Below are 57,091 nucleotides of genomic sequence, written 5' to 3'. Positions count from 1 at the left end.
CGGTCGGTGAAAGACGTTGTTGCACAAGGCTCCACGAAGACTCCACCTCGGACTCGTCGTACTGGCGCAGCACGTTGAACGCGCGGACCACGTCGACCTTCCCGTCCACCGGCAGCTCGAATCCGCCGATGCGAAAGCTGAGCGTGTCGTCCTGCAGGTGCTGCGCCGCGCGCACCCTGGCGGGGTCGATCTCGACTCCGACGACCCGGACATCCGGGCGTACGGCGCGGAGCCGGTCGCGTAGTTCCACGGCGGTGACCGGTGATGCGCCGTACCCGAGATCCACCACCAGGGGCGCGCCGAGCGGGGCCGTCAGGCGATGTCGCTGGGTGGCCACCAGCCACCGGTCGCACCGGCGCAGGCGATTGGGGTTCGTGGTGCCGCGCGTGATCGCGCCCACCGGACGTGCAGAGGCCACCCGCTCAGCCTAGATACGAGCCACTCAGGCGGTGGTCGACCGGGTGCGAGCCCCGTGGGGCGAGCGCCGCGATCGAGACCACGACCGGACGACTTGCCCGGGTGAGAGACTGAGCCGCATGACCGAGTCCAGCGGATGCCCGGTGCAGCGGGTGGCGATGATCAGCGTCCACACCTCGCCGCTCGACCAGCCCGGTACGGGCGACGCGGGCGGGCTCAACGTGTACGTGGTGGAGACCGCGAAGCGGCTGGGTGCGCGGGGCGTCGAGGTCGAGATCTTCACCCGTCGGACGTCCGCGAGCCTGGCGGAGGTCGTCACCCTCGCACCCAACGTGATCGTGCGACACATCGACGCCGGGCCGTACGAGGGTCTCGACAAGGAGGACCTGCCCGGACAACTGTGCGCGTTCGCGGCGGGAGTGATGCGATTCGTCGCCATCAGCCCGGAGGGGCATTACGACCTGGTCCACTCCCACTACTGGCTGTCCGGTCAGGTCGGCTGGCTGGCCGCCGACCGGTGGAACGTGCCGTTGGTCCACACCATGCACACGATGAGCCGCGTCAAGAATCGTGCTCTCGCAGCAGGCGATCGGCCCGAACCCAAGGGTCGCGAGATCGGCGAGGAGCAGGTCGTCAAGGTGGCCGGTTGGTTGATCGCCAACACCGATACCGAAGCCCGCGAACTCGTGGAGTTGTACGACGCCGATCCCGAACGGGTCCGCGTCGTGCCCCCGGGCGTCGACCTCGACGTCCTGCGGCCGGCCGACAAGTCGGTGTGCCGCCGCGAACTGGGGCTGCCCGAGGACGCCGATGTGCTGCTGTTCGTCGGACGCATCCAGCCGCTCAAGGCCCCGGACGTGCTGGTCAAGGCCGTCGCGAGGATGATCGAACGCGAACCTGAGCGCCGCGGCCGGACAGTGGTCGCGATCCTCGGCGGTCCGAGTGGCAGCGGGCGGGAGCGTCCCCGTGCGCTGCAGGCGATGGCGCGCGAACTCGGCGTCGCCGACGTCGTGCAGTTCGTGCCTCCGCAGAGCCGCACCGAACTTGCCCGCTGGTTCGCGGCCGCCGACCTGACCGTCGTGCCCTCCCACTCCGAATCCTTTGGCCTGGTCGCGATCGAGTCCATGGCGTGCGGCACACCGGTGGTCGCTGCGAACGTCGGTGGGCTCCCGACGGCAGTGGGCGACGGGGGAGTGCTGGTCGACTCGCACGATCCCGACGAGTGGGCGTCGGTCCTCGCCGACCTGCTGGACGACGACGAGAGGCGGAAAACAATGAGCGACAACGCGATTGCGCGGGCCCGCGAGTTCTCCTGGGATGCGACGACCGACAAGCTGTTCGACGTCTACCGGCACGCCTGTGAGGCGCCGCCGCGTCCGTATGACACGCACCTCGACTTCGCGACGGTGCCGACTGCGGTAGTGCCGTGAGCCTGCGCGACGACGTCGTGGCGGTCCTGGAAGGGGTGCTGGCCGACAACGAACTGGACTGGGAGGCCGGGGTCAACGACGGCGAGTACGTCGTCACCCTCCCGGGGGAGAAGAAGCTGAAGACGGTCACGTCCCTCACGGTCGGTGAGAACGATCTGATCACAGCCGCATTCGTCATCCGGCAGCCTGATGAGAACCACCTCGACTTCTACAAGTTCCTGTTGCGCCGCAACCTCAAGCTGCCAGGTCTCGCGTACTCGATCGATGCCTCCGGCGACGTGTACGTCGGCGGACGCGTCCCGCTCGCCGCCGTCGACGAGACCTACCTCGACAAGCTGCTCGGTGCCGTCCTGCGTGCAGCGGACGAGCCCTTCAACGACCTGTTGGTGCTCGGCTTCCTGACCTCGATGAAGAAGGAATGGGAGTGGCGAATTTCGCGCGGTGAATCCACCCGCAACCTCGAGGCGTTCAAGCACCTGCTGGCCTGACCACCGCACCTATGTCGGTGGTTAGGCTGGAGTCATGACCTACACACTCGTGCTGCTGCGGCACGGCGAATCCGACTGGAACGCCAAGAACCTCTTCACCGGCTGGGTCGACGTCGACCTCACCGAGAAGGGCCGCTCCGAGGCCGCGAACGGCGGCAAGCTGTTGAAGGAAGCAGACGTCCTGCCCGACGTCGTGCATACCTCGCTGCTGCGCCGCGCGATCACGACCGCCCACCTCGCCCTCGACGTCGCCGACCGTCACTGGATCCCGGTGCACCGGTCGTGGCGCCTGAACGAGCGTCACTACGGCGCCCTCCAGGGCAAGGACAAGAAGGCCACGCTGGAGGAGTTCGGCGAGGAGCAGTTCATGACCTGGCGCCGGTCGTTCGACACCCCGCCGCCGCCCATCGAGCCCGGCGTCGAGTTCTCCCAGGACGGTGACCCGCGGTACGCCGATCTCGGCGATGACGCGCCGCGCACCGAGTGCCTGAAGGACGTCATCGAGCGCTTCCTGCCGTACTGGGAGGGCTCGATCATTCCCGACCTGAAGGACGGCAAGACCGTTCTGGTCGCCGCTCATGGCAACAGCCTGCGCGCGATGGTGAAGCACCTCGACGGGATCTCCGACGACGACATCGTCGGCCTCAACATCCCGACCGGAATGCCGCTGGTCTACGAACTCGACGAGCATTTCAAGCCCACCGTCAAGGGCGGAAAGTACCTCGACCCCGGGGCCGCGAAGGCAGCTGCCGAGGCGGTCGCCAACCAAGGCCGCTGAACCGTAAGTCCGCAGAACGCCTGCGTCAATTCGCCGGTTCTGCGGACTTTCGGCGTGTGTCAGCTGCCCTCGTACTTGTAGCCCAGGCCGCGGACGGTGACGATCACCTTCGGGTTGCCCGGGTCTTCCTCGATCTTCGCGCGCAGCCGCTTGACGTGCACGTCGAGCGTCTTGGTGTCACCGACGTAGTCGCTGCCCCAGACGCGGTCGATCAGCTGACCGCGGGTGAGCACGCGTCCGGCGTTGCGCAGCAGCAGCTCGAGCAGCTCGAACTCCTTGAGCGGTAACGAAACCGGCTCGCCCTGAACACTGACCGTGTGGCGTTCGACGTCCATGCGCACCGGTCCGCTGTGCAGGGTGGCGGGCATGAGCTCCCCGGTGTCCTGGCCACGGCGCAGCACCGCCTTGATGCGGGCGAGAAGTTCGCGGGAGGAATACGGCTTGGTGACGTAGTCGTCCGCGCCGATCTCGAGCCCGACGATCTTGTCGACCTCGCTGTCCTTGGCAGTCAGCATGATGATCGGCACGTTCGCCTTCTGCCGGATCACCCGGCACACCTCGGTGCCGGACATGCCGGGCAGCATCAGGTCGAGCAGGACGAGGTCGGCGCCGTTGCGATCGAAGTCGAGCAGCGCGTCGGGTCCGGTCTCCGCTACCGACACCTCGTAGCCCTCCTTGGACAACAGGTAGGACAACGGGTCGGACAGCGACTCCTCGTCCTCGACCAGCAGGATGCGCGTCATGAGGTGACCTTTCGGGCTTCGTCGACCGGTCGGCCGATCGTTGTTTCGGAGGGTTCGGGATGTGCGGCCGGCAACCGGATGGTGAAGGTCGAGCCGTGGCCCTCCTCGGACCACGCGGTGACCTCACCGCCGTGGTTGGCGCAGATGTGTTTGACGATGGCAAGGCCGAGCCCCGTGCCGCCGGTGCGTCGCGACCGGGCGGCGTCGACGCGGTAGAAGCGTTCGAAGACGCGCTCGATCTCGCCGGCCGGGATGCCGCTGCCTTGATCCTTCACTGCAACGGTGACCAGATCGGGCGAGCCCTTCACAGCGACGTCCACCCGCGTGCCGCTGCCGGAGTAGTTGACTGCGTTCTCGATCAGGTTGCGCACGGCGGTGGTGATCAGGTCGGGGTCGCCGAACACCTCGGCGCGGTTGCCCTCGTCGTGCGCCTGGATGCCGATATTGCGTTCGTCGGCCATCAGCCGCATATGCTCGATGGCCTCCGCGACGCACTCGCGCACGTCGACGCGCTGCGGATCGTCGAGGGTCTCTGCGACCTGCAACCTGGAGAACTCGACGATCTCCATGACCAACCGGTTGATGCGGTCGGCCTCGGTGCGCATCCGCTTGGTGAACCGGTGTACCGCCTCCGGATCGTCGCGAGCATCGTCGATCGCCTCTGACAACAGACTGAGTCCGGCGACGGGAGTCTTCAGTTCGTGACTGACGTTGACCACGAAGTCACGCCGGGTCTCCTCGACGCGTCGCAGCTGCGAGCGGTCGTCGAGCAGGATGAGGACGTGGTCGTCGGACAGTGGCGTCACCCGCACCCCGAGCACCAGGCGTCCGGCGCCGTTGAGTCCGCGGGTCAGGTCGAGTTCGAGTTCGTGCAGGTCCTTGTCTCGCCGAGACGTGCGCACGAGGGTGCGCAGTTGTTCATGCACGATCTCGTGCCCGCGGACGAGGCCCAGCGCCGCTGCGGACGGGCTCGCCCGCACCACGCGGTCGCTGGCGTCGACGACCAGCGAGACCGAGCGCAACGCATCGAGGATCTCGGCGGCCTCCGGGGCGATCGGCTCCGGGTTGGTGTGCGTGGTGGCGATGCTCTTCGCCGCGGTCTCGGCAGTCCGACGTCTGGCGGCCGACCAGCCGATGACGAGGCCCACGCACAGGGCGCTCAGGGCGAGTAGGACCTCCAACACGCGGCCCAATGTACGGGGTCGGTGAAGCGTCGTCGGTGCTGGTCAGACGCGTACGACTGCGAGCCATCGGCCGTTAACCTGCGCGTTCGTCGCCGTTCACCGCAGCCTGCGACCCTCGGCGAGTCGCCGGTCTGGGGCACAATGGGCCACGACCGGTGAAGTCGGTCGAGGCCGGCAAAACCGCCCGACCATCTCGGCTCCTTTCGAGTTCACCCCGAAGCAAGGATTCAGCAAGCATGCGCAACGCCTTCCACGACGACCTCGATCGTGTTTCCGATCAGCTCGTTCACATGACCGAGATGGTCGGTACTGCGATGACGCGCGCCACCGACGCACTCGTGAACACCGACCTCGGCGTGGCCGAGAGCGTCATCGCTGCGGACGACGACATCGACACCGTGCGACGCCAGGTCGACGACCTGGCGGTCGACCTGCTGGCCCGTCAGCAGCCGGTGGCCACCGACCTGCGGATGGTCGTCACCGCCATGCACATGGCATCTGACATCGAGCGGATGGGCGACCTGGCCCGCCACATCGCGAAGATCGCCCGGATGCGTTACCCGAAGCAGGCCGTTCCGCAGGAAGTGCTGCCGCACATCACCTCGATGTCGGAGTGGGCGATCGACCTGGCGAAGAAGACCGGCGAGGCGATCGACAGCAAGGACGTCCACGCAGCGCAGGAGATCGAGCGCCTGGACGACCACATGGACGACCTGCACCGGCAGATCTTCGCCGCCCTGCACAGCGAGGGCTGGAACCACCCGACCGAGACCGCGGTCGACGTCACGCTGCTGTCGCGCTACTACGAGCGATTCGGCGACCACGCCGTCGCCGTCGCGGACCGCATCGTCTACCTGGTCACCGGCCGGTACGGCGACCCGAACGAGGGCCTGCAGCGCTGACATTCTCCGGCGCCTCCTGCGCCATGGACGAGCCCCTGCAGAACCTGCAGGGGCTCGTTCACGTTCGGGCGTCAGCCACGGATGACCAGCGCGTTGGCGATCGCGCCGATGCCCTCGCCGCGGCCCAGGAAGCCGAGGTGATCGGTGGTCGTCGCTGAAACCGAGACGTGCGCCCCGCCGAGCGCGGCCGAGATCGCCTGTTGCGCTTCCTCGCGGCGCGGACCCACCTTCGGCCGGTTACCGATGATCTGCACACTGACATTGCCGATGCGGAAACCTGCTCGCTCGAGGGTGCCGTGCACGTCGGCCAGCATCGCCGCGCCGGTTGCCCCCTTCATCTGCGGTCGGTCGACGCCGAACTGAGTGCCGAGGTCACCCAGACCGGCGGCCGACAGCAGGGCATCGCACACCGCGTGAGCGGCGACGTCACCGTCGGAATGTCCTTCGATTCCACGTTCGCCGGGCCAGGTGAGGCAGGCGAGGGACAGCGGTCGCTCGTCATCGGCGTAGGCGTGTACATCGACACCGATCCCGGTGCGGGGCAAGGATGCAGGATGCTGCGGCGAATCGATGAGTTGCTCCTGTGGGTCGGTTGTGATCAGACGCCGGACTGCGTCGAGGTCGGCCGGAACGGTGACCTTGAGCGCGCGGGGATCGCCGTCGACGACCACCACGTGTCCGCCGTCCGACTCCACCAGGGCCGCGTCGTCGGTCGCCTGGGCACCCCGGGAGTGCGCCCGGACGAGCGCGGACCGGCAGAAGCCCTGCGGCGTCTGAACGGCACGCAGTGACGAGCGATCCGGCGTACCGACCACCACACCGCCGGCGTCCACCTGCTTGACGGTGTCGACCACGGGTAGGCCGGGGACCACCGCGTCGGCACCGCCCAGCACGGCGTCGATCACGGCGTCGAACAACGCCGGGGGAGCAAAGGCGCGAGCGGCGTCGTGCACGAGGACGACTTCGGTCCTGTCGGAGAGCGCGGCCAGTCCGGCGGCTACCGAGTCGGTGCGTTCAGCGCCGCCGTCGACGAGCACGGCGCCCTCACACAACGGTTCGAACTCGCCCCGGTGCCCGCCCGGGACGACGACGACCACGTCGGACACCCGACCGACCTCACGTACCGAACGCAGCGCGTGGACGATCAGGGCATCACCGCCGATATCGACGAGGGCCTTGGGCATACCCGCGCCGAGGCGGGTGCCCATGCCGGCGGCGACGATGACGACGCCCACGGCAGGAGTGCCGTGGGCGTGGTCGCTGTTCGTGATGGAACTCAGGACGCGAGGACCTCGTCCAGCGTGGCCTCTGCGGTGTCCTCGTTGGTGTGCTCGGCGAGCGCGAGTTCGGAGACGAGGATCTGGCGCGCCTTGGCGAGCATCCGCTTCTCACCCGCGGACAGGCCGCGGTCCTGGTCGCGGCGCCACAGGTCACGCACGACCTCGGCCACCTTGATGACGTCGCCGGATGCCAGCTTCTCGAGGTTCGCCTTGTAGCGACGCGACCAGTTGGTCGGCTCCTCGGTGTGATCGGCACGCAACACCTCGAACACGCGGTCGAGGCCTTCCTTGCCGACGACATCGCGGACACCCACGAGATCGCAGTTCTCCGCCGGAACCTCGATCGTCAGGTCGCCTTGGGCAACCTTCAGGACGAGGTACTGCTTCTCCACGCCCTTGATCGTTCGGACCTTGATTTCTTCGATGAGAGCCGCCCCGTGGTGCGGGTAAACGACTGTCTCGCCGACCTTGAAAACCATATCTTGTGTGCCCCTTTCGCGAAGGCAAGGATAACACGGGTGGCCGGGGTCACAGAAACCGTTTGTGCAGGTCAGAGGCCACAAACGGACGTGCACAGATCGCGGCCGAGGGGTTGACAGGAGTCGCCGCACGTGCTTCGCGTGGGTCGTCATGGGCCGGTGCAGGGTGGGGCCCCCGGGGCGGCGGGCAGACCGGTACCATGCAGATGTGATGCGACGTGTGACTTCCCGGCCGGCCGTCCGCCGCGGTGCTCGAGCGATGCTGGTCGCCGGCGTTGCCAGCACTGCCCTGAGCGGCTGCTACTACTTCAGCGAACCCACCACCGACATGGACTACGTCGCCTCCGACGGCAACAACGCCGAGGTCGGCACGGTCAACCTGTCGAACGTGCTCATAGTCACCAAGAACAAGGGCGACAAGGGCTCGATGCAGGGTTTGGCCACCAACAACGGCAACACTGCCGCGCAGTTGACAGTCACTCCGGCCGGCGGACAGCCGACCAAGGTCTCCATTCCGCCGATGCAGTCCGTCCGCCTCGACGGCAAGCCCAGCGGCGACGGCAAGGCCACTGTGTCCCCGATCGACATCCCCGCCACCCCGGTTCCCCCGGGTGAGTCCACCACGGTCGTGTTCGCCACCGCCGACGGCGGCAGCAAGCAGGTCTCCGTGCCGGTCGTGCTCGATCAGCCACCGTACGGCAGCGAAGAGGTCACGCACCCGGGCAGCCGTCCGGACGACTCGGCCGAGAAGGGTGACGGCGGCGGACACTGAGTCCGCAACGACCGCACCACCCGACGACGAAAGGGCTCGACCGCGAGACGGTCGGGCCCTTCGACGTACCTGAGCTCATCTAGGCTGGCGGGGAAGAAGTTCGAGCAGGTGTCGAAACCGTGAGGAAGTGCGCAAATGCCCCAGACCGTCAAAGGTGTCATCGCCCGCAGCAAGGGCGCTCCGGTGGAAGTGGTCGACGTCATCGTGCCTGATCCCGGTCCCGGTGAAGCGGTCGTTGCGATCGAGGCCTGCGGGGTCTGCCACACCGATCTGCACTACCGCGAGGGTGGCATCAACGACGAGTTCCCGTTCCTGCTCGGCCACGAGGCCGCCGGACGGGTGGAGGCCGTCGGCGAAGGGGTCACCGAGGTGAAGCCTGGCGACTTCGTGGTGCTGAACTGGCGCGCGGTCTGCGGTCAGTGCCGCGCCTGCGCGAAGGGCAAGCCGTGGTACTGCTTCGACACCGCCAACGCCAAGCAGAAGATGACCTTGACCGACGGCACAGAGCTCTCGCCTGCGCTGGGCATCGGCGCGTTCATCGAGAAGACCCTGGTCGCGGCCGGTCAGTGCACGAAGGTCGACGAGAACGCGTCCGCCGCTGCCGCCGGTCTGCTCGGCTGCGGCGTGATGGCCGGCTTCGGCGCGGCGGTCAACACCGGCCAGGTCGGCCGTGGAGACTCCGTCGCGGTCATCGGTTGTGGCGGCGTCGGCAACGCTGCGATCGCCGGAGCGAAGGTCGCCGGAGCGACGACGATCATCGCGGTCGATGTCGACGACCGAAAGCTCGAGCAGGCCGAGGTCTTCGGGGCAACGCACACCGTCAACTCCAAGAACGAGGACGCCGTCGAGCGCATCCGCGAACTCACCGGTGGCTTCGGCGCCGATGTCGTGGTCGAAGCGGTCGGCCGACCCGAAACCTACGAGCAGGCGTTCTTCGCCCGCGATCTCGCCGGCACGGTCGTTCTGGTCGGTGTCCCGACGCCGGACGCGAAGATCGAACTGCCACTGATCGAGGTGTTCGGCCGCGGTGGCGCGCTGAAGTCGAGCTGGTACGGCGACTGCCTGCCCTCGCGCGACTTCCCGATGCTCATCGACCTGTACCGACAGGGACGCTTCGACCTCGACGCGTTCATCACCGAGCGGATCGGGTTGAACGACGTCGAGTCCGCGTTCGACAAGATGCACGGGGGCGACGTGCTGCGCTCCGTCGTCGAGATCTGAGGAGCGTCATGGCAGCCGAAATCGTTGCGGGACACGGCGACACCACGATCGAGCGGGTGATCACGTCCGGCACCTTCAGTCTCGACGGGGGCACCTGGGACGTCGACAACAATGTCTGGATCATCGGTGACGACAAGGAGTGCGTGATCGTCGACGCGGCACACGATGCCGCCCCGATCCTGGACGCCGTCGGTGGGCGGACGGTGAAGGCCGTCCTGTGTACCCACGCGCACGACGACCACATCACCGCGGTGGGCGAGGTATTCGATGCGACCAAAGCGCCGAGTTACCTGCACCCGTCCGACCGGATGCTCTGGGACCGCGTTTACTCCGTCGGGCCCGACCACGAACTGGCGGACGGCGACCGCATCGAGGTCGGCGAGGTCACCATCGAGGTGATCCACACGCCCGGCCACAGCCCCGGCGCCGTGTGTCTCCGGATCCCGACGCTGGGCGTGGTGCTCACCGGAGACACGCTGTTCGACGGGGGACCGGGAGCGACGGGGCGCTCGTTCAGCAGCTACGACACCATCACCGACTCCATCCGCACGAAGCTCTTCGCCCTTCCGGCGGAGACGATCGTGCTGACCGGCCACGGCGACTCGACCACCATCGGCGAAGAAGCCGCCCGACAGGACGAGTGGGAGCGTCCCGAGGGGGCGTGACCTGATGTGAGTGTCATGACCTTCGTGGTCGGGATGCCCCGAACCTCACGACACTCGCGAGGTCAACCGGTGACGATCGCCCATCCGTCCGTCAGGCCCGTGGCATCCGCGCGGCCCGGTCAACGCCTTCTCGGTCACCGGTCTCGCCTCGATGGCCGGCGGCCAACTCGGATGGGGCACGCAGTACCCGAGTGGTCTGCTGTACTTCACGGCGCCGATAAACTTGCCGGGTGACTCTGCAACTCTTCGACAGCGCAGCCGGTGAGCTGCGTTCCTTCGAGCCCCTTCGTGCGGGCACGGTGGGCATGTACATCTGCGGTCTCACCACTCAGGGGTCGCCGCACATCGGCCACGTGCGCTTCACGGTCGCGTTCGACATCCTGCGCCGTTGGCTGGAGATCGGTCACGGGTACGAAGTCACCCTTGTCCGCAATGTGACCGACATCGATGACAAGATCCTGAACAAGTCGGCCGAGCACGACGTGCCGTGGCAGGAGTGGTCCTACGCGCATGAGCGCGAGACCAATGATGCACTCGACCTGCTCGGCGTGCGCCGTCCGTCGTACGAGCCCCGCGCCACGGGCCACGTCACCGACATGGTCGAACTGATGCAGATCCTGATCGAGAAGGGGCACGCGTACGCCGCCGAAGACGGCAGCGGAGACGTCTACTTCGACGTACGCAGCTGGCCCGAATACGGCTCGCTGACCCGCCAGAAGGTCGATGACATGGAGGCGGCAGCCGACGCCGACCCGCGCGGCAAGCGTGACCCGCGCGACTTCGCGCTCTGGAAGGGCCACAAGGCCGGCGAACCGGAGAGCGCCACTTGGCCGACCCCCTACGGGCAGGGCCGGCCGGGCTGGCACCTGGAGTGCTCGGCGATGGCTCGCCGCTGGCTCGGCGACGAGTTCGACATCCACGGCGGCGGCATCGACCTACGCTTCCCGCACCACGAGAACGAGCAGGCACAGTCGCGCGCTGCAGGTCTGGGGTTCGCGCAGTACTGGCTGCACAACGGCTGGGTCACCCTCGGCGGGGAGAAGATGAGCAAGTCGCTCGGCAACACCCTGGCCGTGGGTGAGATCACCAAGAAGGTTCGCCCGTTGGTCCTGCGGTACTACCTCGGCGCGGTCAACTATCGGGCGACGATCGAGTACCACGACGGTTCTCTGGACGAGGCCGCTGCCGCGGTCGCACGGATCGAAGGTTTCCTCGAACGCGCGCTCGACCAGGCGCCGTCCGGCGACTTCGTGGCCGTTCCGGACGCGTTCGCGACTGCGATGGACGACGACCTCAATGTCTCCGGAGCGCTCGCGGTCGTCTTCGACGCGATCCGCGAGGGCAACACCGCGTTGGACGCGGGCGACCGGACCCGGGCCGAGGAGCTCGCGCTCGAGGTCGTCGCCATGACCGAAGTGATCGGCGTCAATCCGTATGACGCTCAATGGAATTCGTGCGGCGACGATCGCTCGAACGAAGCGCTTGACCACGTGATCGAGGTGCTGTTGGCCTCGCGCAAGCAGGCCCGTGCCGACCGTGACTTCGCCACCGCGGACCTCATCCGCGACCAGTTGTCCGCCGCCGGTGTGGCGGTCGAGGACACCGCGGACGGCGCTCGCTGGTCACTCATGTCGGCGGCCGATCGCGCCGCCCAACGAACGAAGGACTGATCGATGGCAGGCAACTCCCAGCGCCGCGGAGCGATCCGCAAGGGCAGCTCGAAGAAGGGCATGCAGGTCGGCAGTGGCGGCCAGCGCCGTCGCGGCCTCGAGGGCAAGGGCCCGACCCCGAAGGCGGCCGAGCGTCCGAACCACAAGGCGTACAAGGCGGCCCAGAAGACCGGAGGTACCTCCCGTCCCGGATCGCGTGGTGGCAACCGTCGCGGTAAGGCGTCGTCCGAGGTCATCGCCGGACGCAACTCGGTGCTGGAGGCGCTACGCGCGCACATCCCGGTCACCACGATGTACGTCGCCGGCCGGATCGACTCCGACGACCGCGTCCGCGAGGCGCTGAAACTCGCCGCCGACCGGGCGATCCCGATCCTGGAGACCCCGCGCGGCGAGCTCGATCGACTGACCGACGATGCGGTGCATCAGGGCCTGGCGCTGCAGATCCCGCCGTACGAGTACGCGCACCCGAGCGACCTGATCGACCCGGAGGCGCCGGGTATCCCGCTGGTCGTCGCACTCGACGGCATCACCGACCCGCGCAACCTCGGCGCGATCATCCGCTCGGTGGCCGCGTTCGGCGGCCATGGTGTCATCGTTCCCGAACGCCGGTCGGTGGGTATGACGGCGGCGGCGTGGAAGACGTCCGCGGGTGCGGCGGCACGCGTTCCGGTCGCTATGGCGGGCAACCTGAACCGCGCTTTGGAGGAGTCCCGCAAGGCCGGGTTCTTCGTCATCGGTCTCGACATGGACGGCGACGTCGAACTGCCGCAGCTCGAACTGTCGACCGAGCCGCTGGTGGTCGTCGTCGGGTCCGAGGGCAAGGGGTTGTCGCGACTGGTGAGCGAGAACTGCGACCAGATCGTGTCGGTGCCGATGAGTTCGTCCGTCGAGTCGCTCAACGCCGGTATTGCCGCGTCGGTGACGCTCTACCAGATCGCCACTTCTCGAGCGGCACGCTGACCGATTCGCTGTCCGGACGGTGGACCGGATGGAACCGGACGCGATTTCGTGACGTCGCCTTCCACGGACGAAAACGAGCCGCTTCGGCTTCACCGGTCGTCGTGCTCCGCCCCATAGGGTGGTGCGAAACGCCGGAACACCGGCCAAAAAAGCAACGTGCTGCGTTGCAGGGAGGGAAGACATGACCAACTACGGTCCGAACGATCCGAACCAGCCGTACGACCCGAACAACAAGGGCAGCGACGACGCTTACGGCCAGCACAGCGGCCAGTACGGTCAGCAGAACGACGGCCAGTACGGCCAGCAGGGTGGCCAGTACGGTGCCGGTGCACCGGGCTACAACCCGATGCCCGGTGATGGCGGAGCCGTCGGCACCCCGCCGCCGAACAACCTCGCGATGGCGATCATCACGACGGTCCTGTGCTGTCTTCCGCTCGGCATCGTGGCGATCATCCAGGCCACGAAGGTGAACTCGTTGTGGGCCCAGGGCGACCACGCGGGCGCCCGCGAGGCCTCGGAGAAGGCCAAGAAGTTCTCCATCTGGAGCGCGATCGCCGGAATCGTCTTCGGCATCATCTACGCAATCTTGATGTTCACCATCCTGAAAGACACCAACGCCTGATGGCGGACGTGAAGGCGCCCGGACCCGCAGCGGTGCGGGCGCCTTCCGCTGTCTGTTCGCCCGCTCCTCGGCAAGGTTGGTTCCTGCAGCACACCGATCCCATCCCCGGGTGGCGGCCGATGCACGGCCGGCTACGCAGGATGATCGCGCCTGTGACATTCGGGTTCGCGGCCGTCGGCGTCGGCGTGCTGCTGCACGCGGTCGATCCGCGTGAGCCCGGCAACTACCCGACCTGTCCCTTCCTGTGGCTGACCGGCCTGTACTGCCCAGGGTGCGGAGCGATGCGGGCGTCCGCCTCGGTGGTCGACGGCGATGTGTCGGGCGCATTCGGTTTCAACCCGCTCGTGGTGATCGCCTTGGTCGGTCTCGTGGTGATGTTCGCCCTGTGGACACGCCGCCAGTGGCAGGGCAGACCCAAACTCTCGATCACACGGCCCTGGGTGACCACCGCGCTGACGGTGATCACCGTGGTCTTCTGGGTGGCCCGGAACGTCCCGGGCTGGACCTGGTTGTCGCCGGCCTGAGCGCGGCGGCCCCATCTAGAATCAGTTGTCAACACCAGCACTTCCGGGGGGACCTCCAGCAATGAGCAGTTACGACCCGTACGACCCGAACAACACCGCCGGCCGGGACGGCGCACAGTCGTCCGATCCGTACGGGCAACAGGGCTATGACCAGCAGCAGTATGGCCAGCAGCAGGGCCAGCAGCCGCAATACGGCCAGTACGGCCAGCCGCAGCACGGGTACGACCAGCAGTACGGGCAGCAGTACGGCCAGCAGTACGGCCAGCAGTACGGCCAGCAGTACGGTCAGCCGCAGTATCCGAACCAGTACGGCAGTCCGTACGGTTATCAGTCCCCGGTCGGACCGCCGCCGGACAACTATCTGGTCTGGGCGATCCTGTCGACCGTGCTGTGCTGCCTTCCGCTCGGCATCGCATCGATCGTGTTCTCCACCCAGGTGAACTCGAAGTGGTCCATGGGTGACGCAGCCGGCGCACACGAGTCGGCCCGCAAGGCGAAGAACTTCGCGATCGCGTCCGCCGCCGTTTCATTGGTTCTCGTCGCGCTGTACGTCGTGCTCGTCGTCGCCGTCGGCGTCGGGTCGTCCTCCTCCAGCAGCTGATCGTCCTTCACCGAAAGTAGGCACTCATGTCCCATCAGGATCCTTACGCGAACAACGACCCCAACGCGGGCAAGCAGTACGACCAGCAGGGTTACGGGCAGCAGTCCGGCCAGTTCGGTGAGCAGCAGTACGGCCAGCAGTACGGCCAGCAGGACCGCCAGCAGTTCGACCAGCAATACGGCTCGGCTCCGGCCGCGCATTCCGGTGGTCCGCAGGGTGACAGCTTCTTCGTCAACCTCATGGGCGCCGAGCAGGGTCCGATGAGCTACGGGCAGTTGCAGGCGATGGCCGCGAGTGGCCAGCTCAAGCCGGAAACGCTGGTGCGTGCAGCGAGCGGCGGTCACGCCTTCCAGGCCAAGCAGGTGCCGGGGGTCTTCTCCGACAAGGAGTGGATCATGGCGCTGATCCTGTCGATCGTCATCGGCAGCCTGGGCGTCGACCGCTTCTACCTGGGCTATACCGGGCTCGGCGTGCTGAAGCTGATCACCCTCGGTGGTTGTGGCATTTGGGCACTGATCGACATCATCCTGATCGCGATGCGCAAGCTTCCCGACGCCGACGGTCGCCAGCTCAGCTGACGCCCCACCTCAGAGCTACCCAAACGAGCTACCCAAACGAGCTACCCAAACGAGCTACCCGAACCGCGGATTGAAATGTCCCGGTAGTGCAAACCGCGGCTCATCGCTCGCGGTTTGCGCTACCGAGGGGTTTCGATCCGCGGTTTGCACTACCCGGGCATCACGCTCAGACCCGGATCAGGCGCACGTCACTCCGCCCGGACGGGGAGTTCCTGGGTGTCCACGCCGACGACGGACGCCTCGTCCGGCTTGTTCGGCAGGACGTGGTCGACGTAGTCGCGCGCGGCGTTCTCGATCGAGATGTCCTGCTGGGCGCGTTCTGCCATGTACCAGCGGTGCTCGAGGATCTCGTGGAAGATCTCGGCCGGTTCGAGCTTCTTGCGCATCGCCGGCGGAACGGTGCGGGTGATGGGTTCGTAGATGCGGCTGAGCCAGTCGTGGGCGACCAGTTGCTCGTCGTCGTTCTGACGGTCCTGGCTGGCGGTGAACGCGTCCAGGTCGTTGAGCAGTCGGCGGGCCTGGTTGTCCTCGACGGCCAGGCCGGTCAGCCGCAGCAGACGGCGCGCGTGGTGGCCGGCGTCGACGATCTTCGGCTGGATCGACACATGCGTGCCGTCGAAGTCGGTGGTGATGTCGAGTTCGCCGATGTCGAAACCGAGGTCGTTGAGGTGGCGGATGTGCTCCTCGACCTTCCATCGCTGGCCCATCTCGAAGCTCTCGACCTCGGTGAGCGCGGCCCAGAGTTCGTCGTACCGCGACAGAATCAGATCCGACACCGAAAGCGGGTCGACCTGCATCGGCACGAAGCCACCGGCCTGCAGATCCATCAGCTCGCCGGCGATGTTGACCCGGGCGATGTCGAGGTCGTGGTCGCGTTGTCCCTTCGACAGTTTCTCGCGCAGCTCGCCGGTCTCGGCGTCCACCAGGTAGGCCGCGAACTCCCCGGCGTTGCGCTTGAAGAGCGTGTTCGACAATGACACGTCGCCCCACCAGAAACCGACCAGGTGCAACCGCACCAGCAGCACCGCGAGGGCGTCGATCAGGCGGTCGGCGGTGTCGGGCCGCAGTGACTGGCTCAGCATCGCTCGGTAGGGCAGCGAGAACTGCAGGTGCCGGGTCAGCAGACAGGCGTCCAGCGGGTTGCCCTCGTCGTCGGTGCGACCGGCCACCACGCCGACGGCCTCGACGCACGGCTGGTCGAGACGGCGCAGCGCGCGTAGCATCTCGTACTCGCGCCGGGCGATGTCTTCCTTGATCTCCTTGATCGCGATGATCCGGCCCTCGATCCGCACGAAGCGGACGACGTGTCGGGAGATGCCGCGGGGGAGGGCGGCCAGAATGTTCTCCGGCCACTCCTCGAGCGGGGTCGACCACGGCAGGTCGAGCAACGCCGGCCACGGCCGTCCAGCCCTGATGTCGAGTGCCACCGGCTCATCGTGGCACTGACACAGTGATCCATCAACGACCGAGCCCCGGCGGGCGTGTGCTCACCGGGGCTGCGTCGTTGTTCGATCGGATCAGTCGCCGAGGCGCTGACCGTTCTCGATGTCGAACAGGTGCACGTGTTCGGGCTTGGGCACGAAGTGCACGGTCTCACCCTTCATGGGCACGTTGCGGCCGTCGACACGGGCGACGAGCGGCTTGTCCGCAGCGGTTGGCTTGCTGCCGGCCAAGTGGCCGTAGATGTAGGCGTCCGCGCCGAGTTCCTCGACGACATCCACCTCGACCGCCAGTCCCTCTCCGCTGCCGGACAGGACGAGGTCCTCGGGGCGCACGCCGACGGTGATCTTGTTGCCGTTGGCGCCACCGACGGTGTCGCGGGCCACCGGGTGGACCGCGTTGCCGAACTTCACACCTGCGTCGGTGATGTCCATGTCGATGAGGTTCATCGAGGGGGAGCCGATGAAGCCGGCGACGAACACGTTGTTCGGGTGGTCGTACATGCGGCGCGGGGTGTCGACCTGCTGCAACAGACCGTCCTTGAGCACTGCGACACGGTCGCCCATCGTCATGGCCTCGACCTGGTCGTGGGTGACGTAGACGGTGGTGACGCCGAGGCGGCGCTGCAGGGAGGCGATCTGGGTGCGGGTCTGCACGCGCAGCTTGGCGTCGAGGTTCGACAGCGGCTCGTCCATCAGGAAGACCTGGGGGGAGCGGACGATGGCACGGCCCATGGCGACGCGCTGACGCTGACCACCGGAGAGCGCCTTCGGCTTGCGGTCCAGGTAAGGACGCAGGTCGAGGATGTCGGCGGCTTCCTCCACGCGCTTGCGGATCTCGCCCTTGTCGACCCCGGAGATCTTGAGCGCGAAGCCCATGTTGTCGGCGACCGTCATGTGCGGGTACAGCGCGTAGTTCTGGAAGACCATCGCCACGTCGCGCTCCTTGGGCGAGAGTGAGGTGACGTCGCGGTCGCCGATGAGGATGCGTCCGCTGTTGACCTCCTCCAGACCCGCCAGCATGCGCAGGGAGGTGGACTTTCCGCAGCCCGACGGGCCGACGAGAACCAGGAACTCGCCGTCCTGGATCTCCAGGCTCAGCTTGTCGACGGAGGGCTCGGTGGCACCCGGGTAGATCCGGGTGGCCTGGTCGTAGGTGACCGTTGCCATGGTGTGCTCCTTCACCGGCAGGAACGTGCCGGACGATCCGTTGTAAAGGTGTCTGTGAAAGAAACCGACAACGCCGGGGTTGGTGTTGTCCGTGTCACATCGTGACGTATGAACGGCAAGAAAGCCACTGATGTCGGCGGTTTCCGAATGGTCGATGGAGGCCATCGGCCCGTGATTTCAGGAGCGTTGCCGAACTGTGACCCGGTGGATGGAAAACATTGCTGCAAGATCTTGCAGAAAGTGACGTGGCGCTGGCATAGTGATCGGCATCACAGGGGGAGTCAACGGTGACCCCCTGAGCACAAGGAGAGTTCATGAAGCGCACCTTCGCTGTCGCCCTGACCGGCGCGGCCCTCGTTCTGACCGGTTGCGGCGGAGGCTCGGACTCGAGCAACACCTCCAGCACCAACACCTCGGCCGGCAGCCAGACGTCGTCGGGCTCCGCGACCGACTCGTCCGCAGCGCCGACCGCCGCCGAGACCCTCGGCACCAAGGACGCCAAGCGCGACGCCAACGCCGACCTGGTGATCTGGGCCGACGCGACGACCGCCCCGGTCGTCACCAAGCTAGCGAACCAGTTCGCGTCCAAGAACGGCGTCAAGGTCGCCGTCCAGATCTCCAACGACGTCCGCGGCCAGTACGGCACCGCGTTCAAGGCCGGTCAGGCCCCCGATGTCATCCTCGGTGCACATGACTGGATGGGTGAGCTCGTCGCCAACGGTTCGATCGCGACCCTGCAGGTGCCGGCGAACGTGATGTCCGGCTTCGACAAGAACGCCGCCGCCGCAGCCAAGTACAACAGCCAGACCTACGCCGTTCCCTACGGTGTCGAGAGCCTGGCCCTCGTCCGCAACACCGCGCTCGCGCCGACCGCGCCGAAGACGATGGCCGACCTGGTGAAGGCCGGCAAGGACTGCGTCAGCTCCAAGAAGTGCACCAACATCCTGTCCAACCAGATGGGCAAGGAGGGCAACGCCTACAACAGCTACCCCTTCCTGTCCGCGTTCGACGGCGGTGGCATCTTCGGCACCAAGGCCAACGGTGACTACGACGCCGCGAAGGTGATCGTCAACAGCGCCGGTTCGGTCAAGGGCGCGCAGGCCATGGCGGCACTGGGCAAGGAGGGCGCGCTGTCGACCAACATCGACTCGACCAACGCCGACACCCTGTTCGCCACCGGCAAGACCCCCTTCGAGATCACCGGTCCGTGGTCGATCCCCGCCTTCCAGAAGGCCGGCATCAAGTACGCCATCGACCCGCTGCCGACCCTCGAGGGCGGCGGTGCGATGAAGCCGTTCCTCGGTGTGCAGATGTTCTACGTGTCCTCCAAGGCCAAGAACACCGCGGTCGCCCAGGCCTTCGTCACCCAGTTCATGACCACCAAGGACGCCCAGGTCGCGATGTTCGAGACCGGCAAGCGTCCGCCGGCTCTGACCGCTGCGTACGAAGCGGTCAAGGGCAGCGACAAGGACGTCGAGGCGTGGGCCGCTGCCGGCAAGGAAGGCAAGCCGATGCCGAACATCCCGGCGATGAACGCCGTCTGGAAGCCGCTGGGTCTGGCGTTCGCGGACGTCGTCTCGGGCAAGGGTGGCACCCCGGCCGCTCGGATGGCCAAGGCTCAGACCGAGATCGAATCCGGCATCAAGTCCGGTCAGTGATCTGAACCGATGACGACGATGGCGGCGGCTGGTGCAGCTGCTGCCATCGTCGCTGTCAGCACCTGATCAGTCCTGATGTGCCCGAGAGAAAGACGACAATGACGACGTCGATGAGCGAGGAGACCGCAGCAGCGCTGCGCGCGGATCGCCCCAACCCGATCAGTTACCTCAAGTGGCCGATTCTCGCGGCCGTCCTGGGTGGCCTGTTCTACCTGGCGACCAAGCTCGCCGACAAGGGCTACGGCCTCGCGGTCGTCGCGACGGCGCTTGTGGCGCTGTTGGTGCTGGCCGTCTACGGCACACGCAAGGCGGTGCCGATGAAGTACCTCCTGCCCGGCCTGCTGCTGCTGCTCGGTCTGCAGGTGTGGCCGATCGTTTACACCGGCGCGACCGCGTTCACCAACTACGGCCAGGGCCACATCGCCTCCAAGGAGGAGGCGACCGGTCAGGTTGTCGCCTACTCGGTGGAGCAGGTGCCCGGTTCGCCCACGTATCAGCTCGCGGTCGCAGTGCCGAAGGACCAGCCGCTTGAGTCCGCACCGCTGCAGTTCCTGCTGACCGACGACAAGGGCAAGACCTTCCTCGGCACCAAGGACGGATTGAAGGACCTGCCGACCGACGGCCTCAAGCAGTCGACCGACGAGATGGACAAGGGCCGCATCCTCGAGGCCCCGGACTACCGGATCCTCAACCTCGGTGAGGCCAACAAGCGCAAGGACCTGCAGCAGTTCGCGGTGCCCACCGAGACCGGCGGCATCAAGGCCAACGGCATCAGTCAGGCGTTCGAGGGCCGACCGACGTTGGTCTGGGACAAGAAGTCCGACACCTTGAAGGACTCCAAGACCGGCACGGTTTACGTCGCCAAGGACGCGCGTTGGGTGCCGCAGAACGGCCAGGGTTCGCCGCTGGCCGTGGGTTGGAAGGAGAACGTCGGCTTCGACAACTTCAAGTCGCTGTTCACCAACGAGGCACTGCGTGGCAAGTTCCTCAGCGTCTTCGCCTGGAACATCGCCTTCCCGCTGCTGTCGGTACTGACCACCTTCGTCCTGGGCATGCTGCTCGCGCTGCTGCTCAACGACTCCCGGATCAAGGGACGCGGCATCTACCGCTCGCTGCTGATCCTCCCGTACGCCATCCCGGTGTTTGTCTCGGCGCTGGTCTGGGCCTCGATGTTCAACCAGGAGTTCGGTCTGATCAACGACCTCACCGGCCTCAACGTCGACTGGTTCGGTGACCCATGGGCCGCGCGCGCAGCGATCCTGCTGACCAACCTGTGGCTGGGTTTCCCGTACATGTTCGTCGTGTGTACCGGTGCGCTGCAGTCGATTCCGGGTGACGTGCTCGAAGCCGCGAAGATCGACGGAGCCAGCCCGATCCGCACCCTGCGCTCGGTGATCATGCCGCTGCTGCTGGTCGCCGTCGGACCGCTGCTGATCGCGTCCTTTGCGTTCAACTTCAATAACTTCGGACTGATCTATCTACTGACCGCCGGTGGCCCGTTCACCGACGGCAACTCGACGGCCGGTTCGACCGACCTGTTGATCACGATGTCCTACCGCCTCGCGATCGACGGGGCGAACCCCAACTTCGGTCTGGCGTCCGCGGTCGCCGTGATCATCTTCATCATCGTCGGTCTGCTGAGCTTCCCCGGCTTCATGAAGACCAAGGCCCTGGAAGAGGTCAACTGATGAGCGCTACTCCTGCTCCCGACCCCATGGTCGTCGCAGCCGCCACCGGTGACGACGACCCGACCAACACCCCCACCAAGCCGCGCCGCGGCTCCGGTGGTGTGTGGTGGCGGCACGCGCTCGCACTGCTGGCGCTCGCCTTCGCGATGTTCCCGATCCTGTTCGTGGTCTCGGCGGCGTTGAACCCGGCCGGATCGCTGTCGACGACCAGCCTGTTCCCGACCGGCTTCTCGTTCGACAACGTCCGGACGCTGTTCAGCGACGACGCGCGCCCGTTCCTCACCTGGTACAAGAACTCACTGTTCATCGCGCTTGTCGGCGGCGTGCTGTCGGTGTTCATCGGCGCCGCATCCGCGTACGCGTTCTCGCGGCTGCGCTTCAAGGGGCGCAGGGTCGGTCTGATGGCCCTGTTGCTGCTGCAGATGTTCCCGGCGCTGCTGGCCTTCGTGGGTCTGTACATCACCTTCAGCAAGATCGGTGAGGTGCTGCCTGCATTCGGCCTGAACACGACGCTCGGTCTGATCCTGGTCTACATGGGTGGCGCGATGGGCTCGAATGTCTGGCTGCTCAAGGGCTACTTCGACACCGTGCCGAAGGAGTTGGACGAGGCCGCGATGGTCGACGGCGCATCGCACGCGCGCATCTTCTTCACGATGACGCTGCGCCTGGTGACACCGATCCTGGTGACCGTCTTCATGCTGTCGTTCGTCGGCTTGTTCGGTGAGTTCATGCTCGCGTCGATCTTCCTGACCGAGAAGGACGCCCAGACGCTCGGCGTCGGACTGTGGGGCATGACGAAGGGCAACGAGCGCAACGCCCTGTTCGGCCAGTTCGCGGCCGGATCGGTGCTGAGCTCGATCCCGATCATGGTGCTCTACCTGGTGTTCCAGCGTCAGCTGGTCGGCGGCCTCACGCAAGGCTCGGTGAAGTAATGCCGACGCCGGACCTCCTGGCCCGGCCGCACCACGACGGTTCTGCGCTGTACGTCGACCGCGCGGCGCCCGCTCCCGGTGAGCGGGTGACCGTGCGGGTCCGCGTGCCCCACGGCCACGACATCGACCAGATGCACGTGCGCCAAGTGACCGACGGCGAACCCGAGTTCTCGGCCGCCCGAATCACCTCCCGCACCGCGACCGACACCTGGTGGAGCGCGGACGTCGTCTGTCACAACCCGGTGACCTCATACCGCTTCATCATGAGCGGTCCGACGGACGGTTACCTCTGGCTGAACGCCGCCGGCCTGTCCCGGCGTGACGTCCCGGACGTCTTCGACTTCCGCCTGACCACCTTCGGCCTGGCCCCGGATTGGGCTCGGCACGGTGTCGTCTACCAGGTGTTCCCCGACCGCTTTGCGAAGGCGGGCGATCGCCCCGCGCCCGAGTGGGCCGAGCCGGCCGACTGGAGCGACCCGGTCGACACACGGCGGGGACATATCGGTGCCCAGTGGTACGGCGGCGACCTCGCCGGCGTCGAGCTGCACCTCGATCACCTCGAGCGGCTCGGTGTCACCACGCTCTACCTGACCCCGGTCTTCCCCGCGCGTTCCAACCACCGGTACGACGCCGCGACGTTCGATGCCGTCGACCCGGTGCTCGGCGGCGACGAGGCCTTCGCGTCGCTGGTGCGTGCCGCGCATGCTCGCGGATTGCGCGTGCTGGGTGACATCACCACGAACCACACCGGCGTCACGCATGACTGGTTCATCGCGGCGTCCGCGGATCCGGCTGCCCCCCAACGAGATCACTACTTCTTCGACGAGCAGGGTGACTACGAGAAGTGGCTCGGCGTATCGAGCCTTCCCAAGCTCAACCACGCGTCGCCGACGCTGCGCGAGGAACTCTTCGACCGTCCTGAGGCACCGGTTCGCCGCTGGCTCGCAGGGGACTCGGGGCTGGACGGTTGGCGGGTCGACGTCGCGAACATGACCGGACGGTTGCGTGACCACGACGTCAACCACGAGGTTGCTGCCCACATGCGCGCGACCGTCGTCGATGCCAAGCCCGATGCGTATCTCGTCGGCGAGCACGCCCACGATCACTACCTGGACGCGTCCGGCGAGGGTTGGCACGGAGTCATGAACTACTCCGGGTTCACCCGTCCGGTATGGACCTGGTTGCGCGACAAGGACTTTGCTCCGTCGTTCCTCGGGAACCCGTTGATGGTGCCGCGGCTCGGAGGTCCCGACGTCGTCGACACCATGACCGAGTTCAACGCGATGGTGCCCTGGTCGACCCGGCGGGCGAACTTCAACCTGGTCGGGTCGCACGACACCACCAGGGTGCGGACTCTGGTCGGCGCCGACACGCGCCAGGTCGGTGTGGCGCTGACGCTGGTGATGGCGATGCCGGGCATCCCGATGATCACGTACGGCGACGAGATCGGCATGGAGGGCGCCTTCGCCGAAGACGGCCGCCGTCCGATGCCGTGGAACGAATCCGATTGGGATTCACAGATTTTCGACGATGCCCAGCAGCTGGTCGCCGCCCGGAGGGACTCGGCGGCTCTGCGCGACGGCGGTCTGCGGTGGGTGCGCGTCGAGGACGACACGATCACGTTCCTGCGTGAGGTCGCGGGGGAGTCGGTGCTGGTGCACGTCGCCCGTGACGCCGGTACGAGCCTCGAGCTGGACGAAAAAGACCTTCCCGGTATCGGTGGCGGGCGACTGCTCGCCGGGCGCGGGATCAGTGCCGACGGATCGGGGATCCGGGTGGAGACGAACGGCCCGGGCTTCGCGCTGTGGCTCTGGAAGGACGGGGGCCGTCATGGCGAAGCTCTCTGACATCGCCGCACATGCAGGCGTGAGTGAGGCGACCGTCAGTCGCGTTCTCAACGACAAGGGCAATGTGTCCGACTCGACCCGGGATGTCGTGCTCACCTCGATCGACGTTCTTGGCTACGAACGGCCGAGCAACCTGCGGCGGCACGCCGTCGGCATGGTCGGGATCATCGTCCCCGAACTCACCAACCCGGTGTTCGCGATGATCGCGCAGACCCTCCAGGGGCGCTTCTCCGCCCACGGCTACACCAGCGTCCTGTGTACGCAGGCGCCCGGCGGTGCCCAGGAGGAGGAGTACGTCCAAATGCTGCAGGAGCGCGGTGTTGCCGGGGTGGTGTTCGTCAGCGGTCGCCACGCCGACACGACGGCGGACATCTCGCACTACGCGCGACTGTGCGAGCGCGGTCTGCCGATGGTGATGGTCAACGGGCACCGGGACGAGATCGACGCGCCGTCGCTGTCGACCAACGAAGCGAGCTCGGTTCGGATGGCGCTGCATCACCTGCGCCAGCTCGGGCACACCCGGATCGGTCTGGCGACCGGCCAGTCGCGCTACCTGCCGAGTCTGCGCAAGGTGGAGGAGTTCCAGCGACAGGCGGGGAACGACGGCGGTCTGGCGATCGAACAGACCTGGTTCTCGGTGGAAGGCGGCGAGCTCGCCGGGCGGCGTCTGCTCGAACGCGGTGTCACCGCGATCATCTGCGGATCCGACATGATGGCGCTCGGAGCGATCAAAGCGGCTGAGCTGCAGGGGTTTTCGGTGCCAGCCGATGTTTCGGTGGTGGGTTACGACGGGTCCCTGCTCACCCAGCACACCTCCCCGCCACTGACCACGATCCGACAGGACATCAGCGGCCTGAGCGGTGCGATCGTGCACGCGCTCTCTGAGGAGATCGCCGGTCATCGGCACCCGCGTGGCGAGATGCTCTTCGATCCCGAGCTCGTCGCTCGCGGGTCGACGGCTCCTGCGCGACCGGTCGCGACCACGGCCTGAGACGTCCGCGTCCGCTGAGGCCGAAACCGGTGTGACGAGGGTTACATTCGGCTCATGCGTATTTCGGATGTGCTGCGAGGCAAAGGAACTGACGTCGTCACCATTCCCGGCTCGGCCTCGGTGGCCGATCTCGTAGCGCTGTTGCGCGACAAGGGCATCGGAGCGGTGGTGGTGGTCGACGAGGCCGACTCCGAGAGGATCGCCGGCATCGTCAGTGAACGCGACGTCGTGCGCCGTCTCGCCGACCGCGCCGACGGGCTGATGGAACTCCCGGTCAGTGAGGTCATGACTGCCGACGTGCACACCTGCGGTCAGGGCGACGAACTGAACGAGGTCGCGGTGAAGATGACCGATCGACGTATCCGTCATCTTCCGGTCGTCGAAGAGGGGCGCCTGACCTCGATCGTCAGCATCGGTGACGTCGTCAAGGCGCGCCTGGGTGAGTTGCAGGCCGAGCGGGACGCACTCGAGGGTTACATCAGTTCCTGACCCGGCCCGGGGAAACTCCTGTCGCCCGGTGTCCGTTGCCCCCGTGGGGCGTGCCTGTCCACCCCCATGAGACGCACGACCTACGGTGGAGCCATGACGCCTGCACGACCCGAGTCCACGACGAGCGGCCACCGCTTGCCCGGTGGCCGGCCGCGCAGACCCGCTCAGGTCGACGGTGACGAGACCACCGAGTTCACCCCGGCGTCGGACGCGGGACTGCGCGATCCCGTTGTTGCGGAAGGGGCGCCAGGGGGGCGCCGGATCGGACCGTACCGACTGCTCGGACGCCTGGGGGAGGGCGGCATGGGCGTCGTGTTCCGGGCCCTCGCCCCGAACGGCGACGAGGTCGCGATCAAGGTGCTGCGAGCCCACGTCGCCTATGACGAGAAGGCCCGCGAGCGACTGCGGCGCGAGGTCAGCTCCCTGTCGCGCGTGCGGGCACCCGGTGTCGCGGGAGTCATCGATGCGGACGCCGACGGGGACCAGCCCTATCTGGTCACCCAGTACGTTCCGGGCCCACCGCTCGATGAGGTCGTGGACGGACGCGGTCCGCTCGGTGCCGAGCAGTTGGCCCGACTGGGTCGGGGTCTCGCCGAGGCTCTGGATGCGATTCACTCCGCGGGCGTCGTGCACCGCGATCTGAAGCCCGGCAACGTGTTGATGGTCGGTGACGAACCGGTCCTCATCGATTTCGGCATCGCCCACATCGGCGACGACTCGCGACTGACGCAGACCGGGCTGGTCATGGGAACGCCCGGTTACCTGTCGCCGGAGATCATCGACGGCGCCGCCGTCGGCCCGGCCACCGACTGGTGGGGCTGGGCGGCAACGCTGGCCTACGCCGCGTCCGGCAGGGCACCGTTCGGCAAGGGTCCGATGCCGGTCATTCTCGACCGGGTCGCCCGCGGCCAGGCCGATCTGACGAACGTGGACCCGCGCATCCGGCCGCTGCTGGAAGCCGCGCTGTCGCCCGCCCCGTACCAGCGTCCGTCGGCAGGGGAGATCCTGCGCGAACTCGACGTCTTCGCCCGAGGTGGGATGACCGGTGAGATCGTCCAACGTCATTCGCGGCGCCCGGCAACGTCACCTCGTGGTCAACAGTCGGCGGCAAAACCGTTGCATCACAAGGAAGCTCCGGTTCGCACCCAGCACCCCCGCACCGAGTGGATCCAGCCGCAGCAACGCCTCGACGCGCCGCCGGTGGCGTGGGGCGCAGTGCCGACCGAGCAGCAATCCGCTCCTGCGCGCGACCCGCGGATCGGCCAGCCGGCCCGTACCTGGACACTCCTGGCGCTGATGCTCGCGACGGTGGGACTGTCGATGGTGCTGCCGATCGTCGCGTGGTTCGCGATCTTGGCGTGGGTGTTCGCCGCCCGCTGGAACGACAAGTCGATCACCTCGATGGTGCTGCGTCGGTACGCTGCCGGACCTCGCCGCAGCGACACCGCCGTCGCCATGGCGCTGTCGCCCTGGCACGCGCTCGTCTCGGCGTTCTCCACCCTGCTGGTCGCGATCATCCCGGTGTTCCTGGGCGCGGTGACTACGGTCGCCGTCGCGTTCGTCAGTGACCTGGTGGGCCTCACGACCTCGGCGTACGGGCGTCCACCGGCCATCGCAGCCGGCACATTGGTGGCGATCTGTTCGGCGTGGTGGGGCGTCGGTGGTACGGCCACCCGCCGCGGCTCGCGCAGTCTGGTGCGCACCGTCGCCCGCACCAAGGAAGTCACTCTCGCAGTCGTGATCGCGTCGGTCGCCCTTCTCATGGGGTGTGCGTTGTTCGCTTCCGCAAACCTGGACGTGCCCATGCACTGGTGGCCCTACAACGACGTCACCCAGGTGCCGGGATCGGGCATCATCCCCTCCATTCCGCCGAACTGGCCCTGACGGAAACCCGCCTGGACCATCGACTCACAAGGGGTTGGCGGGGACACCCACCCCGGGTATCCTGATCCGGCACTTCTTGACCGGCGCTTGACCTTTCGGCCGGCTCGAACAATTCCAGATCGGTCCATTTGTCCTTTGGATGCCGGGGCGCTCAACCTCATCCGGCACGGCCCGTCACCCGGGCATGAGGGCGGGGGAACCACTTACGATCCGCACCGGATCTCGGGGTGAAGTCGGCGTCGCCGACGGGGCAACCTGACCGCCCTAACCCGACAGCTCACCCCGCAGGCGTCGTCAGGAAAGGGAACCCCTTGAGCTACACCCCCAAGCACGCTGCCGCCAAGCAGCCCAGCACCACCGGTCGCCGCGCGGCCGGCGTCCTCATGCTGTCCGCCGCGACCGTCGGCACGTCGGCGTTCGTCGGCACCGGGGCGGCGCAGGCCGCTGCGACCACCACCGCCGTGAAGTCGGCACTCGGCTGGAACGTCTGGGACCGCGTCGCGCAGTGCGAGTCCGGCGGCAACTGGCGGATCAACACCGGCAACGGCTACTACGGCGGTCTGCAGTTCTCCTACACCACCTGGCGCGGCTTCGGCGGCACCGCCTACGCGTCGTACGCGCACCTGGCGACCCGCGAGCAGCAGATCAGGATCGCTCAGAACACCCTGCGCGTGCAGGGCCCTGGCGCCTGGCCGGTGTGCTCCCGCCGTGCCGGTCTGACCCGTACCAACGGAATGGTGCTCGGTGCCTCCACCCCGACGACCACCGCCACCACGACGACGACCACCACGTCGCGCACCGCGTCCCGCAAGCTGGTCGTCGACGGCGCGTTCGGTCCGAACACCACCCGCGCGGTCCAGAAATGGGTAGGCACCGTGCAGGACGGCTCGTTCGGTCCCTACACCCGCCGTGCGCTGCAGGCAAAGATCGGCGCCCACCAGGACGGTTGGATCGGTTCCAACAGCGTCCGCCTCCTACAGGTGAAGATCGGCGCCCCGCGCAACGGTGCGAGTTACCTCGACGCCACCACGGTTCGCTACCTGCAGACCTACCTGAACCGTCACGTGCTCTGATCCCGAATCACCGACGAACCCCCGGCAGACACCGTCCGCCGGGGGTTCGTGCGTCCCGCGGGGGTCTGTTCAGCTGAGCGTGTCGAGCACCTTCACGCGGCGCTTGGTCAACACGTCGTCCGGCCGGCTGAGGCGCCCTGGCAACGAGCCCAAGGTGATTCCCGACGCGATCGCGAGACCGATCATCACGGCACCGAACAGCGTGGCCGCGCCCTGCATCATGTCGGAGCGGATGTTCACCAGCTCGAAGATGCCCCGGTACACAGTCAGACCCGGAAGCAGCGGGACGATCGCCGCTGTCGCGATGGCCAGTGACGGCACCCGCAGGCGCCAGCCCATCAGCGTCGCGAGCGCTCCGATGAGCAGGGAGGCGAAGCCCGCCGACCACTGCACGGACGCGTTCGCCTCGGTGAGCAGGTAATAGGCGACCCACGCCAACGCGCCGACGGCGGTCGACAGCAGTACCGTGCGCCCGCCCGAGTACGAACCGATCGCGAAGGAGCACGTGATCGCGGCTGCACACAGGACACCGATGGCCGGGTTCGTCGAGAAGGTCAGCGTCGAACTGATCGCGATGTCGATACCGATCTGTTGCGCGAGGGCGAGTACGGACAGCACGCCCGCCACGATGCCGCCACTGAGGATCAGCACCTCGAACGTCTTGGCGGCCGCCGTGAGGTAGTAGCCGTCGATGGTGTCCTGGGCCGCGCCGACGGCAGACAGGCCAGCGAGCAGCACGACGACTCCTGACGCGACGACCACGGACGGGCGCAGGTTGCTGAACATCTCCACTTGCAGGTTGTTCGCCATGAAATACAGGACGACCGCGACCATCGTCGGAATGGCGGCGCCGACGGCCTGGCAGAAGAACGCGGCAACACCTCGGCGTCCGAGGAACCGCACCGTCCGGTCGACGACAGCCGTGGTGAGCGCCGACAGCACGACCAGCAGCAGGTCGCCGCTGAGCAGGGCGGCAATCGCGGCACCGAGCATGGCCGAAGCGAGCGTGACGATGAACCGCGAATACGGATGTTCGGTCGAAGTGATCTCATCGAGCCGATCGTGCGCGTCAGTGATCTCCAGCGTTCCGTCCTCGGCGTCGCGCACGAGGCGTTGCAGACGTTCCAGCCGGGTGAAGTCCTGTTGCAGTACCGGCACGATCCGCATCACGGTGATCGGATCGCGCAGCACACCGCGGTGATGAGACACGATCAGCGAGGTGTAGGTGATGTCGACATGCAGTGAGCGGACGTCGTAGGCACGGGTCAGGCGAAGTACCGCGTTCGTGGTGTCGGCGGCGCTGGACCCCGTCGACAGCAGAGCTTCGCCGACGCGCAGTCCGAGATCGATGACGAGTCGGGTGTGACTGTCGGTGGGTCCGCTCTCCTGGCCGCGCAGGCCGATCGGGACAGTCGGCTGCCCGCCGGCTATCGCCCGTCGCGCCCGTCGTCCGAGGTCCTTTGGATCGACCGCCGTCGGCAGACGGCGGCGAGGATCGGGTACTTCACGGCGGGGTCGTTCGGTCACGATTCCCACTGTGCCAGTTGACCGGTCAACTCATTGCAGGTGGCTCGCCGAGGCGCCGGCGATGCGTTCCGAGCCTACGGTGGAGGCATGCTTTCCCAAGAGATCTCCGTACACAGTGGCAGTGCCGAAGTGGTGCTTGACCTGACCGGCGAATGCGAGTCATTCGTCGCCGAGACCGGCGGGGACGGACTGCTGCACGTCTTCGTCCCACACGCCACCGCGGGCATCGCGATCCTCGAGACCGGAGCCGGTTCGGACGATGATCTACTCGCCGCGTTGCGTGACCTGCTCCCGGCAGACGACCGGTGGATGCACCGGCACGGCAGTCGCGGTCACGGTCGCTCACACGTGATGCCCGCGCTCATCCCGCCCTACGCCACGGTGCCCGTGATCGACGGACGACTGATGCTCGGCACCTGGCAGAGCATCTGCCTGGTCGATCTGAACGTCGACAACCCCGACCGCAAGGTGCGGCTGTCGTTGGTGTGACGTTCAGGGCTTGCGCCAGTGGGCCTCCACATGTGTCGGCGCTACGCGGGTGGGACGCGGAAAACGAGGGTCCGACAACGGGTACGATCGTCTCTGGTCTGCCGCATGCAGACGTGCCGGTGTAGCTCAGTTGGTAGAGCGCCTCACTTGTAATGAGGATGTCGCGGGTTCGACTCCTGTCTCCGGCTCCGAATCCGAATCTCGGCTCTCACAAGGTGACCACGCCGAGGATGGCGGGCAGGGCGCCGAGCAGCAATGGCGGCCCGAAGGCGATGTAGGTCTTGCGCGTTGCTCGACGAGTGACGAGCAATGCGAGCGCCCAGAGCCCGCCGGCGAGGAAACCGAAGAACAGCCACGTGGCCACGGCGGTGACGCCGAGCCATCCGAGGGTGAAGCTCAGCAGAAGGGCGAGTTTCACGTCGCCGAGTCCCAGCCCGGACGGTGCGGCGAGCGCGAGCACCAGGAACCCGAGTGCCACGGCCACTCCGCACGCTCCGGCACGCAGCACTCGCGACCAGTCATCGAGCCCGGCGGAGGCGATGACGAGCAGACCGGAGAGAACGGGCAGCGGCCACAGGGTGAGCTTGTCCGGCAACCGGTGGACGTCGGAGTCGATCGCCGCCAGCAGCACCCCGAGTGCGGCAAGCACGACGTACGCGGGCACCGCCCACCACGACAGCATCGACACGTGGTGACCGATCCAACCCATGACCACCGGTGTCACGAGGAGGACCCACCCGAACGAAGGCAGCGCTCTCGGGTCGTCGTCGCGGCGCCAGCGTCCGGCGAGGAGTTGTTTGCGGTACCCGACGCCGAGCACCAGCCCGAGGCCGGCGAAGGCGAACGCGGTCAACATGGCCTACACCTTGGCATGGCGAACCGGGTCGGGCGGATCCACGCGGGGGACTGTGGAGTACTCAGGAACGCACGAGCAGCACCGCGATCAGCAGCATCATGCAGCCGATGATCACGTCGAGCACTCGCCACACCGACGGCTTCGACATCCCCGGCGCGACCGCTCGCGCACCGAACCCCAGCGCGCTGAACCACACGATCGAACCGGTGACGGCACCGGCTGCGAACCACCAACGTCCGTCAGCACCATGCTGATTGGCGATGTTCCCGAGCATCAGCACGGTGTCGAGGTACACGTGCGGATTCAGGTAGGTCAGCGCCAACGTGGTTGCGATGACACCGGAGCGCTTCACCGGACCGGACAGTTCCAACGCCTGTGGCTTCAGCGCAGAACGGAAGGACGTGATCGCGAACCACACCAGGTAGGCCGCGCCGAGCCACTTCATGATGTTGAGCGCAGTCGGGTGATCCGCGATCAGCGCACCGACACCGGCGACTCCGAGAATGATCAGCAGCGCGTCGCTGAGTGCGCAGATCGCCACGACGATCGCGACGTGCTGTCGGTGGATGCCTTGACGGAGCACGTACGCGTTCTGCGCGCCGATGGCGACGATGAGGCCGAGACCGGTCAGCACGCCGGTGACGTACGAGTCGAGCACGGACGCACGCTACGCCGCACAGGCAGCGTCAGTGCGCCGGGACCGTACGCCGAGACGTTCCGGACACGCCGGGCACGCGATCGGTGAACAGGATCAGCCACCACAGCACCAGCGCCGTGAGCGAGATGCGCTGTGCGATGCCGAGCGCGAGGTGGAACACGCCCAGGGCCTCGAGTGTCGTCCAACCGAGTGTGACCAGATGGATCAGGCCGAGTGCGGTCGACGCGCTGCCGAGCGGGGTCAGATCGGCGTTGCGCGCACGCACCACGATCGTCCACAGCACCGAGCCGGCGGCGACGACGCCCGCGACCGAACTGCTGACGGTGTGGATCTTGTGCGCGATCGGCACCAGTCCGAGGGATTCCTCGATCGCGCAGACCGTGTCCGAGGTCGGGGTACAACTGAGCGGCAGGAGCGCGTCGATGATCGTGACAAACCCGAAGATGCCGAGCAGGACGAAAGGCATCGACGACCGCCGGTCGAACCGGCTGCTGCGCAGAATGAGGACGGAGGCGATGACCAGAGCGGTGCCCGCGGCCGCGTCCAGGGCTTGGTAGAACAACGCGAAGGGTTCGTTCGCCGCCGCGAGTTCGCTGACGTAGGAACGGATTTCGTCGTGACCCGGGTTCAGGAACGGGGCGAGTATCCAACCCGAGTAGGCGATCGCAGCGATGGTGGCCAGCACGAAGGCGCGCCGCGCCCCCCGTTCCTCACGCACGGTCGCCCCTCCCTCGTTCAGTGCCATCGGGAGAGTCTGACGAACGTCCCGACGGCACACCGTGAGGGGGTCAGCCCTCGCCGAGCCGCAGGAACTGCCCGTCCGCCGAATCGGTGGTCGCCGCCACGCCACGCAGCCAGGTGGTGTGGGTGCGTCCGCTGAGCTCGAGTCCGTCGTAGGCCGAGATCTTGTTCCGGTGTTCGAGCTCGTTGACGTCGACGGTCCATCGTTCGTCGGGCGCGTACGCGATCAGGTCGGCGCTGTGGCCGAGGGCGATCGCCCCCTTGCCCTGCATCCGGACGATCTCGGCCGGCCTCTCGCACATCCACCGGACGACGTCGGTGAGCTCGAAGCCACGCGCCCGCGCCGCCGTCCAGACCGCGGTGAACGCGACCTGGATGGAGGAGACGCCGCCCCAGGCGGTCGCGAAGTCGCCGATCTCCATCTGCTTCAACTTTGCGGTGGACGGGGAGTGGTCGGAGACGATGCAGTCGATCGTGCCGTCGCGCAGTGCGTCCCAGAGGCGGTCCTGGTTGTCCAGACTGCGGATCGGCGGGCAGCACTTGTGCGCCGTCGAACCCTCACGGATCGTGTCGGCGTCGAACGACAGGTAGTGCGGGCAGGTCTCGACCGTGAGCGGCAGACCTTCCTGCTTGGCCTCGCGAATGAGCGGCAGCGCCTCGGCCGAACTGAGGTGCAGGATGTGTGCCCGCGCACCGGAGCGGCGGACAGCGTCGATGACGACGCGGATCGCTTCCACCTCGGACGCGTCCGGTCGCGAGGCGAGGAAGTCGGAGTAGGCGCGGCCGGGCACGACCGGCGCGGATTCGAGCGTCGTCGGGTCCTCGGCATGGATGATCATCAGTGAGCCCAGGCGCGCGATCTCGTCGAGGTACTCGTTCAGCTGGTCGGCGTCCAACGGTGGGAACTCCGGCACACCGGAGTCGGCCAGGAAGCACTTGAACCCGAACACGCCGGCGCGGTGCAGCGGCTCCATGTCGGCCTTGTTGCCCGGTATCGCACCGCCCCAGAAGCCCATGTCGACGAAGCAGTTCGCTTGTGCGGCTTCCTTCTTCGTCTCCAAGGCCTCGACGGACACGGTCGAGGGGAGGCTGTTGAGCGGCATGTCGACCAGCGTCGTGTAGCCACCCTTCAGTGCTGCCCGGGTGGCGGTCTCGAAGCCTTCCCAGTCCGAGCGGCCGGGGTCGTTGATGTGGACGTGGGTGTCGATCATGCCCGGCAGCAGCACCTGCTCGTCCGGCAGCGTGATCTCGTCGATGGCCGAGAGTTCCTCGAGCCCGGCGATCTCGGCGACGACTCCTTCGCGCACGCCGACGGCCACCGCCTGCAGCTCGCCGTCGACGAGCGCGCGCCGAGCACGAATGACAAGGTCGAATTCGTTGTTGCTCATCAGGATTCCTTCGTCGACAGTTCAGCGGGTGAGTTCGAGCAGCTGGTCGAGGGTGAGGCCGCTGGCCTCGCGCACCTCGTGCTCGTCGATCGCACCGCAGTGCACGCCGCGCAGCAGCGCCATGGCGAGCATCCGGGCGGTCGCGGGCTCGTCCATCACGTCACCGGCGGTCTTGGCCATGTACGCCGACAGGCGTTTGCACGCGTCCGGCATCGCCCGGCGGAAGAACAGGTAGTTGGCCAGGTAACGCGTCGGCAGGTGGCCGGGGTGCATGTCCCAGCCCTGATAGATGCCGCGGATGAGCGAACGCTCCACCAGGTCGTAGTGCAATTTCCAGGTGGCATGCGCCTGGTCGGCGTCGCCGAAGGCCACGACATTCGTCGATCCGTCGGACATCCGGACGCCGGTCTGCGCGGTGCTGACCTGCATCACGTTCTTCGCGTGGTCGGCGGCAGGGTGGTCGGCCGACTGGTACGCGGCGGCGATGCCGAGACCCGCGCTGTAGTCGAAGGTGCCGTAGTGCAATGAGGTGACGCGCCCTTCGCCGGCGCGGATCATGGGTGCGAGGGGCGCGGCTCCCGAGCCGGCCATGATGGCCTGTGCGGTCTCGACCTGGATCTCGAAGGTGATCGTGCCGCGGGGCAGGTCCATTTCGTCCTCGATGCGGTCACAGGCTTCCACCATCGCCTCGACCTGCTCAACCGAGGTGACCTTGGGCAGAGTCAGCGTCAGTCCGTCGGACGCGCGGTCGGCCATCGCAGCGATGAAGACAGCCAGCGTTCGCACCCCTCGGGCGCGGGTCGGGGCTTCGAAGCACTTGAACCGGATGCCCCACAGCAGCGGACGATCGGGTCGGTCGAGGCTGGTGCGCAGGGCGGCGATCGCGGCGCCCAGGTGTTCGTCCTCGACGTCGTCGGATCGGCGGCCGTAGCCGTCCTCGAAGTCGACCCGGAAGTCCTCTATCGGGTTGCTGCGTAGCTTCTCTCGGATCCGGTCGTAGACCGGGGCCACCTCGTCCCCGGACACACCCACGGCGGCAGCCAGGGCCGCTGCGTCGGGCGCGAAGCGGTCGAGCAGGTCGATCGCCTGCCCGCCCCATTGCGCAATCGTGTCTGCGGTGAACAGGTCGCCGGGCACGTAGACGGTATGGATCGGCTGCCTGGTCGTCGCGTCCCCGGGGTAGTTCGTGGCAAGGTCTTCGTCGACCCGCTCGAGGCGTCGATCGAGGGCTGCGGTCAGATCTGGAACGAACTCAGGCACTTCCACGAACAACTCCTTGCCGCGATGGGTGGCAGATTCTGCTTCGTGGAGGATATGTTCCATTGTGCGGAATAGCCATGGCTGTCCGTCGATATCTCACAAGAAGGTGGCATCGATGTCCACGAAGGTGACTCCGAAGTCGAAGACGGGTGGCGTGCAATCGGTCGAGCGCGCTCTGGAGATCGTCGAGCTGGTCGGGGCGGCGGGTGGTTCGATGGCGCTGGTCGAACTCGCCGAGGCATCCGGACTGCCGATGCCGACGATCCACCGCCTCGTGCGAACCCTCGTCGGCCGCTCCTACCTGCGGCAGCTACCGAACCGGCGTTACGCCCTTGGCGCTCGATTGATCCCGCTCGGCAACTCCGCGCTGGAGGTGTTCGGCGCCGGGTGCGCACCCCATCTGCGCAGCATCGTCGAGGCTCTCGGTGAGACCGTCAGCCTGGCGACCCTCGACGGAGACATGCTGGTGTACGTCGGCCAGGTGCCCTCGCCGCACGCCATGCGGATGTTCACCGAGCTCGGCAAGCACGTCCACCCGCACTGTAGGGCAGGGGGCAAGGCACTGCTGGCCGGAATGCCGGACGACGACGTGCGAGAACTGTTGTCGCGCACCGGAATGCCCGCGCACACCCCGAACACCATGACGGACCCCGACACGCTCATCGCCGAACTCGCCGAGATCCGTCGTACCGGTCGGGCGTTCGAGATCGAGGAGATGGAGATCGGTGTTCAGTGCGTCGCCGTCCCGGTGCCCTCGGACGAGGTGCAGCTGGCGCTGTCGATGTCGGCGCCGTCGGCCCGGATGAGCGACGAGGTGCGCGAGCGCGCCGTCCGGCTGATGCGTACGACGGCCGTCGAGGTCGCGCACGACCTGGCGCGTCAAGCGTCCGGGTGAGCCTCAGCGGCACATCTCGCGGGTATATCCCGACCCGCATCGTGGAAGCCTCTTGACGTTCACCCGGGCACCCTCCATCGTTCAACATACGAAATGTGAGTTCCGTCATACGGAACCGGGCAGCGGCGGTCACGCCGGGTGAAGGGAAGTACGCGCATGAGTGAAGCCGTGGCGAAGGACGGGCGTCATCCCGTCGACACGCCGATGGCCCCGGGGCCGTCGCTGATGTTCGGTCTGCAACACGTCCTGTCGATGTACGCCGGCGTCGTCGCCGTGCCGATCATCATCGGCGGAGCGCTGAAGCTTCCGCCGGGCGACCAGTTCTACCTCGTGTCCGCCGCGCTGTTCATGGCCGGTGTCGCGACGTTGGTGCAGACGATCGGCTTCTGGAAGTTCGGTGCACGTCAGCCGATCGTCCAGGGCACCTCGTTCGTCGCGGTCTCGAGCATGCTTGCGATCGCCGGCAAGAACCAGGGGCACGAGGGTCTGCAGATCATCTACGGCGCGCTGATCATCTCCGGCCTCGTCGGCCTGGTGCTCGCCCCGGTCTTCACCCAACTGCTGCGCTTCTTCCCCGAAGTGGTCACCGGGACCGTGATCACGATGATCGGTCTGTCACTCATCCCGGTGGGTGTCGGTTGGGCTGCCGGCGGTGTCGGCAGCGAGAGCTTCGGCCAGCCGAAGAACTACGCACTCGCATTCATCACGCTGTTGATCGTCGTGCTGATCTACCGCTTCCTGCCCGGCTTCTTCGGCCGCATCGCGATCATCCTCGGCCTGACGCTCGGCACGCTCGTCGCCATCCCCATGGGCATGGCGGACTTCTCCACCATCGGCGACGCGAAGACCTTTCAGGTGCCGATGCCCTTCCACTTCGGGACGCCGCAGTTCGAGACGAGCGCGATCATCTCCCTGGTCATCTGCATGCTCGTGATCATGGTCGAGGCGACCGCCGACATCCTCGCCCTCGGTGAGATCACCGGAAAGCCGGCCGACCGCGAGACCGTCGCGAACGGTCTGCGTGCCGACACCGGCTCGACCGCCCTGGCCGCCGTCTTCAACGGCTTCTCGCTCAGCGCCTTCGCGCAGAACGTCGGTCTGGTCGCGATCACCGGCATCCGCAGCCGCTACGTCGTCGCCTACGGCGGTGGAATCCTGATCCTGCTCGGCCTGCTGCCCAAGCTCGGCGCAGCGATCGCGGCGGTTCCCATGCCGGTGCTCGGTGGTGCTGGTCTGGTGCTGTTCGGCACCGTGGCCGCGTCCGGTATCCGCACGCTGAAGGAGGTCGACTTCAGCGGTAACGCCAACATCGTGATCGTGGCGACCTCGCTCGCCTTCGGCATGCTGCCGATCGTGCAGCGTGGAGCGTACGAGCACTTCCCGAGCTGGTTCCGCACGATCTTCGACTCGGGCATCACGTCAGCAGCAATCTGCGCGATCCTGATGAACATCCTGTTCAACATCATCGGACGCAAGGAGCAGGAGGAGGGCCCTGTCTTCTCCTACGGCCCGGGGATCGGCACGATCACCGACGAGGACGAGGCGCGCCTGTACCGCTCGCACGGGCACAACGAGAAGCCGCTCACCAAGGACAACGGCATCAACTCGGGTCACTGACCCGGCTGTGGCGAAGGTCTGCACGGACACGGTCCGTGCAGACCTTCGCCGTTCAGTGGAACAAGCGCAGCGCGCCCGCACGCACCTCGACCGTCACCGGGGTTCGGGTGTGCGGGTCACCGTCGGCGAACAGCACCAATGGCCGGCCGGCGGCGTCCGTCGCGGTCAGTTCGATCCTCGTCGCCCGCCACCGGTCGACATACGGCAACCGGACATGCTGGCCGCCGCGTTCCAGCAGCGCGGACGCCGCCAGTTGATCGAACCGACGTCCACGCGAGACAAGGACGTCGAGCAGGCCGTCGGTGAGATCGCCGCCGGGCGTTGCGGCCAGGCCGCCTCCGTGGCGTCCGGAATTTCCGATGTGCACGTTCCAGCCCTCGAACGATTCCTCTCGCGCGCCGTCCGGACCGTCGGTTCGCACTGCGAATCGAAAAGGCTTGACGGTCAGCGCAGTTCGAACGCCGGCCGCGGTGTACACGACCGGCCCGCGGATCCGTCGTAACCGGTTCGCGCGCTCGTTGGTGAGTGCGTCGAAACCTGCGGTCGCGGTGCCTACGAAAACTCGCTCACCGGCGATCCCCACGTCGATCCGGTGCTCGGTGGCCGAGGCAAGGGACCGGGTCACCGCCAGAGTGTCGCGCGGCAGTCCGAGACCGCGGACGAAGTCGTTTCCGCGTCCGGCCGGAAGCGGAGTGAGCAGTGCCCCGGACTGAACGCAACCCTGGGCCACGAAGGAGATCATCCCGTCGCCTCCCAAGGGGAGGACGATGTCGTCCGCAGCCGTTTGAGCCGCGACCTCGGTCGCGTGCTGGGCGCTTGTGGTCCGAACCAAGGTCGGTTCGAAGCCGAGGTCGCGCAGCGTGACCACGACCGTCTCGGCAGAGGTTGCGGCGGTCCCGGCGCCCGCTGCAGGGTTCACCAGCACAGTCGCGCGGCCGGACAGCTCGGTCATCGAGCCGGCCGTGGAATCGCAGGGGTGCTCACGGCGCACGAGCGTAGGGGAGTTCTCCCCATCGACGCATGCGGAAAACAGGCACACCATGAAGCCATCCCGAAAGGGAGGTGGCCTCGGGGGAGGCCGCACAGCACGAATCGAAGGGGGAATCATCATGGGAGCACAGATCAGCCGACGCACGGCCGTCCTCGGCATCGGGGGCGTCCTGGGGGCGGCTGCGATGGCACAGGTCGCGCAGTCGTCGGGGGCGTTCGCAGCACCGAGCGCCACGGGGTCGTATCGACCGATGCAGTACGGATCGACCGGGAACGACGTGCGCGCGGTGCAGACCTCGCTCGCAGCGGCAGGTTTCTGGTGCGGTTCGGCCGACGGAAGTTACGGCGCGCTGACCCAGCAGGCCGTCATGGCTCTGCAGAAGGCGTATGGAGCCCGCCGCACCGGACGGGTCGACTACTGGACGTGGACGAAGGTGCATCTGCGCCGGCGCACCTACAGCCGGTATCGCTACGACGGCATCGAGATCGACAAGACGCGTCAGCTGCTGCTGGTCGTCCGCGGCGCAGCGGTGCACTCGGTGTTCAACACCAGCACCGGCAACGGCGAATGGTTCTCCTACCAAGGGCGGTGGGTCCGCGCGACGACACCGTCGGGAACCTTCTCGATCTTCCGTGGCGGAAGCAACGGGTGGGACTACGGCGCCCTCGGCGGACTTTACCGGCCGCGCTACTTCAACGGCGGGATCGCGATCCACGGCTCGCCCAGCATTCCCGGGTACGCCGCGTCGCACGGCTGCTGCCGGCTCACCACGCGAGCCCAGGACCATCTGCTCGCCACCGGACGGTTGGCCATCGGGACGAAGGTGCGGGTGTACTGATCGACACTTGGTCACGATCTCGCCACAAGTTGGCGCGGGGCGGTGTGCACGGGGCAAGATGGGTCGTGACACCGCCTTGCGCCGCGTGTCCATCCGACAAATTCCACTTCTGCAAGGGACAGCCGTGACCATCGACCTGAGCCGACGCTCCCTCGTTCTCGGAGCCGGAGGCGGCCTCCTCGCGGGCGGCGCCTCGCTGGCGACGACCGAATCCGCAGAAGCGTCGACCATCATCATGAAGATCGGGTCGACTGGTGCTCGTGTCCTTCACTACCAGCGAGTGCTGACGGCCTCGGGCTATTGGCTCGGCACCCCCGACGGTAGCTTCGGACTCCTGACCCAGCAGGCGACGTACGCGCTGCAGAAGGCCCACGGACGAGCCCGCACCGGTTACGTCGATCAGGCCCTGTGGGACAGCGGTCTGCCGAAAGTACGTGCAACCAGCCGGCTCAAGCTGGACGGCATCGAGGTCGACCTCGCCAAGCAGTTGTTGATGGTCGTTCGGGGTGGGGTCGTCCAGGTCGCCCTCAACACCAGCACCGGCAACGGCGAACGCTTCCGGTACTACAACGGTTGGGCAACGGCGATCACCCCCAAGGGCACCTTCCGTGTCTTCCGTAAGTCGACGACGGAGACCAGCACCAACAGCTGGGTCACCGGGCCCCTCGGGTCCATGTACAAGCCGCGCTTCTTCACCTCCAGTGGCGTTGCGATCCACGGCTCCACCAGTATTCCGCCGTACCCGGCATCGCACGGCTGCTGCCGTTTGAGCACCGCCGCTCAGGACCACCTGCTGGGCTCGGGGTACCTCGGCATCGGCACCGACGTCCGTATCTATTGACCTTCCTGACCACGCAGGGCGAACCCGGATCGGGTTCGCCCTGCGTGGTTTCGGCGTCAGGTCGTGAGGTCGAGGATGCGGCCGTTGAGTGTCCTGGCCGGTTCGTCCCACAACGCCAACAGGGCATCGGCCACGTCACTCGTCGGCGTGAAGCCCGCGAACCTCGCGTCCGGCTTCGCCTCCCGCATCTGCGCGGTGAGCAACGCCATCACCCGAACCGCGACGGCCGCGGCGCAAGAACCGTCGAACGAGTCGGCCACCGCGCCGGTCCATGCCTCCGCGGCTGCCTTTGCGGCAACGTAGGCCGCGTTCTTCGCCGTCGGTTTCGCGACACCGGTCGAGGAGATGATCGCCAGACGTCCGTCCGGTGAATCGAGCAGCGCGTCGTGCAGGGCACGGGAGGCGTGCTGGAGTGTGCGAATCAGGTTGTCGTTCAGGAAATCCCATTCCGTGAGGTCAGCATCGACGATGCCTCTGCCGCCCTTCCATCCGCCCACGAGGTGCAGCAGGCCGTCGATACGGCCGTACTCGGTCACGAGCTCGTGACCCCACGCGAGCGTTGCCGGTTCGTCGATCAGATCGATGGCGGTCGGCACGAAACGTGCCCCGAGTTCCTCGCGGATCTTCATGAGCGAGCCGCTCTCACGGCCGGCACCGATCACCGTGGCACCGGCGTCGATCAACCGGCGGCTGGTTTCCCGACCCAGCGCACCGGACGCACCGGTCACGACGACGACCGCGCCCTTCGGCAGGCTCATGCGACGACCGGTGTGCTCGAGGCATCGGTTGCCGCGGTGATGCCGCGGGTCGACTCGATGACACCCGACAGCTTCTTGCGCAGCGCCTCGTAGAACACGTTGAGCGGGAACTCGTCGGGCTGCACCAGGTCGACCAAGGCCTTCACCGGACCGTCAAGCGGAAGTTCCTGGGCTCCCGTCGCCCAGACGGACGCCGGGTGCGGCGCCACGTATCGGGTCACGAACTCATACGACGCGAGCCAATGGCCCACGCGGGAACGATCGATCCCGCTGCGGTACAACGTCTCCACCTCCTCACAGAGCGCGACGACGACGTCGGGGACACGACGCCAGTCGAAGGAGAGCTTGTTGTCGGTCCAGCGCAGGGCGTCGTGCTTGTGCAGGTAGGCGAACATCAGCTGTCCGCCGAGGCCGTCATAGTTGCGCACCCTGTCGCCGGTGATCGGGAAGCGGAACAGCCGGTCGAACAGGATGGCCAACTGCACCGACTTGGCGTACGGCTGCCCCTCGGCCTCGAGCTTGACGGCCTCACGGAAGGTCGCCAGGTCGCAGCGCAGTTCCTCAAGCGCGTACATCCAGAACGGCATCCGCTGCTTGATCATGAACGGATCGAACGGAAGATCACCGTGGCTGTGCGTGCGGTCGTGGATGAGGTCCCACATCGCGAACGTCGACTGCGCGAGTTCCTGGGAGGCGAGCAGGCGCTCGCCGTCCGGTGGCAACTGCAGGTGCAGCAGGTCGGACGCCGCTTCGACGACGCGGCGGAAGCGGGCACCCTCGCGGTCGCAGAAGATAGCGCCCCAGTGGAACTTCGGTACCTCGCGGACCGCGACCGTCTCGGGGAAGAGGACCGCGCAGTTGGTGTCGTATCCGGGGGTGAAGTCGAGGAAGTTCACCGGTACGAACGCCGAGTTCACGTACTCGCGCTCCACCTCGGCCAGCCACTCCGGCCACGGTACGGTCACCAGGAGCGCCTCGAAGACCCGGTTCGGGTTGCCGTTCTGCGTGTACATCGGGAACAGCACGAGGTGCTCGATGCCGTCGAGGCGGTGCTGATCCGGGCGGAACAGTACGAGCGAATCCAGGAAGTCCGGTACTCCGAACCCGCCGTCGACCCACCTGCGGAAGTCGGCCGGAAGTGCCGCAAGATACTCGTGCTCGTGCGGGAACAGCGTTGCGAGAGAGTCGATCTCGGTGACGATCTTCTCGACCAGTTCGCGGGCTCGCTCATGCGAGTGTGCCGTGCCGTCGATCGAACCGTCCTTGCTCTGCATCTCACGCAGTTCGAGCACGGCAGCTTTCAGGCGCTGCCATTCGGGCAGGTTCGCGGTCTGCGACCCGTTCACTTCCCGCGGGGCCGCCCGTCGTCCGGCGGACGCCCAGGTGGCGATGTTCGTCCAGAAGCGGGAGTGGTCCAGTTCTTCGATGGAGTCGTCACCGACGAGGTCGGAGTCTGCGAGGGCGACGACGCGTCCGGCACCGAACGGCGTTGCCACTGCGAGCGGACGACCGGCGGGGTGCGCGGTCGCGCTCGACGAGGCGAGCACCTGCGCCCGGGGGCAGTCGCTGATGTCGATGACGCCGGCACGGTAGAAGCAGAGCTCGTCGACACCGGCGAGGACTCCCTGGCCGTGGCCGCTCGGAATCTCACCCAACACCCAGGTGGCGTTGCGGTGGTGGCGGCGTCCGCCGTCGGCCGACTCGTGAACCAGCGTGCTTTCGACGCGAAGTCCGAATCGGGCGAGGAGCTCGTTGAGGTTGTTGCCGTAGGTGTCCTGTTCACACTCGGCGAACACGATGAGTCCGCCACCCGCCTCCACGTACTGGACGACGGCATCGATCTCATCCGGTTCGAGCACCGGTGGGAGGTCGCCCATCACGCGCTCTGCACGCGCCTCGGCCGGATGGTCGATGACCAACACGTCGGCGTCCGACAAGGCGTCCGGGGTGAACCTGGAGGTGAGTCCAGCGACCTCGAAGCCGCGTGCCTCCAACGCGCTCACCGCGATCGACAGGCTGGCGTCGGCCGGATTGGCGGGGTTCATCGTCGCCGCGACGGAGCGGTCGAGCGACCAGGCACTGCTATGGGCCTGGTCGATCAGGACCTTTGGGAAAACACGCATTGAGGTCACCTCCATACAAAACTTTCGGTCTGATCCAGCCTAGACCGTAAATATTGCAGTCGTCGAGGCGGCAGGTGGTCCCCGTCACACCGGGTGCGGTGGTCAGTAGCCTTGCCGTCATGCCCGTTGAACGCCTGCTGCCGACCGATGAGGCGACAGATCTGCTCGACCTCACCCGCGAACTCGCCGATGGGGAGGTCCTGCCACGTGCATCAGGGGACGAGGCGACGGCCACCCCGCCGCGGGACGTGTTCCGTGTGCTCGGCCGCGCCGGGCTGTTGTCGTTGCCCTACCCGGAGGAGTTCGGCGGCGCCGACCAGCCGTACGAGGTCTACCTGCAGGTGGTCGAGGAGATCGCACAGCGTTGGATGGCGGTGGCTGTCGGCGTCAGCGTGCACTGCCTCACCGCGTACCCGGTGGCCGAGTTCGGCACTCGCGAACAACAGGAGGTACTCCTGCCGGGGATGCTCGGCGGGGAACAACTTGGCGCCTACGGCCTGTCGGAGCGGGAGTTCGGCTCCGACATCGCGCACATGCGCACACGTGCCGTCCAGGAGGGCGAGGACTGGCGGATCAAGGGCACCAAGGCGTGGATCTCCCATGCTGCTCACGCCGACTACTACACGACGTTCGCACGCACGGACGACACCGCGGGCAAGGGTCTGTCCTGCTTCGTCGTGCCCGCCGATGCCGACGGACTGAGCTTCGGTGCACCCGAGAAGAAGATGGGTCTGCACGGTGACCCGGTGGCGGAGGTCGTCTACGACGACGTGCCGGTCGGTGCTGACGCGCTGATCGGTGAGCGTGGTCAGGGGATGGCAATCGCGCTCAGCGCACTGGATGCCGGTCGTCTCGGAATCGCCGCGGCAGCAACGGGATTGGCACAGTCGGCACTCGACCACTCCGTGGAGTACGCGAAGGAGCGTCAGCAGTTCGGCCGCGCGATCGCCGACAACCAGGGGTTGGCGTTCATGCTGGCCGACATGGACGCCGCGGTCGGTGCGGCCCGCGCGACCTACCTGCACGCCGCGCGCCTGAAGGACGCCGGCCGCCCGTTCGGCAAGGCGGCCGCGGTGGCGAAGCTGGTCGCCACGGACGCCGCCATGAAGGTGACGACCGACGCCGTCCAGGTGCTCGGCGGCGCCGGCTACACCCAGGACTTCCCGGTTGAGCGGTTCTTCCGCGAGGCCAAGGTGACCCAGATCTTCGAGGGCACCAACCAGATCCAGCGCCTGGTGATCTCGCGTCACCTGCTCGCTTCACTGTGAATTCGATTTCGAGACAAGGACTTCCGATGAAGATCACCGACACGACCGTTGCCCTGATCACCGGTGGTGGCTCCGGCCTCGGCGAAGCGACCGCGCGCCGTCTGAACGCCGAGGGCGCCGCTGTGGTCCTGGCCGACCTGGCGTCGTCCAAGGCGCAGAGCCTGGCCGACGAGTTGGGCGACCGTGTCCGTTTCGTCGCGGCCGATGTGCGTGACGAGGCCCAGGTGCAAACCGCGGTTGACGCAGCCAGGGAACTCGGTGATTTGCGCATCGTCGTCAACTGCGCCGGCGTCGCGACCCCGGGGCGCATCGTGGGCAAGCGCGGCGTGCACGACCTGGAGCAGTTCCGTACCGTTGTCGAGATCAACCTGATCGGCACGTTCAACGTGCTCCGGCTGGCTGCGGCGGCGATGGCGGAGAACGAGCCGGTCGAGGGTGACCGTGGAGTGGTTGTGATGACCGCGTCTGTCGCTGCCTTCGACGGCCAGGTCGGACAGGCTGCGTACGCCAGCTCCAAGGGCGGCGTCGTGGGTCTCACCCTGACGGCAGCACGAGACCTGGCGGACAGGGGAATCCGAGTCATGACGATCGCCCCGGGCACCTTCGAGACCCCGATGATGGCCGGCCTCCCGAACGACGTGAAGAGCGTCCTCGAGGCTCAGGTGCCACACCCCTCGCGGCTCGGCCGCCCGGAGGAGTACGCGCAGCTCGTCGACTCCATCGTCGCCAACCCGATGCTCAACGGCGAGGTCATCCGCCTCGACGGCGCCCTCCGCATGCCCCCCCGCTGACATTCCGTTCGACTGAGAGGCCGTGTCACTCACCGGGTGTCGGCGCGCGGAACCTCCTTCGTCGGTTCCGCGGCTCAACCAGCGGTCGGTTGAGCCGCGCTGTTCGCCTGGCTGAAACCTCTGGCATGGACGAAGTGGTTGGAGCGGTTGTCGTTGGTGGCTGGCTTCTCCGCCGGTTGAGCCAGGCGTCCGACGAAGGAGGACGCCTGCGCCGAAACCGCTGACCCTGAATGGAAACCTGGCCACAGCGCCTGTCTCCACAGATGGCCACGGACGTGGCGTTTCATCCACACGGTCCAGCCTCGACCTCGACGTCATCGGGTGCCCGACTGAGCGTGGACCCATGCCATACGTCTACCTGCTCGAATGCTGCGACGGCTCCTACTACTGCGGCAGCACCTGGGACCTCGAACGCCGCCTCTGGGAACACAATCACGAACCCGCCGGCGCGATGTACACGAGGAGACGTCGTCCGGTGAAGCTCGTCTGGTTCGCCGAGATGGAGCGCATCGACGACGCTTACTTTGCTGAGAAGCAGATTCAGGGTTGGGGTCGGGCCAAGCGTCAGGCGTTGATCGACGGACGCCGCGATCTGCTGCCTGCTCTGTCCGCCAAGGGCTACCGCTGCGAAGCGCAACCGAGGCAGTCGTCCGGCTGAGTAGCCGTCGCATCTCACCGGGTTTCGGCGCGTACGCCTTCGTTCCTCAGGCGTTCGGCTCAACCAGCGATGGTGGCTGGTCTTTTCGCTGGTTGAGCCAGGCGTCCGACGGAGGAGGATGCCTGCGTCGAAACCTAGGGCGCGTGCGAAGTGGCTGGGGCGGTTGTGGTTGGCGGCTGATCTTTCCGCTGGTTGAGCCAGGCAGTCGCCCGGCTGAGTAGCCGTCGCATCTCACCGGGTGTCGGCGCGTACGCCTTCGTTCCTCCGGCGTTCGGCTCGACCAGCGATGGCGGCTGGTCTTTTCGCTGGTTGAGCCAGGCGTCCGACGCAGGAGGATGCCTGCGTCGAAACCTCTGGCGCGTGCGAAGTGGCTGGTACGGCCGCCGTCGGCGGAGTGCTTCGTCGGGATGGCCCGGCGTGTACGCGCTGGTTCCTCAGGCGTGCGTTTCAGCGGAGACCGTGAACAGCGGGACCACGGGGGGAGGCCAGAGCCGCACGAGGGGGCTGAGAGGATTGTGGGTGTGACTGAACTCGATGTGCTGCACGACCCGACCGACCGCGGATTCGCCAGTGACAACTACTCCGGCATCCACCCCGAGGTGCTCGCCGCGATCGTCCGGGCGAACGGTGGACACCAGACCGCGTACGGCGACGACGTCTACACCGCCCGTCTGCAGGAGACCTTCAAAGGGCTCTTCGGCGACAAGGCCGAGGCCTACCCGGTCTTCAACGGAACGGGAGCGAATGTCGTTGCGTTGCAGGCGGTCACGCAGCGGTGGGAGTCGGTGATCTGCACTGCGACAGCGCACATCCACGTCGACGAGTGCGCAGCGCCCGAGCGGATGGGCGGACTGAAGCTGATGACCGTGCCGACCCCGGACGGCAAGCTCACCCCCGAACTCATCGACACGGTCGGGGTGCGCAAGGACGACGAGCATCACGCGCAGTCGAAGGTCGTCTCGATCACCCAGTCCACCGAACTCGGCACGGTCTACACGGTCGAGGAGATCGCCCACATCGCCGAGCGCGTCCACGCGAACGGCTGGGTGCTGCACGTCGACGGTTCTCGTCTGTCGAACGCGGCAGCGAGCCTCGCGGTCACCTTCAAGGAGATGATCACCGACACCGGCGTCGACATCGTGTCGTTCGGCGGCACCAAGAACGGACTCATGGTCGGCGAAGCGGTGCTCGTGCTCAACCCCGAGGTCGTCACCGGGATGAAGTACCTGCGCAAGCAGTCGATGCAGTTGGCGTCCAAGATGCGCTTCGTCAGTACTCAACTCGAGGCGCTGCTGACCGACGAGTTGTACCTGCGCAACGCCGGCCACGCCAACGCGATGGCCACCCGGCTGGCTGAAGCGGTACGCGACATCGACGGCGTCATCCTGCCCCGCCCAGTGCAGGCGAACGCGGTCTTCGCGATCCTGCCGAAGTCGGTGTCGCAGAAGCTGATGGGAGACTTCCACTTCTACTTCTGGGACGAGGGTGTCGGGGAAGTGCGGTGGATGTGTTCCTGGGACACCACCGAGCAGGACATCGACGAGTTCGCCGCTGCCATCCGCGCAGCGATGTCCTGAACGGCCGCCCCACCGACCTCCAGCGACGGGCCGCCGCCGGCATTCGCGTGGCGCGATCGTCGCAGCGTCGCCATAATCGTGAACATGGGGGAAACGAGGGGTTCTTTTTCGGTGAGCCGACGGCGGGCGCTACTCATGTCCGGTGGGGTTGCTGCGGCCAGTTTGTCCACCGGCGCGAGCGCAGCCTTCGCCATCGACGAACACGAGCGCACGAACCGTGAGCCGTCGTACCGGCTGTCGCCGCCGTCGCCGCGCACCGGCGAATTCCGGGCGGACGTCGTCTGGCGCAGCTCGAACCCCGGCATCGCGCTCACCTTCGACGACGGTCCCGACCCGCGCTACACACCCGCGCTTCTGGACAACCTCGCCGAGAACAGTTGCAGAGCGACGTTTTTCGTCCTGCTCGATCACGTGAACAAGCATCCGGAACTGACCCGTCGCATTGCGCGGGAAGGTCACGAGCTCGCCGTGCACGGCGCCGACCATCGCGACATGGCTCAGTTGACGCCCGATGAACTGGCCGGCTCCATGCAGCGCACCAAGCAGGCGATCACCGAACTCACCGGGTACACGCCGGTGCTCATGCGTCCGCCGTACGGCCGGTTCGACGCGCCGGTGCTGCACGCGGCGACGATGCAGCGGCTGCGGATGGTCCTGTGGTCCGACTACCTGCCCGGGCGCAAGTCGGCAGCCGCAGCCGAACGACTCGAAGCCGAACTGTCCGACGGTGCGATCGTGCTCTGCCACGACGGACGCGGCACGGCGACCCAGGAGGTTGTTCTCGCCCTGGAGGACTTCGTACCGAAGTGTGTCGCAAGGGGATTGGCGCTGCGGACGGTCAGTAACCTGCTCGCCGATGCCTGACCTGTCGGTGTCGTCGCGCCCGCTGCTGGCATGCTGACGGACGTGCCCGAGCAGACCGATTCGCCGACCCGAACGGTCGGGTTGTGGGCTCGCGTCGCCGCGATGCTCGTACTGGTGGTCGCCCTAGTCCTTGGCTCCGCAGTCGGCAACGACCGGTGGTGGCCGATCGGCCCGATGGTGATGTTCGCGTTCGGGGTGAACCCGGACGGGCAGGTGCGCTCACTCGGCATCGAGGCCGACACCGTGGACGGACGCAGGGTCGTCGTGCCGTTGGGGGCCGGCGGAATCGGCTTGGAACGAGCCGAGATCGAGGGTCAGGAGACCCGCATCCTCGCCGAGCCCAAGCGCCTGCAGGCCGTCGCGGTCGCGGCGTCCCGGTCGTTGTCGAACCCGCCGGGGTACCGGGTGATCTACCTCGTCGACACGGTGCAACAACTGCGTGGCGGCGCGGCCCACGGCAAGCCGCAGCGGGTGGTGCTGGCCACCTGGCAGGTCGTCGACCCGCACGACCCGAAGGATCTCTCGTGAACTGGGCCTTCCCGCAGGTGCCCACCGAACGCATCATCTGGATGCGGCGGCTGGTGTATCTCGTGGTGCTGCTCGACATCTTCTGGCTGACGGCGTTCCCCATCGGCCACGGGAACATCCCCGCCGACCTCTACCAGCCGCTGCCCATCCGCGATCTGTTGCACCTGCCGCAACCGAACGCGGTGTATGTCCGCGTACTGCAGATCGTGATCGCGGTCGGGGCCGTCCTCGGCCTGCTCGGGATCAAACCCAAGAGCGCCGGATGGGTTGTCGCCTTCGGGATGCTCGACTGGCTCAGCAATGCCTACTCCTACGCCAAGATCAACCACGACCACCTCGCGTTGCTGGTCGCCCTGTTCGTGCTCCCGCTCGCCGCCGGGCGGATCACTGACGCGCGAGATGCGTTGCAGCGCAACGGGTGGACGGTCCGGATGATCCAGATCTCGGTCGCAGCGACCTATTTCCTCGCGGCCGTCGCGAAAGTGAAGGAAGCAGGCTGGGGTTGGGCGAGTTCGGCGGTACTCGTCTGGGCGATCACCCGGCGCGGGTCATTCATCGCCGAGCCGCTCACCAGCGTCCCCCAGGTCACCTATGTCTTCCAGTGGATCTCGCTGATCGCCGAGTTCCTCGCGCCGCTGATGCTCGTGCTGCGCGGTCGTCCGCTGTACGCGTACGTCGGATTCTGGTTCGTCTTCCACGCCAGCACGTTCGCGCTGCTGAGCATCCACTTCATCCCGACGGTGGTCTGCCTGTTCGCCTTCCTGCCCTTGGAACGGCTGCGCCTCGGGCGTCGTACGGCGCCGGTGGCTGCTGCTACCGGCTGACCCGCAGGATGCCGTGAGCACCGCGTTCGGCGTCCACCATCACGTGTGACACGAACGGGTAGTTGCCGGCCTCCGGCAGCGTGAGTTCGACGAACCCTCCCTGCGCCGCCGCCAGCGCGAGCGACTGCGCACCGCCCGGCCCGCCGTTCAGCAGGTCGTTGCCCTCGAAGTACACCCGGTCGTACTGGCCGCCGACCACATGGAAGGACGTGCCCCGGTTCGGACCCGCATTCAGCACCCAGATCCGGACCCGTTCGCCCACCTTCGCGGTCAACGGCCGGTGGTCGTACTGGCTGGCAATTCCGTTGAAGGTCGCCAGATCCGGCTTCTCGGCGGAGACCGCATCACCGTCGACCTCGGCGACCTTCGATCGGCCGTCGCCGTTCACGTACGCCTCCGATTGCACGAGCACGTACTCCCGATCGACCGTCGGCAGGTTCGGCGGGTCGATGATCACCGCACCGTGCATGCCGGCCGCGATGTGCATCGACATGGGCATGGTCGAGCAGTGATACATCCAGATGCCGGCGCGCGTCGCGGTGAACCGGTACACCAGCGACTGACCAGGCGCGATCGTCCGCATGGGCCGGTCCGGTGCCAGCGAGCCCGCGTGGAAGTCGATGGAGTGACCCATCGACCCCTGGTTGACCAAGGTGATCTCGAAGGTGTCACCGATCCTGCCGCGCAGCGTCGGGCCGGGGACGGTGCCGCCGAACGTCCAGCGCTTCTGTTTGATGCCGGGTGCGACCTCCATCTCCTGTTCGACGATCGGCAATCGCAGCCTGTGCACCTTCGTGCTCGGCGCGGGAGGAAGGGAAGCGTCCACGACGGACCTCGGGGCCCGGTCGTCCGGGCGCAACGGTTGCTCCGCATTTGCCGGGACAGGTGAATTGGCCTGAACCGCAGGCTTTCCGGTGACGACGACGTCGAACACCATCCCCATCCGTCGGTGCCCGAGGACGCTGCACCAACCCTGGGTGCTCGCACCGACGACACCGACGTCCAGCGTCTGGCTCTGACCCGGACGCAGCCGGTCGGTGGCCTTGCCGTTCGTGAACGTCAGGTCGTGCGAGTTCTTGGTGTCCCGATTGGTCAGCACGACGACCAGGCGGTCGCCTGCCGGCACCTGCACCGCTTTCGGCATGAAATGCATGTCGTGCGCGGTCACCTGCACCGTGGTCGTCCGGCCGGTCGCAACCACGGACGACGGCGACAGGGCTTGGTCGGGCGTGCCGCCGAGGATCACCGGGTTGAGTGCGATGCCTGCGACGACGGCCACCGCAAGTGCGAGTGCGGCGGACAGCGCCTGGACGATACGCGAGCCGGACAGCGCGGCCGGCGGCTCGGTCGGGGCACCGGTCGCGAGCGCGATCCTGGTGCGGACCATCGACCGAATCGCCCTGAACATCAACGGGATGAATGCAGCGAGGGCAAGCAGGACGACGACCGACAGCACGACACGGACGGCGCTGGGGACCGGCAGCACGCACAGCAGCAACCCACCGTTGATCAGCACCAGCCGCGCGGTCGACCACTTCTCGAACACCGAACGTCCGGCGGCCAGGACGCGAGGTCCGCCGCCGACGACGCTCGGGATCAGGTACGACAGCGCACCGGTGACCAGCTGCAGCGCGAACCCGACGACCACCATCGAGGCGACCCGGCCGTAGGACGCGGAGATCTCGACGAGTGGGTCACGCGCCACCCGCACCAGCAGAGTGACGGCAGCGGCGACGAGCCAGAGCACCCCGGCGCCGGTCGACCACGCGGCGAACTCCCGCCGCTGCTTGGCGCCGCGGAAGGCGCGGACCAGCGGTACCGCCCAGGCAACGACGCAGAGCACGTAGCCGAACAGCCCGGCGAGCAGCGTGGGCCGGTTGTCGAGCAACGCGCCGGTGACCGTGGTCGCCAGGAAGATCGCGAAGAAGGGGAGAGCGCGGATCGAGTAGGCCTCCGCTTTCTCATCGATCCGGGTACGCAGGATGGTTGGCCCCAGGGTGACGAGCGTGCCCAGTACGGTGAACCCGAGCCAGCCGAGCACCATCGTCATGGAGTGCGCGACCAGCAGTTCGGCGTGAGTCTGTTCCTCGGGTCCACGGGCCAGCAGCACACCGAGTGTCGCCCCGACCGGGACGCACGCGGCGGCGAGCAGGTAGTAGCGGATCGTGATCCGGAAGCGGCCGGGCAGCGCGGCGCGCAACCGACGTCCGAGCTGCACGGCGTGCCAGCAGACGGCGCCGACGACCAGGCACGCCCCGGCGACGACCAGCCACCACCAGAGGGTGGGGACGCCGATCGTGATCGAGCTGACACCCGCGAAGAGCATGGCCAGGCGCAGCGTCTGGTGCTTGCGCGGATCGATGGACTCCGGCGACTTCAGCAAGGCCTGCGTGAAGTGCGTGCTCCACACCATCGCCGAGTGGGTGACCGCGCCAAGCATCACCAGATGCACCATGAGCCAACGGGATTCGGGGATGAAGCGGTGGTTGACGGCAACGACGAACGCGAGGATCAGCCAGACCACCGACGGGCGATCGCGCATCGCCCCGCGGCCGCGCGACCCCGCGCTGGGGCGTCCTGATGTGACAGACCGTGACGTCATCTCGTCACACCGCGGCCGGCGGCGTCAGCGCGTCGACCTCGTCCCACTCCGGGCCGGCGAACGCGATCGCCGCGGCCGGGAAGAGACCGTTCTCCTCCCGATTGATGTGTTCTCGCAGAGCGATCTCGAACGCGTGCATCTCGTCGTGGGCGCCGGCGCGGATGCGCTTGAGTTGCGCGTCCAGGCTGTCGTGTTCGGCACACAGGTGCTCGATGTGCTCGGTGAAGTCCTCGTCGCGGGCCAGCACGGTGAAGACGCCGGCCTCCTCGGCTTCGGTGTGCGGGAACAGCAGTCCGGCGAGCAGGTCGGCCGAGCGCTCGATGCCGTGGCGGTCGGCGGCTTCGACGGCCCGGCGCAACTCGCCGTTCGCGTTGATGATGGCCACATGTTCATCCATGAACCGGCCGATGATCGTGATCGACTCACACCCGCAATACGTACACATCGTGCTCTCGACGGTACGCCTGCTTCGCCGGTCGACCCAGGGACCAAGGTCCCCGCCGGGGACTCAGTCGAGCGGCGTGATCGTCGGGCGTTTGGGCTGAACCTCGTCGCCGGAGCTGCGCCCCTGCAGGCGCCGCTGCACCCATGGCGCCGCGTACTCCTTGGCCCAGGCGGCGTGACCCGCGATCGACTCGCGACGGCCGAGTGGGGGAGCGGGGTCGAGCGGGACCGCCCAGTCACGTTCACCGGTGTGTTGGCCGAGTGCCCAATACGCCTGTGCGGCAATGCGTTCGTGGCCCAGGCTGGACAGGTGGATGCGGTCGATGCCCCACATGCGGGCGTCGCGTAGGGAACGAAGCCCCCACTGGTCGATCACGTACGCGCCCTGTCGTTGTGCGATGCCCCAGATGTTCGCGTTGTGCGATCCCATGCGTCCGGCCAGACGGCGCAGCACCGCCGCGCCCTTCGGATTGGCCATCGTGCACATCAGGACGTCGGCTCCGGTCGATCGGATGCGTTCGACGGCTGCTTCGAGTTCGTCGGCGATGCGGTCGAGGTCGGCCTTCGGACGCAGGATGTCGTTGCCACCGCCCACGATCGACACGAGGTCGGGTTCGAGTGCAAGCGCCGCCTCCAACTGCGGACCCGCGACGTCGGCGAGCAACCGGCCACGCACGGCGAGGTTGGCGTACCCGAACGGTCGCCCCTCGGGGCGGGCATCGGATGCCAACTGCGCGGCGAGCCGATCGGCCCAACCGACGTAGGCGCCGGGGTCGTCCGGGTGCTCATCGACCATGCCCTCGGTGAAGCTGTCGCCGATCGCGACGTAGCGCTGCCAACTCACGGGAGACTCCAATCGATCGGTTCGGCGCCCTGGCGCTGCAGCAGCTCGTTGCACCGGCTGAACGGTTTCGACCCGAAGAATCCCGATCGGGCCGACAGCGGGGACGGGTGGGCGCTCTCGACGTACGGCACCTCACCCAGATGCGGTGCGAGGTTGCGGGCGTCGCGGCCCCACAGGATCGCGACCAGCGGTCCGCCGCGCTCCACCAGTCCGCTGATCGCGGCGGCGGTCACGGTCTCCCAACCCTTGCCGCGGTGACTCGCGGGCGTGCCCGGTCGCACGGTCAGCACCCGGTTGAGCAGCAGCACCCCGCGCTCGCTCCACGGCGACAGGTCACCGGTCGAGGGCCTGGGCACCCCGAGATCGGACCCCAGCTCGGTGTAGATGTTCATCAGGCTGCGCGGGATCGGGTGGACGTCCGGCGCCACCGAGAACGACAAGCCGACGGCGTGCCCGGGGGTCGGATACGGGTCCTGGCCGACGATCAGTACGCGCACCTCGTCCATCGGCCCGGAGAAAGCACGCAGCACGTTCTCCGACGCCGGAAGGTATCCGCGGCCGGCGGCGAGTTCGGCACGCAGGAACTCCCCGCACGCAGTCAGCGCGTCCGCCGCCGGGGTGAGGCTGGGCACCCAGCTGGGGTGGACGAGTTCGGCCAACGGCTTGGGCATGAGCACAAACCTACGACGGTGAACGCGGTATGGAACACGCGAACCGTCCGCGACGTTCATCCAGATGTGCACAAGCATTACAACGGCCTGAAGACGGCCCTGCTCTTCGGCGCCATCTGGGCGCTGCTGCTGGGTGTCGGATCGCTCATCGGTGGCGGCAAGTTCATCTGGGTGTTCGCGCTGATCGGCGTGGCGACGACGTTCTACGGCTACTGGAACAGCGACAAGCTGGCCCTGCGCGCGATGCAGGCCTACCCGGTGAGCGAGATCCAGGCGCCGCAGATGTACCGCATCGTCCGCGAACTCTCCAACGCCGCAGGCAAGCCGATGCCGCGGTTGTACATCTCTCCCACGCAGGCACCGAACGCGTTCGCGACCGGCCGCAACCCCAAGAATGCAGCGGTCTGCTGCACCGAGGGCATCCTGGAACTGCTGGACGAGCGTGAACTGCGAGCGGTGCTCGGGCATGAACTGATGCACGTCTACAACCGCGACATCCTGACCTCGTCCATCGCGGCGGCGCTCGCCGGAATCGTCACCTCCGTCGCACAGATGATGATGTTCGCGGGCGCGCTGGGTGGCAGCGACGAGAACCGTCCGAACCCCATCGCGATGCTGCTGATGGCCTTCCTCGCGCCGTTCGCGGCGATGATCATCCAGTTCGCGATCAGCCGCACTCGCGAGTACGACGCGGACGAGGACGGCTCCCGACTCACCGGCGACCCGCTCGCGCTCGCGTCCGCGCTCGCGAAGCTGGAACACGGAGTTGCCCGCGCCCCGTTGGCCCCGACCCCGAAGGTCGTCAACGCCAGCCACATGATGATCGCGAACCCGTTCCGGGCGCAGGACGTGTCCCGACTGATGTCGACCCACCCCTCGACCGCCGACCGCATCGCCCGACTGCAGGCGATGGCGCAGCGAGGTCTGTGAGTCGCACGTTCGGGGTGAACTCTCGAAGGACGTTCGTATAACGCTGTGTCACAACAGTCGACGTGGCGGGCAGTGAGGTGCAGACTGACCCTCGAGCCGAAGTCGGTCCGTGCTGGAGATGGCCGTGCAGCGGCGCATCCCCGAACCGTCAAGGAGCTCCTTCCATGCAGTCAGCCCGCCTGCTCGGCGCTGCCGCGACCGTCGCGCTCGCCGCGTCGTTCGCTGCATCGCCCTCGGCCCTCGCCGCCACGAACGTCGGCGACGGCCCGATCAGCCCTAATCTCACCAAGATCAGCCTGCTCAACACCAACGACTTCCACGGTCACTTCACCAAGGACTTCGCCTGCACCGTCACCACAGCGCAGAACGAACTCGGGGCGACGTTCCTGTCGGCCGGTGACAACGTCGGCGGTACGCCGTTCGCGTCCGCTTCGCAGAACGACGTGCCGGCGATCGACTACCTGAACGCGCTCGACCTGAAGGCGTCGGCCGTCGGAAACCACGAGTTCGACAAGGGCTTCGCCGACCTCACCGGACGCGTCCAGGCCCGTGCGAACTGGACCTACCTCGGAGCGAACGTCTACCGGGCGGGCACCACCACCCCGGCGCTGCCGGCGTACAAGGTGATCGATGTGAACGGCGTGAAGGTGGGCGTCGTCGGCGCGGTCACCTCCGACGTCCCGTCGCTGGTCGCCGGCGACGGCATCAGCGGTCTCACCTTCGGCGACCCGGTCGCTGCCGTGAACCGCACCGCAGCACAGCTCAAGGACGGTGACGCCTCCAACGGTGAGGCGGACGTCGTCGTCGCCGAGTACCACGAGGGCGCCGCCGGGGGCGGGGACGCCACCCTCGCCTCGCAGACTGCGCGGGGTGGAATCTTCGCCAAGATCGTGAACGGGACCGCTGCGAGCGTGGACGCGATCTTCACCGGTCACACCCACCAGATCTACGCCTGGGACGCACCCGCTCCCGGTGGCGGCACGCGCCCGGTCATCCAGACCGACTACTACGCCTCCCACCTCGGTGTGCTGCAACTCGGTTATGACCCGACCACCAAGAAGGTCACCCAGTACTCCGTGACCAACCGCGAGGTCACCGCAACCACTGCGGCCTGTGAAGCCGACGCTCGTTACCGGTCCGCCGCCACGATCGTCGACAACGCCAATGCGCGCGCCGATGTCATCGGCAAGCAGCCGGTCGGCAAGATCACCGCCGACATCACCACGGCCCTCAAGCCGGACGGCAGCCGCGACGACCGCTTGCGCGAGTCGACCCTGTCGAACCTCATCGCCCAGTCGTACGTCGACTCGATCAACAAGCCGGGTCGCCCCGGCGGTGTCGAGATCGGTGTGATGAACCCCGGCGGCGTGCGTGCCGACCTGAAGTACGGCACCGACGGCACGATTACCTATGCCGATGTCGCGGCGATCATGCCGTTCAACAACACGGTGCAGACCATCGAGGTCACCGGCGCGCAGTTCAAGCAGGTGCTGGAGCAGCAGTGGCAGCCCGAGGGCAGTTCGCGTGCGTTCCTCAAGCTCGGACTGAGCAAGAACGTCACCTACACCTACGACCCGAGCGCGGCCGCCGGTTCGCGGATCACCTCGGTCACTGTCGACGGGC

General features: G+C 67.1%; 55 protein-coding genes, 1 tRNA gene and 1 riboswitch (2 of these 57 running past the window's edge). Of the genes, 36 read left to right on the top strand and 20 right to left on the bottom strand.

From position 1 onward, the window contains the following. Positions 1–418, bottom strand: the 5' portion of a protein-coding gene (locus EU513_RS04010; protein ID WP_129624608.1) for a class I SAM-dependent methyltransferase. The gene continues 377 nt to the left of window position 1, outside the view; 418 of the gene's 795 nt are visible here — the first part of the coding sequence; it begins with the start codon at positions 416–418; the stop codon falls past the left edge of the window. 118 nt (positions 419–536) lie between these two features. Between EU513_RS04010 and mshA the strand changes: the two genes are divergently transcribed. Genes mshA through EU513_RS03995 form a run of 3 tightly spaced genes read left to right on the top strand, consistent with a single transcriptional unit; the run spans position 537 to position 3,113 of the window. Next, positions 537–1,847 (top strand): D-inositol-3-phosphate glycosyltransferase, encoded by a 1,311-nt coding sequence (gene mshA, locus EU513_RS04005; RefSeq protein WP_129624607.1) that lies wholly within the window; start codon positions 537–539, stop codon positions 1,845–1,847. Beyond that, positions 1,844–2,335 carry a YbjN domain-containing protein gene (locus EU513_RS04000; RefSeq protein WP_168990134.1) on the top strand — a complete coding sequence of 164 codons (492 nt, stop codon included), beginning with the start codon at positions 1,844–1,846 and terminating at the stop codon, positions 2,333–2,335. The genes mshA and EU513_RS04000 overlap by 4 nt, the downstream gene beginning before the upstream one ends. Before the next feature lie 34 nt (positions 2,336–2,369). Further along, on the top strand, positions 2,370–3,113 hold the full coding sequence (locus EU513_RS03995; protein ID WP_129624606.1) for a phosphoglyceromutase: 744 nt from the start codon (positions 2,370–2,372) through the stop codon (positions 3,111–3,113). A 59-nt stretch (positions 3,114–3,172) separates the two neighbouring features. Here the strand turns inward: EU513_RS03995 and EU513_RS03990 are convergent, their stop codons facing one another. Both EU513_RS03990 and EU513_RS03985 read right to left on the bottom strand, forming a co-directional pair. Then, positions 3,173–3,856, bottom strand: a complete 684-nt coding sequence (locus tag EU513_RS03990) for a response regulator transcription factor (protein WP_129624605.1) — start codon at positions 3,854–3,856, stop codon at positions 3,173–3,175. After that, positions 3,853–5,040, bottom strand: coding sequence for a cell wall metabolism sensor histidine kinase WalK (locus EU513_RS03985; RefSeq protein ID WP_129624604.1), 1,188 nt, complete (start codon positions 5,038–5,040; stop codon positions 3,853–3,855). The genes EU513_RS03990 and EU513_RS03985 overlap by 4 nt, the downstream gene beginning before the upstream one ends. 236 nt (positions 5,041–5,276) lie before the next feature. On the opposite strand from EU513_RS03985, the gene phoU reads away from it, so the two are divergent. Then, positions 5,277–5,942 carry a phosphate signaling complex protein PhoU gene (gene phoU / locus EU513_RS03980; RefSeq protein ID WP_129624603.1) on the top strand — a complete coding sequence of 222 codons (666 nt, stop codon included), beginning with the start codon at positions 5,277–5,279 and terminating at the stop codon, positions 5,940–5,942. A gap of 71 nt (positions 5,943–6,013) precedes the next feature. Here phoU and ispD read toward each other — a convergent pair whose 3' ends face one another. Continuing rightward, complete coding sequence (gene ispD, locus EU513_RS03975) at positions 6,014–7,177, bottom strand: 2-C-methyl-D-erythritol 4-phosphate cytidylyltransferase (protein ID WP_370447335.1); 1,164 nt, start codon at positions 7,175–7,177, stop codon at positions 6,014–6,016. A 41-nt stretch (positions 7,178–7,218) separates the two neighbouring features. Further along, positions 7,219–7,701 carry a CarD family transcriptional regulator gene (locus EU513_RS03970; RefSeq protein ID WP_115923962.1) on the bottom strand — a complete coding sequence of 161 codons (483 nt, stop codon included), beginning with the start codon at positions 7,699–7,701 and terminating at the stop codon, positions 7,219–7,221. A 211-nt stretch (positions 7,702–7,912) separates the two neighbouring features. Between EU513_RS03970 and EU513_RS03965 the strand changes: the two genes are divergently transcribed. From EU513_RS03965 to EU513_RS16290, 9 genes are all read left to right on the top strand, one after another. Next, complete coding sequence (locus EU513_RS03965) at positions 7,913–8,473, top strand: hypothetical protein (protein WP_129624602.1); 561 nt, start codon at positions 7,913–7,915, stop codon at positions 8,471–8,473. A gap of 135 nt (positions 8,474–8,608) precedes the next feature. Beyond that, positions 8,609–9,694: an S-(hydroxymethyl)mycothiol dehydrogenase gene (locus EU513_RS03960; protein ID WP_129624601.1), complete on the top strand. Its 1,086-nt coding sequence runs from the start codon at positions 8,609–8,611 to the stop codon at positions 9,692–9,694. Between the two features lie 8 nt (positions 9,695–9,702). Then, positions 9,703–10,359, top strand: coding sequence for an MBL fold metallo-hydrolase (locus EU513_RS03955; protein WP_129624600.1), 657 nt, complete (start codon positions 9,703–9,705; stop codon positions 10,357–10,359). Between the two features lie 230 nt (positions 10,360–10,589). Then, the gene (gene cysS, locus EU513_RS03950) at positions 10,590–12,029 is read left to right on the top strand and encodes a cysteine--tRNA ligase (RefSeq protein WP_129624599.1); all 1,440 of its coding nucleotides are present in this window, start codon (positions 10,590–10,592) and stop codon (positions 12,027–12,029) included. Between the two features lie 3 nt (positions 12,030–12,032). Next, positions 12,033–12,989, top strand: a complete 957-nt coding sequence (rlmB, locus tag EU513_RS03945; protein WP_129624598.1) for a 23S rRNA (guanosine(2251)-2'-O)-methyltransferase RlmB — start codon at positions 12,033–12,035, stop codon at positions 12,987–12,989. A 181-nt stretch (positions 12,990–13,170) separates the two neighbouring features. Further along, positions 13,171–13,611, top strand: coding sequence for a CD225/dispanin family protein (locus EU513_RS16300; protein WP_239701073.1), 441 nt, complete (start codon positions 13,171–13,173; stop codon positions 13,609–13,611). Positions 13,612–13,763: 152 nt separating this feature from the next. Continuing rightward, positions 13,764–14,135 carry a DUF2752 domain-containing protein gene (locus EU513_RS03935; protein ID WP_168990133.1) on the top strand — a complete coding sequence of 124 codons (372 nt, stop codon included), beginning with the start codon at positions 13,764–13,766 and terminating at the stop codon, positions 14,133–14,135. Between the two features lie 61 nt (positions 14,136–14,196). Beyond that, a complete protein-coding gene (locus EU513_RS16585) occupies positions 14,197–14,736 on the top strand; it encodes a CD225/dispanin family protein (protein WP_129624596.1) in 540 nt (179 codons plus the stop codon). A gap of 26 nt (positions 14,737–14,762) precedes the next feature. After that, entirely contained in the window at positions 14,763–15,314 is a 552-nt protein-coding gene (locus EU513_RS16290) for an NINE protein (protein ID WP_239701075.1), read from the top strand. A 188-nt stretch (positions 15,315–15,502) separates the two neighbouring features. On the opposite strand, the gene EU513_RS03920 is transcribed toward EU513_RS16290, so the two are convergent. Both EU513_RS03920 and EU513_RS03915 read right to left on the bottom strand, forming a co-directional pair. Further along, positions 15,503–16,741, bottom strand: coding sequence for a DUF4032 domain-containing protein (locus EU513_RS03920; RefSeq protein ID WP_129624595.1), 1,239 nt, complete (start codon positions 16,739–16,741; stop codon positions 15,503–15,505). A 90-nt stretch (positions 16,742–16,831) separates the two neighbouring features. Next, positions 16,832–17,923, bottom strand: coding sequence for an ABC transporter ATP-binding protein (locus EU513_RS03915; RefSeq protein ID WP_129624594.1), 1,092 nt, complete (start codon positions 17,921–17,923; stop codon positions 16,832–16,834). Positions 17,924–18,237: 314 nt separating this feature from the next. Between EU513_RS03915 and EU513_RS03910 the strand changes: the two genes are divergently transcribed. The 8 genes from EU513_RS03910 to EU513_RS16580 all read left to right on the top strand — a co-directional run bounded on the left by EU513_RS03910 (position 18,238) and on the right by EU513_RS16580 (position 28,485). Next, positions 18,238–19,581, top strand: a complete 1,344-nt coding sequence (locus tag EU513_RS03910; protein ID WP_129624593.1) for a maltose ABC transporter substrate-binding protein — start codon at positions 18,238–18,240, stop codon at positions 19,579–19,581. A 110-nt stretch (positions 19,582–19,691) separates the two neighbouring features. Then, on the top strand, positions 19,692–21,269 hold the full coding sequence (locus EU513_RS03905) for an ABC transporter permease subunit (protein WP_240795910.1): 1,578 nt from the start codon (positions 19,692–19,694) through the stop codon (positions 21,267–21,269). Further along, positions 21,269–22,201 (top strand): sugar ABC transporter permease, encoded by a 933-nt coding sequence (locus tag EU513_RS03900; protein ID WP_129624591.1) that lies wholly within the window; start codon positions 21,269–21,271, stop codon positions 22,199–22,201. Before EU513_RS03905 ends, EU513_RS03900 begins: the two co-directional genes overlap by 1 nt. Next, positions 22,201–24,048: a glycoside hydrolase family 13 protein gene (locus EU513_RS03895; protein ID WP_129624590.1), complete on the top strand. Its 1,848-nt coding sequence runs from the start codon at positions 22,201–22,203 to the stop codon at positions 24,046–24,048. Before EU513_RS03900 ends, EU513_RS03895 begins: the two co-directional genes overlap by 1 nt. Beyond that, entirely contained in the window at positions 24,032–25,039 is a 1,008-nt protein-coding gene (locus tag EU513_RS03890; RefSeq protein WP_129624589.1) for a LacI family DNA-binding transcriptional regulator, read from the top strand. The genes EU513_RS03895 and EU513_RS03890 overlap by 17 nt, the downstream gene beginning before the upstream one ends. Before the next feature lie 54 nt (positions 25,040–25,093). Beyond that, positions 25,094–25,528, top strand: a complete 435-nt coding sequence (locus EU513_RS03885; protein ID WP_129624588.1) for a CBS domain-containing protein — start codon at positions 25,094–25,096, stop codon at positions 25,526–25,528. Positions 25,529–25,621: 93 nt separating this feature from the next. Beyond that, positions 25,622–27,412 (top strand): serine/threonine-protein kinase, encoded by a 1,791-nt coding sequence (locus tag EU513_RS03880; RefSeq protein WP_129624587.1) that lies wholly within the window; start codon positions 25,622–25,624, stop codon positions 27,410–27,412. A gap of 138 nt (positions 27,413–27,550) precedes the next feature. Further along, positions 27,551–27,719, top strand: a riboswitch (cyclic di-AMP (ydaO/yuaA leader). Between the two features lie 4 nt (positions 27,720–27,723). After that, a complete protein-coding gene (locus tag EU513_RS16580) occupies positions 27,724–28,485 on the top strand; it encodes a transglycosylase family protein (RefSeq protein ID WP_129624586.1) in 762 nt (253 codons plus the stop codon). A gap of 69 nt (positions 28,486–28,554) precedes the next feature. Here EU513_RS16580 and EU513_RS03870 read toward each other — a convergent pair whose 3' ends face one another. Then, entirely contained in the window at positions 28,555–30,012 is a 1,458-nt protein-coding gene (locus EU513_RS03870) for a threonine/serine exporter ThrE family protein (protein ID WP_168990132.1), read from the bottom strand. A gap of 87 nt (positions 30,013–30,099) precedes the next feature. Between EU513_RS03870 and EU513_RS03865 the strand changes: the two genes are divergently transcribed. Further along, the gene (locus EU513_RS03865; RefSeq protein ID WP_129624584.1) at positions 30,100–30,501 is read left to right on the top strand and encodes a secondary thiamine-phosphate synthase enzyme YjbQ; all 402 of its coding nucleotides are present in this window, start codon (positions 30,100–30,102) and stop codon (positions 30,499–30,501) included. A 115-nt stretch (positions 30,502–30,616) separates the two neighbouring features. Further along, a tRNA-Thr gene (locus EU513_RS03860) sits at positions 30,617–30,689 on the top strand. A 20-nt stretch (positions 30,690–30,709) separates the two neighbouring features. Here the strand turns inward: EU513_RS03860 and EU513_RS03855 are convergent. From EU513_RS03855 to EU513_RS03835, 5 genes are all read right to left on the bottom strand, one after another. Continuing rightward, positions 30,710–31,357 carry an A24 family peptidase gene (locus EU513_RS03855; protein ID WP_129624583.1) on the bottom strand — a complete coding sequence of 216 codons (648 nt, stop codon included), beginning with the start codon at positions 31,355–31,357 and terminating at the stop codon, positions 30,710–30,712. A gap of 61 nt (positions 31,358–31,418) precedes the next feature. Continuing rightward, positions 31,419–32,015, bottom strand: a complete 597-nt coding sequence (locus EU513_RS03850) for a LysE/ArgO family amino acid transporter (protein WP_239701083.1) — start codon at positions 32,013–32,015, stop codon at positions 31,419–31,421. 28 nt (positions 32,016–32,043) lie between these two features. Then, positions 32,044–32,760, bottom strand: coding sequence for a DUF998 domain-containing protein (locus EU513_RS03845; RefSeq protein ID WP_129624582.1), 717 nt, complete (start codon positions 32,758–32,760; stop codon positions 32,044–32,046). Between the two features lie 43 nt (positions 32,761–32,803). Further along, complete coding sequence (gene allB / locus EU513_RS03840) at positions 32,804–34,144, bottom strand: allantoinase AllB (RefSeq protein WP_129624581.1); 1,341 nt, start codon at positions 34,142–34,144, stop codon at positions 32,804–32,806. A gap of 21 nt (positions 34,145–34,165) precedes the next feature. Further along, the gene (locus tag EU513_RS03835; RefSeq protein ID WP_240795909.1) at positions 34,166–35,410 is read right to left on the bottom strand and encodes an aldolase/citrate lyase family protein; all 1,245 of its coding nucleotides are present in this window, start codon (positions 35,408–35,410) and stop codon (positions 34,166–34,168) included. A gap of 109 nt (positions 35,411–35,519) precedes the next feature. Here EU513_RS03835 and EU513_RS03830 point away from each other — a divergent pair, with 109 nt between their 5' ends. Beyond that, a complete protein-coding gene (locus EU513_RS03830; protein WP_129624579.1) occupies positions 35,520–36,299 on the top strand; it encodes an IclR family transcriptional regulator in 780 nt (259 codons plus the stop codon). 156 nt (positions 36,300–36,455) lie between these two features. Beyond that, complete coding sequence (locus tag EU513_RS03825; protein ID WP_129624578.1) at positions 36,456–37,916, top strand: nucleobase:cation symporter-2 family protein; 1,461 nt, start codon at positions 36,456–36,458, stop codon at positions 37,914–37,916. Between the two features lie 52 nt (positions 37,917–37,968). Here the strand turns inward: EU513_RS03825 and EU513_RS03820 are convergent, their stop codons facing one another. Further along, on the bottom strand, positions 37,969–38,868 hold the full coding sequence (locus tag EU513_RS03820; protein ID WP_168990131.1) for a diacylglycerol kinase family protein: 900 nt from the start codon (positions 38,866–38,868) through the stop codon (positions 37,969–37,971). A gap of 157 nt (positions 38,869–39,025) precedes the next feature. On the opposite strand from EU513_RS03820, the gene EU513_RS03815 reads away from it, so the two are divergent. Beyond that, a complete protein-coding gene (locus EU513_RS03815) occupies positions 39,026–39,745 on the top strand; it encodes a L,D-transpeptidase family protein (RefSeq protein WP_168990130.1) in 720 nt (239 codons plus the stop codon). Between the two features lie 124 nt (positions 39,746–39,869). Continuing rightward, positions 39,870–40,586, top strand: coding sequence for a L,D-transpeptidase family protein (locus tag EU513_RS03810; RefSeq protein ID WP_240795908.1), 717 nt, complete (start codon positions 39,870–39,872; stop codon positions 40,584–40,586). 56 nt (positions 40,587–40,642) lie between these two features. Here the strand turns inward: EU513_RS03810 and EU513_RS03805 are convergent, their stop codons facing one another. Continuing rightward, entirely contained in the window at positions 40,643–41,344 is a 702-nt protein-coding gene (locus tag EU513_RS03805; RefSeq protein WP_129624575.1) for an SDR family oxidoreductase, read from the bottom strand. Next, the gene (locus EU513_RS03800) at positions 41,341–43,467 is read right to left on the bottom strand and encodes a DUF6421 family protein (protein WP_129624574.1); all 2,127 of its coding nucleotides are present in this window, start codon (positions 43,465–43,467) and stop codon (positions 41,341–41,343) included. The genes EU513_RS03805 and EU513_RS03800 overlap by 4 nt, the downstream gene beginning before the upstream one ends. Before the next feature lie 119 nt (positions 43,468–43,586). Between EU513_RS03800 and EU513_RS03795 the strand changes: the two genes are divergently transcribed. The 7 genes from EU513_RS03795 to EU513_RS03765 all read left to right on the top strand — a co-directional run bounded on the left by EU513_RS03795 (position 43,587) and on the right by EU513_RS03765 (position 49,977). After that, positions 43,587–44,735, top strand: coding sequence for an acyl-CoA dehydrogenase family protein (locus tag EU513_RS03795; RefSeq protein ID WP_129624573.1), 1,149 nt, complete (start codon positions 43,587–43,589; stop codon positions 44,733–44,735). A gap of 26 nt (positions 44,736–44,761) precedes the next feature. After that, positions 44,762–45,526: a 3-hydroxyacyl-CoA dehydrogenase gene (locus tag EU513_RS03790; RefSeq protein ID WP_129624572.1), complete on the top strand. Its 765-nt coding sequence runs from the start codon at positions 44,762–44,764 to the stop codon at positions 45,524–45,526. A gap of 343 nt (positions 45,527–45,869) precedes the next feature. Then, the gene (locus EU513_RS03785) at positions 45,870–46,184 is read left to right on the top strand and encodes a GIY-YIG nuclease family protein (protein ID WP_129624571.1); all 315 of its coding nucleotides are present in this window, start codon (positions 45,870–45,872) and stop codon (positions 46,182–46,184) included. Between the two features lie 521 nt (positions 46,185–46,705). Then, a complete protein-coding gene (locus EU513_RS03780) occupies positions 46,706–47,761 on the top strand; it encodes a low specificity L-threonine aldolase (RefSeq protein ID WP_239701101.1) in 1,056 nt (351 codons plus the stop codon). Positions 47,762–47,872: 111 nt separating this feature from the next. Further along, entirely contained in the window at positions 47,873–48,625 is a 753-nt protein-coding gene (locus EU513_RS03775) for a polysaccharide deacetylase family protein (protein WP_168990129.1), read from the top strand. Positions 48,626–48,667: 42 nt separating this feature from the next. Continuing rightward, positions 48,668–49,153, top strand: coding sequence for a hypothetical protein (locus EU513_RS03770; RefSeq protein WP_129624568.1), 486 nt, complete (start codon positions 48,668–48,670; stop codon positions 49,151–49,153). Beyond that, positions 49,150–49,977 carry an HTTM domain-containing protein gene (locus EU513_RS03765; protein WP_129624567.1) on the top strand — a complete coding sequence of 276 codons (828 nt, stop codon included), beginning with the start codon at positions 49,150–49,152 and terminating at the stop codon, positions 49,975–49,977. Before EU513_RS03770 ends, EU513_RS03765 begins: the two co-directional genes overlap by 4 nt. Here the strand turns inward: EU513_RS03765 and EU513_RS03760 are convergent. From EU513_RS03760 to EU513_RS03745, 4 genes are all read right to left on the bottom strand, one after another. Next, positions 49,967–52,519 (bottom strand): multicopper oxidase domain-containing protein, encoded by a 2,553-nt coding sequence (locus EU513_RS03760; RefSeq protein ID WP_240795907.1) that lies wholly within the window; start codon positions 52,517–52,519, stop codon positions 49,967–49,969. The genes EU513_RS03765 and EU513_RS03760 overlap by 11 nt on opposite strands. A gap of 64 nt (positions 52,520–52,583) precedes the next feature. Next, positions 52,584–53,024 (bottom strand): hemerythrin domain-containing protein, encoded by a 441-nt coding sequence (locus tag EU513_RS03755; protein ID WP_129624565.1) that lies wholly within the window; start codon positions 53,022–53,024, stop codon positions 52,584–52,586. Between the two features lie 63 nt (positions 53,025–53,087). After that, positions 53,088–53,867, bottom strand: a complete 780-nt coding sequence (locus EU513_RS03750) for an SGNH/GDSL hydrolase family protein (RefSeq protein WP_239701109.1) — start codon at positions 53,865–53,867, stop codon at positions 53,088–53,090. Then, the gene (locus EU513_RS03745; protein ID WP_129624564.1) at positions 53,864–54,538 is read right to left on the bottom strand and encodes a uracil-DNA glycosylase; all 675 of its coding nucleotides are present in this window, start codon (positions 54,536–54,538) and stop codon (positions 53,864–53,866) included. Before EU513_RS03745 ends, EU513_RS03750 begins: the two co-directional genes overlap by 4 nt. Before the next feature lie 66 nt (positions 54,539–54,604). On the opposite strand from EU513_RS03745, the gene htpX reads away from it, so the two are divergent. Beyond that, positions 54,605–55,468 carry a zinc metalloprotease HtpX gene (gene htpX, locus EU513_RS03740; RefSeq protein WP_129624563.1) on the top strand — a complete coding sequence of 288 codons (864 nt, stop codon included), beginning with the start codon at positions 54,605–54,607 and terminating at the stop codon, positions 55,466–55,468. Positions 55,469–55,632: 164 nt separating this feature from the next. Further along, positions 55,633–57,091, top strand: the 5' portion of a protein-coding gene (locus tag EU513_RS03735; RefSeq protein ID WP_129624562.1) for a bifunctional UDP-sugar hydrolase/5'-nucleotidase. It continues 851 nt past the right edge of the window; 1,459 of the gene's 2,310 nt are visible here — the first part of the coding sequence; the start codon lies at positions 55,633–55,635; its stop codon lies off the right edge, out of view.

The organism is Yimella sp. RIT 621 (genome assembly GCF_004146205.1).
Lineage (GTDB): Bacteria > Actinomycetota > Actinomycetes > Actinomycetales > Dermatophilaceae > Yimella > Yimella lutea.
Note: the sequence above shows the minus strand (reverse complement) of the source record. Positions and strands in the feature narration are given on the sequence as shown.

Coding starts and splice junctions, on each gene's coding strand:
- EU513_RS03800 (WP_129624574.1), bottom strand. CDS start 43,467: ATGCGTGTTTTCCCAAAGGTCCTGATCGACCAGGCCCATAGCAGTGCC.
- EU513_RS16300 (WP_239701073.1), top strand. CDS start 13,171: ATGACCAACTACGGTCCGAACGATCCGAACCAGCCGTACGACCCGAAC.
- EU513_RS03900 (WP_129624591.1), top strand. CDS start 21,269: ATGAGCGCTACTCCTGCTCCCGACCCCATGGTCGTCGCAGCCGCCACC.
- EU513_RS03745 (WP_129624564.1), bottom strand. CDS start 54,538: ATGCCCAAGCCGTTGGCCGAACTCGTCCACCCCAGCTGGGTGCCCAGC.
- EU513_RS03890 (WP_129624589.1), top strand. CDS start 24,032: ATGGCGAAGCTCTCTGACATCGCCGCACATGCAGGCGTGAGTGAGGCG.
- EU513_RS03805 (WP_129624575.1), bottom strand. CDS start 41,344: ATGAGCCTGCCGAAGGGCGCGGTCGTCGTCGTGACCGGTGCGTCCGGT.
- EU513_RS16585 (WP_129624596.1), top strand. CDS start 14,197: ATGAGCAGTTACGACCCGTACGACCCGAACAACACCGCCGGCCGGGAC.
- EU513_RS03915 (WP_129624594.1), bottom strand. CDS start 17,923: ATGGCAACGGTCACCTACGACCAGGCCACCCGGATCTACCCGGGTGCC.
- EU513_RS03845 (WP_129624582.1), bottom strand. CDS start 32,760: ATGGCACTGAACGAGGGAGGGGCGACCGTGCGTGAGGAACGGGGGGCG.
- EU513_RS03790 (WP_129624572.1), top strand. CDS start 44,762: ATGAAGATCACCGACACGACCGTTGCCCTGATCACCGGTGGTGGCTCC.
- EU513_RS03895 (WP_129624590.1), top strand. CDS start 22,201: ATGCCGACGCCGGACCTCCTGGCCCGGCCGCACCACGACGGTTCTGCG.
- EU513_RS03820 (WP_168990131.1), bottom strand. CDS start 38,868: ATGACCGAGCTGTCCGGCCGCGCGACTGTGCTGGTGAACCCTGCAGCG.
- EU513_RS03830 (WP_129624579.1), top strand. CDS start 35,520: ATGTCCACGAAGGTGACTCCGAAGTCGAAGACGGGTGGCGTGCAATCG.
- EU513_RS03885 (WP_129624588.1), top strand. CDS start 25,094: ATGCGTATTTCGGATGTGCTGCGAGGCAAAGGAACTGACGTCGTCACC.
- EU513_RS03760 (WP_240795907.1), bottom strand. CDS start 52,519: ATGCGCGATCGCCCGTCGGTGGTCTGGCTGATCCTCGCGTTCGTCGTT.
- EU513_RS03905 (WP_240795910.1), top strand. CDS start 19,692: ATGAGCGAGGAGACCGCAGCAGCGCTGCGCGCGGATCGCCCCAACCCG.
- EU513_RS03960 (WP_129624601.1), top strand. CDS start 8,609: ATGCCCCAGACCGTCAAAGGTGTCATCGCCCGCAGCAAGGGCGCTCCG.
- EU513_RS03995 (WP_129624606.1), top strand. CDS start 2,370: ATGACCTACACACTCGTGCTGCTGCGGCACGGCGAATCCGACTGGAAC.
- EU513_RS16290 (WP_239701075.1), top strand. CDS start 14,763: ATGTCCCATCAGGATCCTTACGCGAACAACGACCCCAACGCGGGCAAG.
- mshA (WP_129624607.1), top strand. CDS start 537: ATGACCGAGTCCAGCGGATGCCCGGTGCAGCGGGTGGCGATGATCAGC.
- EU513_RS03755 (WP_129624565.1), bottom strand. CDS start 53,024: ATGTGTACGTATTGCGGGTGTGAGTCGATCACGATCATCGGCCGGTTC.
- EU513_RS03990 (WP_129624605.1), bottom strand. CDS start 3,856: ATGACGCGCATCCTGCTGGTCGAGGACGAGGAGTCGCTGTCCGACCCG.
- EU513_RS03865 (WP_129624584.1), top strand. CDS start 30,100: ATGCTTTCCCAAGAGATCTCCGTACACAGTGGCAGTGCCGAAGTGGTG.
- EU513_RS03970 (WP_115923962.1), bottom strand. CDS start 7,701: ATGGTTTTCAAGGTCGGCGAGACAGTCGTTTACCCGCACCACGGGGCG.
- rlmB (WP_129624598.1), top strand. CDS start 12,033: ATGGCAGGCAACTCCCAGCGCCGCGGAGCGATCCGCAAGGGCAGCTCG.
- EU513_RS03880 (WP_129624587.1), top strand. CDS start 25,622: ATGACGCCTGCACGACCCGAGTCCACGACGAGCGGCCACCGCTTGCCC.
- EU513_RS03815 (WP_168990130.1), top strand. CDS start 39,026: ATGGGAGCACAGATCAGCCGACGCACGGCCGTCCTCGGCATCGGGGGC.
- EU513_RS03785 (WP_129624571.1), top strand. CDS start 45,870: ATGCCATACGTCTACCTGCTCGAATGCTGCGACGGCTCCTACTACTGC.
- EU513_RS03855 (WP_129624583.1), bottom strand. CDS start 31,357: ATGTTGACCGCGTTCGCCTTCGCCGGCCTCGGGCTGGTGCTCGGCGTC.
- EU513_RS03910 (WP_129624593.1), top strand. CDS start 18,238: ATGAAGCGCACCTTCGCTGTCGCCCTGACCGGCGCGGCCCTCGTTCTG.
- EU513_RS03795 (WP_129624573.1), top strand. CDS start 43,587: ATGCCCGTTGAACGCCTGCTGCCGACCGATGAGGCGACAGATCTGCTC.
- EU513_RS03955 (WP_129624600.1), top strand. CDS start 9,703: ATGGCAGCCGAAATCGTTGCGGGACACGGCGACACCACGATCGAGCGG.
- EU513_RS03825 (WP_129624578.1), top strand. CDS start 36,456: ATGAGTGAAGCCGTGGCGAAGGACGGGCGTCATCCCGTCGACACGCCG.
- allB (WP_129624581.1), bottom strand. CDS start 34,144: ATGAGCAACAACGAATTCGACCTTGTCATTCGTGCTCGGCGCGCGCTC.
- EU513_RS03965 (WP_129624602.1), top strand. CDS start 7,913: ATGCGACGTGTGACTTCCCGGCCGGCCGTCCGCCGCGGTGCTCGAGCG.
- phoU (WP_129624603.1), top strand. CDS start 5,277: ATGCGCAACGCCTTCCACGACGACCTCGATCGTGTTTCCGATCAGCTC.